This window comes from Streptomyces sp. NPDC042346 (assembly GCF_055581845.1).
In genome coordinates this window covers 276,588-331,470 of sequence record NZ_JBVJEH010000014.1, presented here as the reverse complement: position 1 = coordinate 331,470, position 54,883 = coordinate 276,588, and the positions used below count along the sequence as shown (strand labels likewise).

The window sequence follows — 54,883 nt, the reverse complement described above, 5'->3', positions numbered from 1 at the left end:
TCGCCCGTGAGCCGCTCTCCACCGCGGCGAGCACCTCCCGCTCCACCGCCTTCACGGCGGTCACGAGACCGACGGCGTGGTACGGCAGCGGCGCCACCGACACCGGATGGGCGCCGTTCGCGTCCACGAAGCAGGGGACCTCGATCACGGCGTCCGCGTCGAGCACGGCCAGCGTGGAGCCGTTGCGGACGTTGAGGATCAGCGTGGCCCGCTCGTTCCGGGCGACCGCCCGCATGAGGGCGAGCGCCACCTTCTCGTACCCGCCCGACTCCAGGTCCTCCTCGGCGCGCTCGCCGATGCCGGCGGCCTCGCGGTTGGCGGCCATGTAGGTGGCCTCGCGGTCGGCGAGCGTCCGGTGCCAGGTGTCCAGGGCGGGCGTGTCGGGTTTGCCCATCTCCTCGTAGAAACCGGCCTGTTGGTCGCGCAGGTAGGCGCCGCGGGTGCGCTCGGCGGTCCGGTAGGCGTGCACCGCCTCCCGGTTGAAGTAGTAGTAGTGCAGGTACTCGTTGGGGACGGCGCCCAGAGAGCGCAGCCACTCAGGGCCGAAGAGCCGGCCCTCCTCGAAGGAGCCGAGCGCCTCCTCGTCGGCGAGGAGCCGGGGGAGTTCGTCGCGGCCGCCGATCCGCAGACCGCGCAGCCAGCCCAGGTGGTTGAGGCCCACGTAGTCGATCCACGCCTCGTCCGGATGCGCGCCGAGGACGCGGGCGACGCGGCGGCCCAGGCCCACGGGGGAGTCGCAGATGCCGACGACCCGGTCACCGAGGATCCGGGACATGGCCTCCGTCACGAGCCCGGCGGGGTTGGTGAAGTTGATGACCCAGGCGTCGGGGGCGACTGCGGCGACCCTGCGGGCGATGTGCTCCGCGACGGGCACGGTCCGCAGCCCGTACGCGATCCCGCCCGCCCCGACGGTCTCCTGGCCGAGGACCCCCTCGGCGAGCGCGATCCGCTCGTCGGCCGCCCTGCCCGCCAGGCCGCCGACCCGGATCGCGGAGAACACGAAGTCGGCCCCGCGCAGCGCCTCGTCGAGGTCCGTCGTCGCCGTCACGACGGGCGCGTCCGGCACCCCTTCGCCCTGCTCCACGAGGACCTTGGCGATGGCCGAGAGGCGGCCCTCGTCGAGGTCGTACAGCGTGACGTGGGTGACCCGCCCCTCGGCGTGGTCGCCGAGGAGAGCGCCGTACACCAGCGGCACCCGGAATCCGCCGCCTCCGAGAATCGTCAGTTTCATGCCCGTACGCTACTCGGGCGCACGCGCCGGGCAGCGGGTCGACCGGCGGGCGTCCACGGCGGCGTCCACATGCCGGGCGTGGCGTCGGCGTGCCCCTGGGGGAGAATGGCGGCATGTCCCGACGCAAGACCCGCCCCCGTACGTCCCCGGCCCCCGCTGCCCCGGCCGTCACCGCGGACTCCCCCTGCCCCTGCGGCCTCGGCGCCGTGTACGGCGCGTGCTGCGGCCGCTTCCACAGCGGTACGGCGGGCACGGCGCCGACGGCGGAGCTGCTCATGCGCTCCCGCTACAGCGCCTTCGTCGTCCGCGACGAGGCGTACCTGCTGCGGACGTGGGCGCCGGAGACCCGCCCCGGTGAGGTCGACTTCGACCCGGCCCTGCGCTGGACGGGCCTGGAGATCCAGGGGGCCACGGACGGCACCGCCTTCCACCAGCACGGCACCGTCACCTTCGCGGCGACCTACGTCCACGGCGGCGAGCCCGGCGCGATGCGCGAGCGGAGCCGCTTCGCCCGCCACGAGGGCGCCTGGGTGTACGTGGACGGCGACGTCACCGACACCGACTAGGGACGGCGACGCCTCCGCGTGACGGGGACGCCCCCGCCTCACGTACGGCCACCTCACCGCGTCACGGCGACGCCTCCGCCTCACGTACGGCGACGCCTCCGCCTCATGTACGGCGACGCCCCCGCCTCACGTACGGCGGCGTCACCGCGTCACGGATACCGTCCGGTCGTCCCCCGACCGCCCCGCCGGAAGTCCGCTCGCCAGGTCCTCGGCGACGACCCTCTTGGCGATGGCGTCCGTCGCCACCCGCAGCTCGGGACCGCTGGGCCGGCCGCGCTCCTGCTCGATCCGGTCGGAGAGCCAGTCGCCCCAGGCCCGGGTGATCACCCCCGCCTCGCGCTCGCCCGCCGGGGTGTGCGAGAAGAGATTGCCGTCCCGGGTGAGGAAACCCTCGTCGACCATGCGGTCGAAGACCGGCACGAGCACTTCCGGTGGCACCCGCCGTCCGGCCGCGATCAGGCCGAGGCTGGCGTGTCCGACGGTCCGGGTGAAGAGCTCGACCTGCATCACCGCCCAGGCCCCCGCCGTGTCGAGCCGCGTGTCGGACGTGCCGACGATCCGCCGGGCGGTGTCGAGGTCGATACGGCGCAGGATCCGGCCGACGGACAGTTCGAGGAGTTTCGCCGAGTCGCCGGACGTGGTGGGGGAGGCGAAGCCCTCGCCCATGTCGGGGGCGGAGGCCCGCGCCGAGTCGCGCAGCGTCACCTGCTTGAGGAAGAGGGCCACGACGAACCCGATCGCGGCGACCGGCACCGTCCAGAGGAAGACGGTGTGGAGGGTGTCCGCGTAGGCGCGGACGATCGGTTCGGCGACCTCGTCCGGCAGGCCGTGCACCCCGGCCGGGCTCTGCGCGGCCTTCGCCAGGCCGGCCGGGTCGATGCCGAGGCTCCCCGCGATCGCCGCCGCCTCGCCGACCCCCGCCGTCAGGTTGGGCTTGAGGGAGTTGACGTAGATCGTGCCGAAGACGGCCGTGCCGAAGGAGCTGCCGAGCGTACGGAAGAAGGTGACGCCCGAGGTCGCGGTGCCGAGGTCGGCGTACTCGACGGTGTTCTGCACGGCGATGGTCAGGACCTGCATGCACAGGCCGATGCCGACGCCGAGCACGAACATGTAGAGCGACTCCAGCCAGGTGCTGGTCTCCGGGCCCATGAGCGAGAGCAGATAGAGGCCGACGCCCATCACCGCACAGCCGACGATCGGGAAGATCCGGTAGTGGCCCGTCTTGCTGACGACGTTGCCGCTGAAGATCGAGGCGATGAGCAGTCCGACGACCATGGGCAGGGTGCGGATGCCGGAGACGGTGGCCGAGTCCCCGTCGACGTACTGGAGATAGGTCGGCAGGAAGGTCATCGCGCCGAGCATGGCGAAGCCGACGACGAAGCTCAGCACGGAGCAGACGGTGAAGACCGGGTTGGAGAACAGCCTCATGGGCAGCATGGGTTCGGCCGCCCGGGTCTCCACCCAGCAGAACAGGGCGAGGGAGGCGAAGCCGCCGACGAAGAGCCCGATGATGACGCCGGAGGTCCACGCGTACTCGTTGCCGCCCCAACTGGTCGCCAGGATGAGGGCGCTGGAGCCCGCGGCGACGAACGCGATGCCGGCGTAGTCGATGACCGGGCGGCTCGCGGAGCGTACGGAGGGGATCGTGCGGGCGGCGGCGATCACGACCAGGATCGCGATGGGCACGTTGACGTAGAACGCCCAGCGCCAGCTCAGATGGTCGGTGAACAGACCGCCGAGGAGCGGGCCGATGACGGTGGAGACACCGAACACGGCCCCGATCGCGCCCTGGTACTTGCCGCGTTCGCGCAGCGGGATCACATCGGCGATGAGCGCCATCGAGGTGACCATGAGGCCGCCGGCGCCGATGCCCTGGAGGCCGCGCCAGACGATCAGCAGCGTCATGTTCGTGGCGAGTCCGCAGAGGAACGAGCCGGTGATGAAGATGATCGCCGAGATCTGGAAGATCACCTTGCGGCCGAAGAGGTCGCCGAACTTGCCGACGAGGACGGTCGCGACCGTCTCGGCGAGCAGGTAGGCGGTGACCACCCACGACATGTGGGCGGCGCCGCCGAGATCCGAGACGATCGTGGGCAGGGCCGTGCCGACGATCGTCTGGTCGAGGGCGGCGAGGAGGACGCCCAGCATGATCGTGCCGAACACGATGTTGCGGCGGCGTTTGTCGAGCACGGGTGGCTCGGTGGCGGCCGGGGGCGCGGGCACTGCGTCGCTGGTCGTGGTCACCTTCGCAGCGTCACACCGCCTCCGGCCTCATGCATGCGGGGGACGGCCGAACAGGTGTACCCCACCGTCAGGAGCCGGAGGCTTCCGACGGCCCGGGCCGTCAGGGGCCCGGCCTGTCAGGGCATGACGGGCAGCTGGGGATGGTGCTTGGCGAGGATCTTGTTGGCCCGCGCCAGCGCCGCCAGGGCGTGCTCGCGGTCCGCCCGGTCCTCCGCGCAGAGCGGCCCCCGGAACCGGTACACCTCACGCGCCGCGCAGTCCGCGTCGACCTCGGCCTGGAGGACGTGCAGCGGGAGACAGGCGCCGATCAGGGCGGCCACGCTGTCGGGGATCGGGACGGGGACGAGGGGCGACGGCGAGGCGATCACGGGGCAATCCTTGCGGGTCCGGGAAGGGTGCGGGAAGAGCGCGGAGGTCTCTCTCTTCATACGTACCGGATCGCGGTGCCGGTTCCGGACCGGGCGTGTCGCGGTGCGGCGACGACACGGCGGCGCTCAGCCGCGGAGCGCGGCCGGCGGGGGAGCGGGCCGCGCGCGCACTCCGCCCGCGGGCGTCCGCGTTCCCGCAGGTACGGGCTTGATCGGCGGCATCCGCACCGCGCACCGGCTCCGGTCGTCGCTCGATTGTTCGTCGAACAGGTTGCCGATGAGGGCGGGTTGGGGAGGACTGATCATCCGTCGGATGTGAAGCATCTCACTCGCGGTTCCGGCGCCTTCCCTCCACGGCGATTCCGTGCCCGGTCTACGAGAGGATCTCGGCCAAGTCGTACGAGAGGGGCTCGTCCAACTGCCCGTAGCCGCACGACTCCGGCGTCCGGTCCGGGCGCCAGCGCTTGAACTGGGCCGTGTGGCGGAAGCGGTCGCCCTCCATGTGGTCGTACCCGACCTCGCACACCCGCTCCGGCCGCAGCGCCACCCACGAGAGGTCCTTCTTCCCCGACCAGCGGCTCGGCGCACCCGGCAGCCGCGCCCCCGCGTGCGCGGACTCGTCCCCCCACGCCGCCCACGGGTGCCCGTCCGGCGGATCCATGCGCAGCGGCTCCAGCTCCTCGACGAGTTCGGCGCGCCGGGCGGCGGTGAAGGCCGCGCACACGCCGACGTGCTGGAGGACGCCCCCGTCGTCGTACAGACCGAGCAGCAGCGAGCCGACGACCGGTCCGCTCTTGTGGAAGCGGTATCCGGCCACGACCACGTCGGCCGTCCGCTCGTGCTTGATCTTGTACATGAGGCGGGCGTCCGGCCGGTACCGCAGATCGAGCGGCTTGGCGATCACGCCGTCGAGCCCCGCGCCCTCGTACTGCTCGAACCAGCGCGCGGCGACCTCCGCGTCCCGGGTCGCGGGCGCCAGATGGACCGGGGCGTCGACCCCGTCGAGGATCCGCTCCAGGGCCGCCCGTCGCTCGCTCAGCCCCACGTCGAGCAGCGAGTCGTCCCCGAGGGCCAGCAGGTCGAAGGCGACGAACCGCGCCGGAGTGGTCTCCGCCAGCATGCGGACCCGGGAGTCGGCCGGATGGATCCGCTCGCTCAGCCGGTCGAAGTCGAGGTGGCCGTCGTGCTCGATCACGATCTCGCCGTCGACCACGCAGCGCTCCGGCAGCCGGGCCGCGAGCGCCTCGACCAGCTCGGGGAAGTAGCGGGTGAGCGGCTTGCCGGTACGGCTGCCGATGACGAGCTCCGGCCCGTCGCGGTGGACGATCGCCCGGAAGCCGTCCCACTTGGCCTCGTACTGCATGCCGGGCGGAATCCGCTTCACGGACTTGGCGAGCATCGGTTTCACGGGCGGCATCACCGGCAGATCCATGGGGACGATTGTCCGGTATGCGGGACTTGTCGGCGAACCCTAGGCTGACCCGCATGGCAGGCAAGGCAGCAGCGGTGGAACTGGAAGTCGGCGACCGGACCGTGCGGGTCTCGAACCCGGACAAGGTGTACTTCCCCGAGCCCGGCTACACCAAGCTCGACATGGTCACCTACTACCTGACCGTCGGTGACGGCATCACCCGCGCCCTGCGGAACCGGCCCACCACCCTGGAGCGCTACCCCGACGGGGTGACCGGCGAGTCCTTCTTCCAGAAGCGCGCCCCCAAGTACCTGCCCGACTGGATCCCGACCGCCCACATCACCTTCCCCAGCGGCCGGTCGGCCGACGAGATGTGCCCCACCGAGCCGGCCGCCGTGCTCTGGGCCGCCAACCTCGGCGCCGTCACCTTCCACCCCTGGCCGGTACGGCGGGAGGACACCGACCACCCCGACGAGCTCCGCATCGACCTCGACCCGCAGCCCGGCACGGAGTACGCCGACGCCGTCCGAGCCGCCCACGAGCTGCGCTCCGTCCTCGACGAGCACGGGCTGCGCGGCTGGCCGAAGACCTCGGGCGGCCGGGGGCTCCACGTCTTCGTGCCGATCACACCCGACTGGACCTTCACGCAGGTCAGAAGGGCGGCCATCGCCTGCGGCCGGGAGCTGGAGCGACGGATGCCGGAACGGGTGACCATCAAGTGGTGGAAGGAGGAGCGCGGGGAGAAGATCTTCGTCGACTACAACCAGACGGCCCGGGACCGGACCATCGCCTCCGCCTACTCCGTACGCCCGCGTCCGCACGCGCCCGTCTCGGCGCCGCTGCGGTGGGACGAGATCGACGACGCGGTGCCGCGCGACTTCGACATCAGGACGATGCAGGTCCGGTACGCCGAACTCGGCGACATCCACGCCGACATGGACGACGAACGCTTCAGTCTGGAGTCCCTGCTCGAACTGGCCCGGCGGGACGAGGCGGAGCACGGGCTCGGCGACCTGCCGTATCCGCCGGAGTACCCGAAGATGCCGGGCGAGCCGAAGCGGGTCCAGCCGAGCCGCGCGAAGAAGGAGCCGGAGTCGCCCGAAGAGGCGTGAACGTGTGGGCGGGGGCGGTGACGGGGTGCGCTGCGGTGCGACGGGGCGGGCCCGCCCGTTCCGGGTGGGGGCCGGCCCGCCCCGTCGTTCCGACCTTAAAACAACACGAACGGTCGTGCTAACATTTTTCGTGTATCCAGGCCGACCGAGGAGATCCGGCATGTACCCGATGGCCCCGCTCGTACGCACCGTCCTGAACACCGCAGCCCGCGTCACCCCGGAGTCCGCCGGGCGCCTGGCCTTCCACCTCTTCGTCCGCCCGCTCGGCCGGGCGCGGCAGCGGCCCGAGGAGCAGGCGCTCTTCGCCGCCGCCCGCACGGGGCACCTCCGCGTCCGGGGCAAGGACGTCGTCACGTACGCCTGGGGCGACGGGCGCCGGCCGGTCCTGCTCGTGCACGGCTGGTCCTCGCGCGCCTCGCGGCTCACCGCCTTCGCCGAGGCCCTCGTCGAGCGCGGCTACAGCCCCGTCGCCTTCGACGCGCCGGGCCACGGCGAGTCCTCGGGCAGGGCGAGCAACATCATCGAATACCGGGCGATCATCCGGGAGTTGCACGCTGAGCACGGGGACTTCGACGCCGTCGTCGCCCATTCCTTCGGCGTCCTCGCCGCCCACCTGGCCCTCCGGGACGGCGTCCGCGCCGGCCGCCTGGTGGGGCTGGGCGGCGTCTCGTCCTTCACCATGCTGATGGCGGGCTTCCGGGCCGGCCTCGGCGTCGACGAGCTGGTGGTCCGGCGTATGCGTGCGTACGTCGAGCGCCGGGTCGCGCCGGGCGAGCCCGGGATCTGGGACCGGTTCGACGCCGACGGGTCACCCGCCGAACTCGACCTCCCCGTCCTGCTGTTCCACGACGAGGGCGACGACATGGTCCCGGTCGTCCAGGCCCGCCGCCTGGCCCGCGCCCACGGCGACCGGGCCCGGCTCGTCGTCACCCGGGGCCTCGGCCACCGCCGCATCCTGAAGGATCCGGGAGTGGTGGCCGAGGCCGTGGAGTTCGTGACGGCCGGGGCCGTCAGCTCGCCGGTGTCGTGATCACCGCCGGGTCGGCGCCGGCCCGCCGTGCGGGCCGACCTCGAGAGGTGACCGCAGTTTCATGCCCTGCCGGCTCACGCCGGTGGGGGGATCGTCCTCGGGGATACGGGTGGCGAGGAAGTCCGTCCCGGCCCGTTCGAAGCCGTAGGACATGAGGCCGACGACCCTGTTGTCCGAACGACGTCACCCCTGTCGCGTGCCTGTGAAGGTGGTTCAGGCGGGAATTCGGATGCCCGAAGGGCCGGCGATCGAGGAGCCGGAAATCGGGGGGCCGGTGGCCGAGGGCCGGTGATCGGGGGCCGGTGATCGAGGGCCGGCGGTCCAGGTGATGGAACCTACGACCATCCACAGCCGTCCATGCCGGTCCGGCCTGCGGCCTTCACTTCGGACGACGATCGGCCTCCATGCCAACGTACAACGATCCTCAGGCGGCGGCATGTCGCGTGGAGCGGGTCGGAAAGCGGCGAACGCCAGCGGTTTCGGGAGGGGTTACGGCTCAGGCGGACGCGGCGAGCGCCGTGCGGCCCCGGTCCGTGGCCGAGGAGTGCAGCCGGGCCGTGACGCCCCGCTCGGCGCGGCCGTACGCGCGCGTGTCGCCGAGCAGTACGGACTGGGCGTTGGCCGCTTCCATGAGGGCGATCACCTCGAAGGCCAGCTGCTCCACGTCCATGTCCTCGGTGAAGTCCCCCACCGCCCGCGCCTCCGACAGGGTCCGCTCCATGTAGGCGGTCCAGTCGAGGCGGGCGCGGGCCACGGCGTCGTGGACCGGACCCGTACGGGCGTCGAACTCGGCCGAGACCGCGTAGAAGAAGCAGCCGCCCGAGAAGACCCGGTCCGAGGAGTACGTCAGCCAGTTCCGGCACAGCGCGCGCACGCGCGGCGCCCCCGGCGGCACGTCCTTGAGGGGGGTGACGACCTGCTCGGCGAAGACGGCGACGGCGGCCCTGATGGTGGCGAGCTGGAGCTCCTCCTTCGAACCGAAGAGCGCGAAGACGCCGCTCTTGCTCAGCTCCAGCTCGGTCGCGATACGGCCCAGGGACAGGCCTTCGAGCCCCTCGACGGACGCGATGTCCATCGTCCGGCCGAGCACGAGCCGTCGCGTCTGGTTGCCGCGCTCGACGCGTCCGTCCGCCTTGGCGCCGGAGCGGGCGCGCGCGCCGGTCCCCGTGGTGGTGCTTCCCGTGCTGCCGCTCATGCCCCCATCGTACTGAACGCACGACCGTGCGGACATCTCCGTGCGTCCGCGTGCCGCACCCTCGGGGCGGGGCCCCGGGGCGGGACTCCGGGGCCAGGCTCTGGGGCGAGGCTCCGGGGCGAGGCGGGAGACGTCAGGTGCGTTCTGCGGGGTCCCGTCGTTCCGTCGGGGTGAGCAGCAGGACCTCCAGGGCCCTGGCGCACGACCGTGCCTGTGTCACGTACCAGTCGAGCCGTGCGTCGGTGATCAGCTCCGGTGTCGCGCGGACCGCGAGGGCGAACCGCGCGTGCCCCGCCCGTTCCAGGACCGGTACGGCCACGGTCCGCACCCCGTGCGCCGACTCGCCGTCGTTCACGGCGTACCCCGCCTCCCGTACGCGCGTCAACTCGGCTGTCAGCGCGGGAGGTTCGACGATCGTCCGCTCGGTGAACGCGGGCAGCGGCGGCAGGGAGCGGGGGCCGCCCTCGCCTGCGCGGGGCCAGGCGAGCAGGACCTTCCCGAGCGCCGTGGAGTGCAGCGGCCGGCGCAGACCGACCTTCGGCGTCACCGAACCGCCCGCCACGATCACCACGTGCGGTCCGCTCCGCAGCGCCAAGTCGGCCGTCGCGCCCGTCCGTTCGGCCAGATCGGCGAGCTCGGGCGTGGCCAGGTGCAGCCCCCGCTGGTGGTACGAGAGCCGGCCCAGCTCCGTCATCGCCGGGCCGAGCCGGTAGCGGGCGGTCCGGGCGTCCTGCTCCAGGAAGCCCGCTCCGAGCAGGGTCCGCGCCAGCCGGTGCGCCGTGGAGGTGGAGAGCGCGAGCCGGCGTGCGAGGTCGGAGGCGCTCAGATCGGGCCCGTTGTCGTGGAAACAGTGCAGCACGTCCAGTGCGCGGCGGACCGCCTGGGCGCCCGCCGGGGGTCGGGCGATGCCGGCCTCGGTCGTCATAGGGTTCGCTCCCCGTGGGTGATCGGGCTCCCACGCTCCCACATGGCGGGAGCCGAATCGGGTGGAGAACGGGGTCGGAAACACTCTGTTCATACGCAATCCCACATCGTGGGAGTCGAGTTGTGAGAGGCGGAGCTTCCATGGCAGGGTTCCGGCCAACACCACACAGCGGCACCGAGCCGGAGGGAGCAGGCCAGCGATGAACGGACGACGTACCGCCCAGTCCACGCCCGTCGCCTCTCCCGTGGCGCCGTCCCTGACCCGGCGCCGCCACATCGACCTGGCGCGCGTCGCCGCCGCCACCTGTCGCTGAGCCGTTCCGGACTGCGTCGTCCCACGAGCCGTCGTCCCACGAGCCGTCGTTCCGCACGGCGTCTTCCCCTGCGCCGCCGTCCCGCACGCCGCCGTCTCGCACACCGTCCTCCGGTGCGAATCGGTGCGCGGTACGGGCTGGACGCGCACTCGCCGCGCTGACCCCCTCGTCGTCGCGCCTGTCGTACGTGTCGCGGCCCGCCGCGCCGGTGCTCCCGGCCCGCGGGTCGCCCCGCCCCTCTCACCCGTCACGTCACCGAGCGGCCCGCACCCGCGCCGTCGCGACGGCCGCCTTCGCCGGTCGGGCCCCTCCGACCCACCACACCCGGGAATCCCTCCATGACCTCCGCGCCCCCTGCCCGCGTCCCAGACACGCTCTGGTTCACCCGCTGCCCGGTCCCCACCGCCACCGGCGTCGCCGCCGACCGCGGCTGGCTGGCCGGGGAGTTCGCCCCGGACGGGATCGCCGTCCGCTCGCTCCAGGACGCCGAACCCGGCGCCGACCGCGCCACCCACTTCACCCACGCCCTTCCCGGACTCTTCCGCGAGGGCGGCAACGTGCCCGCGCTGTGGGCCCGTTCACGCGGCGAGCGCACCCGGCTCGTCGGCCTCACGTGGATCGAGGAGCGTCAGGTCGTGCTCGTCGCCCCCGGTTCCCCGGTCCGCGGAGCCGCCGCCCTGCGCGGCCTCCGGCTCGCCGTGCCCCGTCACTCCGTGCCGATCGACTTCTGGCGGGCCATGGCCCTGCGCGGCTTCGAGGGCGTCCTCGCCTCCGCGGGGTACGGACTCGCCGACGCCGTCCTCGTCGACGTACCGGCCGACGGGCACTCCGGGCAGTGGGCCGCCGAGCTGGCCGCACTGCGCCGCGGCGACGTCGACGCCGTCTACGTGAAGGGCGCCCTCGCCGTCGAGGCGGCCCGCCGCGCCGGAGCCGAGGTCGCCGTGGAACTCGACGAGCTCCCCGACCCCGCGCACCGCGTCAACAACGGCACCCCGCGCCCCCTCACCGTGCACCAGGACCTGCTCGACGAGCATCCCGAGCTGGTCGCCCGCTTCCTCGCCGTCCTGCTCCGCGCCGCCGACTGGGCCGCCGACGAGCCCGCCGAGGTCGCCCGCATCCTCGGTGCCGAGACCGGCGCGGGCGCCGAGGGCGTCGCAGGCGCCTACCGGCCCGGCACCCACCGCACCCTCCACCCGGACCTGTCGGCCACCCGGCTCGACCTGCTCGCCCGCCAGGAGGAGGCGCTGCGCGCGCACGGCTTCCTGCCCGAGGCCGTGGACGTACGGGCCTGGGCCGACCCGGAGCCGCTGCGCCGCGCCCGTCTCCTCGCCGCGGCCACCGGGCAGCGGTCCCCGCACCCCGTCCCGTAACACCGAGGCGCCGCCGCCTCGCCCGTACCACCCCCACCCCCGCCCCGACCCGCCTCCGAGAAGGACGACCGCCATGCGCCCACTCACCCCGCTCGCCGCCCTGGCCGCCCTCGCCGCCCTCTCCACGGTCACCGCCTGCGGCGGCACGACAGGAGCGGAGTCGTCGAAGGGAGCGAACGGCACCGTCACCGTCCGCATCCCCGATCCCGGCAACGCCGGCGTCCTCGCCCGCGGCAAGAAGGACGGCACCCTCGACAAGGCGCTCGCCGCCGTCGGCGCCAAGGTGGCCTGGACCGGCAGCGCCGGCCCGTTCGCCCCCGCCGCCCAGGCCATGAACGCCGACCAGCTCGACATCGCGACCGGCTCCATCACCTCCGGCATCACCTCCCTCTCCCAGAGCCCCGGCTTCGCCTTCTTCACGGCCACCGACCCCGACCCCGTCGGCGAGGGCATCCTCGTCCGCGAGGGCTCGGACATCACCTCCGTCAAGGACCTCGTCGGCCGCAAGGTCGCCGTCAACAAGGGCGGCACCGGCGAGTACCTGCTGCTCAAGGCCCTGGCCCGGGCAGGAGTCCCCGCCGACAAGGTCGAGCGGGTGTATCTGCGCCCCGACCAGACCGCCGCCGTCTTCAACGCCGGCCAGGTCGACGCCTGGGCCGTCTGGTCCACCTACGCCGTCGCCGAGATCGGCTCCGGCAAGGCGCACTTCGTCGCCGACGGCACCGCGATCGGCTCCGACAACTACAGCCTCAACGCGGTCCGTTCGGAGTTCGCCACGCAGCACCCCGACGTCGTGAAGGCGCTCTACCGCTACCTCCACGAGAACAGCGCCAAGGAGAAGCAGGACCCGTCCGCCTACCTCAACGTCTTCACCGACGCAGGCCCCACGGCCGTCAACGGCAAGGCGAAGGAGGTCCAGATCGGCTTCACCCGCGAGGGAGGCACCGTCGACCCGATCGGCGCCGAGGACATCAAGCGGTTCGAGACCGTCGCACAGTTCTACGCCGACCAGAAGGTCACTCCGAACAAGGTCGACATCGCCGCCCACCTCCTCGACATCGAGAAGCTGTCATGACGAGCGTGACGACCGCAGAGCCCACGGCGCCCACAGAGCCCACGGCACCCACTGCACCCGCTTCGACCGCCGGACTCGTCCCGCCCCGCCCGCCCGTCCGGCGCCCCCGCTCCCGGGCCCGCTCCGTCACCGTCCGCGCCCTCGGCCCCGTCGCCCTCCTCGCCCTGTGGTGGATCTCCTCCGCCACCGGCCTCCTCACCCCCGACGTCCTCGCGTCACCGCCGCAAGTCCTCGACGCCGTAGGGGAGTTGTGGGGCAACGGTCAGCTCCCGGACGCGCTCGCCACCTCCCTCACCCGCTCCGGCATCGGACTCGTCATCGGCCTCGCCGCCGGGCTCACCCTCGGCATCACCACCGGCTTCACCCGGCTCGGCGACGAACTCCTCGACTCCTCCCTCCAGACCCTGCGGACCATCCCCTTCCTCTCCCTCGTCCCGCTCTTCATGGTGTGGTTCGGCATCAACGAGACCGCGAAGATCCTGCTCATCGCCGTCGCCACCACCTTCCCCATGTACGTCTCCACCTCCGGCGGCGTCCGCAACACCGACCGCAAGCTCGTCGAGGCCATGCGCAGCTTCGGCCTCGGCCGCCTCGCGATCGTCCGCCAGGTCGTGCTGCCCGGCGCGCTGCCCTCGCTCCTCGCCGGACTGCGGCTCTCCATGACGCTGAGCGTGATCGCGCTCATCGCCGCCGAGGAGATCAACGCCACCGAAGGCATCGGCTACCTGATGTCCCAGGCCCAGAGCTACGCCCGCACCGACATCCTCGCCGTCTGCATCCTCGTGTACGGACTCCTCGGCCTCACCGCCGACGTCCTCGTCCGCGGACTGGAGCGGATCCTCATGCCCTGGCGCACGGCGGGCCCCGGGGGAGGAACCCGATGACCACGACCACCACCACCAACACGCCCACGCCCACGCCCACGATCACGGGCACGGCGGTACACGTGACAGGCCTGCGACGGGTCTTCGACACCCGCCCCGTCCTCGACGGCCTCGATCTCACCCTCGCGCGCGGCGAGTTCCTCGCCCTGCTCGGAGCGAGCGGCAGCGGCAAGACGACCCTGCTCCGCATCCTCGGCGGCCTCGACGGCGCAGACGGGGGAGAGGCGCTCGTCCCCGCGGCCCGCACGATCGTCTTCCAGGAGCCCCGGCTCATCCCCTCCAAGAAGGTCCTCGCCAATGTGACCGTCGGCCTGCCGCGCGGCGCGGCGACCCGGGCGACCGGCCTGCGGGCCCTCGCCGAGGTCGGCCTCGACCGTCATGCCGACGCCTGGCCGGCCACCCTGTCCGGTGGCGAGGCCCAACGTGTCGCGCTGGCCAGGGCGTTGGTACGCGAGCCCGAACTCCTCCTCCTCGACGAGCCGTTCGCCGCGCTCGACGCGCTGACCCGGCTCCGCATGCAGGACCTGGTCGGTGAGCTGCGCCGGATCCACCGCCCCGCCGTGCTGCTCGTCACCCACGACGTCGACGAGGCCGTGCGCCTCGCCGACCGGGTCGCCGTCCTGCGCGACGGCAGGCTCGTCACCGACGAGCCCGTGACCGTCGCCCAGCCCCGTGACCCGGGCGACCCGGCCTTCGTCGCCCTGCGTCGCCGCCTCCTCGCGGACCTCGGCGTCCACACCTCCCCGTAGCCCGTAGCCCGTAGCCGAACACCCCCACCCTCCCGTCCGCCCAGTCCGCCCAGTCCGCGAAGAACGCGCAGTCCGCCCAGAAGGAGCCCCCGCATGACCGTCACCATCGGTGTCCACCGCAGCAACCCCTCCCTCTACCACCTCTCCCGCCTCGGCTACGCGGAGGAGGAGCTCGCCGCCCTCGGCGAGACGGTGACCTGGCACCCGTACACCGACGGCGTCCGCACCGGGGCCTTCCTGGCCGACGGCACCATCGACTTCGGCGGCACCGGATCCACCCCGCCCGTCACCGCGCAGGCCGCCGGCCACGACATCGTCTACACCGCCGTCTCCGCCCCCCGGCCCGACCACGGCGCCCTCCTCGTCCCCGAGGACAGCCCGGTCCGTACCGTCGCCGACCTCAAGGGCGGCACCGTCCACCTCGCGGTCGGCTCCTGGCAGACGCACCTCGTCGCCAAGGCCCTGGACGACGCCGGGCTCTCGTACGCCACCGACATCACGCCCGTACGCGGCGACTCCGCCAGCGAGGAGAAGCTCCGCTCCGGGGAGATCACCGCCTGGGTCGCGCAGGGCGCCGAGCTCGCCGCCGCGCGCCGCACCGGAGGGCTGCGCACCCTGGTCCGCACCGGCGAGGTCATCACCGACCGGTCCGTCTTCTTCGCCCGCCGTGACCTGGCCGAGCAGCGGCCCGAGCTCGTCGAGGCGCTCACCCGCGCGCTCCGCAGGGCCGACGACTGGGCCGCCGCGCATCCCCGCGAGGCCGCCGAGATCGCCGCCGCCGACCAGGGCGGCACGGTCGACGACTGGGAGACGGCGCTGCGCGCCCTCCCCTGGACGATCGAGGCGGTCACGGAGGAGTTCGTCGCCGAGCAGCAGCAGGCGGCGGACATCTTCCACCGCACCGGATTCATCGACCGTGCGATCACCGTCGCCGACGCCCTGCCCCGGAAGGCCTGATCGCCGTGACCACCCAGACACCCGACGCGGCACCCGAAGTCCTCTGGTACATCATCCCGCGCGAAGGCGCCTACCCTTGGGAACCGGCCGGCCGCCGCCCCGTCGACCTCGGCTACCTCACGCAGCTCGCCGGGACCGTGGAGCGCCTCGGCTACACCGGGGCGCTGCTCGCCACCGATCTCTACGACGTCTGGCCCCTCGGCTCCGCGCTCGCCGCCTCCACGAGCACCCGTTTCAAGCCGCTGCTGGCCGTCCACCCGGGCCTGATCGCCCCGACCCTGCTCGCCAAGATGGCGCTCAGCTTCGACAACCTCTTCGGCGGCCGGCTCCGCTTCAACGTGGTCAACGGTTCCACCTCGTCGCTGCGCGAGTACGGACTCCACGTCGAGCACGACGAGCGCTACGAACTGAGCGCCGAGTACTGGTCGATCGTCAAGCGGCTCACGGCGGGGGAGGTCTTCGACCACAAGGGCCGCTTCTACGACCTCAAGGACGCGGGCGCCTCCTTCCGGGACCTGCGGCCCGTCCAGGAGCCGCACGTCCCGCTGTGGTTCGGCGGATCCTCGGCGCCCGGCATCGAGATGGCCGCCGAGCACGTCGACGTTTATCTCACCTGGGGCGAGCCCCCGCACCTGCTGAAGGAGAAGCTCGACCACGTACGGGCCCGGGCCGCGGCCCACGGCCGGACCCTCCGGATCGGTCTCCGGCTCCACCTCATCGTCCGTGACACCGAGGACGAGGCCTGGGCGGCGGCCGACCGGCTGCTCGACGTCACCAGCGAGGCGACGTACGCCCGGCAGCTCGGCGAGCGGGCGGGCGAGGACGGCGTCGGCTGGCAGCGTCAGTTCCGGCAGCACGGCGGGCGGGTCCCCGCGCGGGCGCGCGAACTGGAGACGCACCCGAACCTCTGGCCGGGCATGGGACTCTTCCGGCCCGGCCCGGGAACGGCGGTCGTCGGCTCCACGGCCCAGGTCGTGGAGCGCCTCCAGGAGTACCGTGAGCTGGGCGTCGACACGTTCATCCTGTCCGGGAACCCGCTCCTGGAGGAGGCGTACCGGGTGGCCGAGACGGTCCTCCCGGCGCTGGGTATCCGCCATTGATCGAACGTTGATGGCCTGTTTACGGCAGGCAGGCAACGTGTAGGTCATGCAGACGATGACCGACGCGCTGACCGACGCGCTGACCGCTCCCGACTTCTCCTGGCGTGAGAACGCCCTGTGCGCCCAGGCGGGCCCGGAGTTCTTCTTCCCGGCCCCCGGCTCGTCGACGCGCGAGGCCAAGCAGCTGTGCGGGGCGTGCGAGGGGCGCGTGGCGTGCCTGGAGTACGCACTGGCCCACGACGAGCGGTTCGGGGTGTGGGGCGGGCTCTCGGAGAAGGAGCGCGTGCGGCTCAAGCGGCAGCAGGGCAGCCGCTGAACCGCACGCGCTTCTCTCCGGGGTGCGAGGGGTGACTCAGCCAGGAGTGGCCTGGCCGGGGCTGCCTCAGCCGGCCGCTCGGGCCGCCATGCGGGCCTTGCGGGCCGCGAGCTTCGCGTCGAACTTGGAGGCCTCGCTGTCCAGGCCGTTCATGTACAGACCCAGCTCGTCCTGGGCCTGAAGGCCCTCCGGCCCGAGTCCCTCGATCTCGAGGACCTTGAGGAAGCGCAGGACCGGCTGGAGGACGTCGTCGTGGTGGATGCGCATGTTGTAGATCTCGCCGATCGCCATCTGCGCCGCCGCCCGCTCGAAGCCCGGCATGCCGTGTCCGGGCATCCGGAAGTTCACGACCACGTCCCGCACGGCCATCATGGTCAGGTCGGGGGCGAGCTCGAAGGCCGCGCCCAGCAGGTTCCGGTAGAACACCATGTGCAGGTTCTCGTCGGTGGCGATGCGGGCCAGCATCCGGTCGCAGACCGGGTCGCCGGACTGGTGGCCGGTGTTCCGGTGCGAGATGCGGGTCGCGAGCTCCTGGAAGGCGACGTACGCCACGGAGTGCAGCATCGAGTGCCGGTTGTCGGACTCGAAGCCCTCGCTCATGTGCGACATCCGGAACTGCTCCAGCTTGTCCGGGTCGACCGCGCGCGAGGCGAGAAGGTAGTCGCGCATCACGATTCCGTGGCGGCCCTCCTCGGCGGTCCAGCGGTGCACCCACGTGCCCCAGGCGCCGTCGCGGCCGAAGAGGCTGGCGATCTCGTGGTGGTAGCTCGGGAGGTTGTCCTCGGTGAGCAGGTTGACGACGAGGGCGATCTTGCCGATGTCGGTGACCTTGGACTGCTCGGGGTCCCAGGCCTCGCCGTCCTCGAAGAAGCCGGGGAAGTTCCGGCCGTCGGACCACGGCACGTACTCGTGCGGCATCCAGTCCTTGGTGACCTTCAGGTGCCGGTTGAGCTCCTTCTCCACGACCTCTTCCAGCGCGTAGAGCAGGCGCGCGTCGGTCCACTCCGCCGAGCTGCCGAGGTGGGGAGAGGTGAGCGTCACGGGGACTCCTGGGGACGGAGAGAAAGGACATACGGGATTACCTACGGATTCGTAGGTTACGAGACCGTAGGTTAAGGCTCCGTAAGGCGTCGGCCAAGCCCGTCTGGACGATGTCCGGTTACGTTCCGTTATGTGCGCTGCTCCGGCGGGGTGCTGGAGATGCAGGTCACGTCCCTCTCGCGCGCCGCCGGTCGACCGGTCGGCTACGCAGAGCAGACGGTTCGGCGCAGACGGTTCGGCGCACACGGTTCAGCGCGTTTCGGTTCACCGCGGACGGTTCAGAGCAGGTGGTCCGCCGCGCCGGCCTTCACCGCGGAGATCAGGGCGCGGAGCGCCTCCACCGAGTCGCTGACGTACTCGCCGGGGGTGAGGGTCGAGCCGATGTAGGCCCGGCCGGCGTCGTCGAGGCCGAACCGGAAGCAGTTCGCGCCCTCGCTGCAGAAGGCCTCGTTCCAGTCGATCGCGATGTCGATGTCGGCGGCGACGGCGGTGGCGGCGGCGAGGGGGGCGTCGGTCGTGACGTTCATGGTGGGGCGGTCCTTCACAGATCCTGGGCGATGGTGCGTATGAACGCGCGTGATTCGGTCGTGGAGAGGGTGAGCCCGCGCAGCCGCTCCAGGAGCCCCCGGTAGCGGCGGAGCTTCATGTCGGCGTCGAGGAGGATCGATCCGTGCGAGGAGTCGAGCTGCACGGTGTCGAGTTGCGGCACGGGCGCGGACACATAGGTGAACGACTGGCCCGCCCCGGGGAAACCCCCCGCGGCGAAGGGGATGACGCGGACGGTCACGGTGTCCCGCTCGGAGTACTCCAGGATGTGCTCCAGCTGGTCCCGCGCGACCTTCGGTCCGCCGAACTGCATGCGCAGCGCCGCCTCGTGGATCACGGCTTCGTAGAGCGCCGGCCGGTCCCGGTCCAGGACCTCCTGGCGGCGCAGCCGCAGGGCGAGTCGGGCCTCCAGGTCGGGTCCCGGCAGGAGCGGGACGGCGGTGTCGAAGACGGCCCGCGCGTGCTCCTCGGTCTGTAGGAGGCCGGGGATGTGGGTGGTGACCGCGCTCTGCAACTCCGAGGCGTGGAACTCCAGTTCGGCGATGTCGATGAGCGCGGGCGGCAGCAGTCCGCGGTGCTCCTCCCACCAGCCCCGGTCCCGCTCCTGCGCGATGTTCGCGAGCAGGTCCACGAGCGCCGTGTCGGGGCAGCCGTAGTTGAAGGCGAGGGTGCGGACGCGCTCGGCGCTGATGCCGAAGCGGCCCGACTCGATGTTGGGGATACGGGTGCGGTCGACGCCCAGGAGGGCGGCGGCCTGCTGGGCCGACATGCCCGACTGTTCGCGCAGTTTGCGCAGTTCGCTCCCGAGGCGCTGCTGGCGTGCGGTCGGGCTGCTCCTGGGTGGCACGCTCGATCTCCCCTTTCGTTGCGTGACGGCGGCGACCCTCGCGGATCGCCATTTCGGCCGGAATGGCACGACTACCCGCAAGTAGTAGCACTGTGCTCCGCTCGTGCGCTACGGTCGGTAGCGCAAGTCTCACACGGGGCGACTGTGACCGTGTGTGCGTACACCCCCAATGCGCAAGAAATGTGAGCAACCCGATGAAGGGCGCACTGCGTTGCCTCCCGTCCGCCGTCGCGGCCGGGCCCATACCCCCCGCCACGGAGAACCTCAGCTACTCGATGCTCCTCCCCGGAGGTGCCTACTGCGCCGGACTCGCCCGCGATTCGGTCCGCACGCTCCTCACCCGGCACGGGCTCTCCGACCTCTGTGAGACCGCCGCACTCGCCACCTCCGAACTCGTGGCCGCGGCCTACCGCTTCACTCCAGACCGCGAGATGATCCTGCGCGTCCGCTGGCAGTACGAGGCGCTGCGGATCGTGCTCTACGACCAGCATCCGGCCCACGCCTCGCCCACCGCGGCCGAGGAATGCCGCGACCGCCGAAGCCGCAGCATGTGGCTGCTGGCCGCGGCGGTCGACGCGCACGGAGGCGATTGGGGCCTCGCCCCCGTACTGACACCGGGCGGCGGCACCAAGTCCTGGGCCTTACTCCACCGTTAGCGCCCCATGGCAGTTCTTCGCCCGACTCGATCCGATCCGATCTGACCCGACTCGATCCCATCCGCCCCGGCTCGACCGGATCGGACGTGGCCCGTTCCGTCCCGTCCTAGCGCGTCGAGGCCACCTCCCTGACCTCTTCCGCCGTCGTCGGCCGCAGCTCACCGTCGAGCAGCAGCCAGCGCGTGATGCCGAGCGACTCCAGGAACGTCACGTCGTGGCTCGCCACGATCAGAGCCCCTTCGTAGGCGTCGAGGGCCGCCGTCAGCTTCCGGACCGACCCCATGTCCAGGTTGTTCGTCGGCTCGTCCAGCATCAGCAGCTGCGGAGCCGGCTCCGCCAGGAGCAGCGCCGCGAGCGTCGCCCGGAACCGTTCCCCGCCCGAGAGGGTGCCCACGGGCTGATCCGCCCGCGCCCCCCGGAACAGAAACCTCGCCAGCCGCGCCCTGATCGCGTTCCCCGTCGCCGTGGGCGCGAAGCGGGCCACGTTCTCCACCACGCTCAGCCCGTCGTCGAGGACGTCGAGCCGCTGCGGCAGGAAGCGGAGCGGAACCCGCGTGTCCGCCTCGCCCGACAGCGGCTCCACCTCACCGGCGATCGTCCGGAGCAGCGTCGTCTTGCCGGCGCCGTTGCGGCCGACGAGCGCGATCCGCTCCGGTCCGCGCAGATCGAACTCGCCGCCGACCCTGGCCCCGTACCGCAGCTCCAGATCGCGCAGGAACAACACCTCGCGGCCCGGTGGAACCGAGGTGCGGGGCAGTTCGACGCGGATCTCGTCGTCGTCCCGTACCGCCTCCACCGCCGCGTCGAGCCGCTCCCTGGCCTCGGAGAGCCGCTCCGTGTGCAGGGCGCGGTGCTTCCCGGCCGCGACCTGGGCGTCGCTCCTGCGGCCGTTCGCCACGATCTTCGGGACGACCTTGTTCTCGTAACTCTTCTGCGCGAACCGTTTCCGCCGCGCCAACTTGACCTGTGCGTCGCTGAGTTCGCGCTTCTGGCGCTGTACGTCGGCCTCGGCGACCCGCACCATCCGCTCCGCGGCCTCCTGCTCCGCGGCGAGTGCCGTCTCGTACGCGGACCACGGGCCGCCGTACCAGGTGACCTCGCCGTCCCGCAGATCGGCGATCTGGTCGACGCGCTCCAGGAGTTCACGGTCGTGGCTGACCACGACCAGGACCCCGGACCAGCTCTCCACCGCCTCGTACAGCCGGGCACGGGCGTGCCGGTCCAGATTGTTCGTCGGCTCGTCGAGCAGCAGGACGTCCGGCTTGGCGAGCAGCAGCGCCGCGAGGCGCAGCAGCACGGACTCGCCGCCCGAGACCTCGCCGAGGGTCCGGTCGAGGCCGACGGCGGGGAGCCCCAGCTGATCGAGGGTGGCCCGGGCCCGCTCCTCGACGTCCCAGTCGTCGGCGAGGGCGGTGAAGTGTTCCTCGGCGGGGTCACCCGCCTCGATGGCGTGCAGCGCGGCACGCTTCTCCGCGATGCCGAGGATCTCGTCGACCCGCCGCGAGGTGTCCAGGACGACGTTCTGCGGAAGATAGCCGAGCTCACCGGTGACCCGGATCGTGCCGGAGACCGGGGTCAGCTCGCCCGCGACGAGTTTCAGGAGGGTCGACTTGCCGGAGCCGTTGAGCCCGACGAGCCCGGTGCGGCCGGGGCCGACCGCGAGGCGGAAGTCGTCGAGGACCTCGGTGCCGTCGGGCCAGGAGAAGGAGAGCGAGGAACAGGTGATGAACGTGGGGTGATGCGCCATGGAGGCCTCCCGGATGCGTGAACGCGAGCATGAAGGGGCGACGCGAGAACACCGGGGCGCGGGCTGGAAAGAACGGCTCGTACACCGAGGTCGAGAACGGCACGCACGGCACAGGGGCACGCGCGGCACGGTGTCTCGCAACCTCAGAAGAGCAACGTCCTTCTCCGATCAAGTGACGACTAGGTCAGATACGACCGTACGACCTGGATGGGGGAGGGGCAAATGATTTACGGGCGCTCGTTCTCCGGGCGCTCCGTCTGTGGCTGCTCGTTCTCCTGCCGCTCCGACTACGGCCGCTCGCGCAGCAGCTCCGCCAGGTCCTGGTCCCAGTTCAGGTACTGGTGCTCACGGCCGGCCGGCACCAGGTGCTCCGAGCGCTCCAGGAAACGGCGCAGCTCCGAGGTCCGTACATGGACCATCGCGACCCCCTCCGGGGCGTGGAACTCCACCACCGTGCGGTCGTACCCGTACGGGCGCAGACGGACGTCGCCGACGCCCGCCGGGCGCTCGACGCCCTGCACGAGCAGGTCGCGGGCGAAGGCCCAGGAGACCTCGATGCCCTCCAGGGTCGCCGGGGGCGGGAAGGCCATGCTCACGGCGTACGGGTCCTCGCGGTCGTACCGCAGGGTGGCGGGGACCGTCTCCATCCGGGGCGCGGATGCGACCAGGCGGGCCTGGACGGACTGCTCGATGACGGCGGACAAGACCGGCTCCTCTCGCGCGGTTTCGGATCCTGTGCGTCTCCCCGACACCAGGGCACCTCACACCAGGGAAGACGAGCGGCGCGGCCGGAACGTGCACTCGGGGACCACGTGACCTGCGTCACCGAGGGGCGATCCGCGACGTCAGCGCTGCTCGGCGACGTCGTCGTCCGGCTCCGCGCAGGGGCCCGAGTGGTCGCAGTACGGCTGGTTCGCGGAGGCCCCGCAGCCGCAGAGCATCACCCGGGTCTCGTGCCGGTCCCCGTGCGGGCCGGTCACGAGCAGGTCCCCGCGCAGGACGAGCTGGCCGGAGGGGGTGCGGCGCACGGTGGTGGGGGAGTCCGGGGGCTCGGGCGCGGCGGCCTCCGCCGGGTGGTGGTGGTACTGGAGCGCCCCCGAGGGGCAGCGGCGGATCACCTCGGCGACCAGGCCGGGCTCGGCGGCGTCGGGCAGCACCCACGGGCGCCGGGACAGGTCGAAGACCTCGGGCAGACCGTGGACGCACTCGGCCGCGTGCAGACAGCGCCGTGGCTCGAAAGTGACGGTGATGCCCTCACCCTCGTACTCCTTGAGCTTCGGCACCTCGTCGACCTTCGGCTTCTCGTCGGTCGGCGCACGCTCGCCCGTACGGTCGGTCATGGGACCCAGCCTAGGAACGACCGGCGCGGGGCGCACCCGGGGCGCTCCCGGGACGCACCGGGGACGCACCCTGGACGGGGACCGCCCCGGGGTACTAGCTTCCGGCGCCATGACGTCCATGGGGAAGACGAGACGAATGATGTCGGTGGGGCTGATCGGGGCGGCGCTCGCGCTGAGCCTGGCGGCCCCGGCGCGCGCCGGGGAGGCGCGTGAGACCGGTCGGGCCGGGGAGGCCGGGGAGACCCCCACGGCCGCGGCCGGCTGGGAGCTGACACCGACCGGCACCGACGCCCGCTTCCGCGGGCTCGCGGCGGTCGACCGGAGGACCGCCTGGGCCGCGGGCTCCAAGGGCACGGTGCTGCGCACGACCGACGGCGGCCGGAGCTGGCGAAACGTCTCGCCGCCCGGAGCGGGGGAGCTCGAGTTCCGTGACGTCGAGGCCTTCGACGCCCGCCGGGCCGTCGTCCTCGCCATCGGGGAGGGCGAGGCCTCGCGCCTGCTGCGCACCGAGGACGGCGGTGCCACCTGGACCGAGTCCTTCCGGAACACCGACCCGCGCGCCTTCTACGACTGCGTCACCTTCTTCGACCGGTGGCACGGACTCGCCATGAGCGACCCCGTCGACGGCAAGTACCGCATCCTCTCCACCGCCGACGGCGGCCGGTCCTGGCGGGTACTGCCGAGCGCCGGGATGCCGGACGCGCTCCCCGGCGAGGCGGGCTTCGCGGCGAGTGGCCAGTGCCTGGTGTCGTCCGGACCCCGGGACGTCTGGCTCGCGACCGGCGGTGGCGCCACGGCCCGCGTGCTCCACTCCGCCGACCGGGGGCTGACCTGGACCGCCACCGCCACGCCGATCCCCGCCGGGGACCCGGCCCGGGGCGTCTTCGGCCTCGCCTTCCGCGACCGTACGCACGGCATCGCCGTCGGCGGCGACTACCGCAAGGACCAGCCGTCCCCGCAGGCCGGCGCGGTCACCGCGGACGGGGGCCGCACCTGGCAGGCCTCGGACACGCCCCCGCCGGCCTACCGCTCCGGCGTCGCCTGGCTCCCGCACAGCAGGACGGCCGCGCTCGCCGTCGGCCCGACGGGCACGGACCTGACGACCGACGCGGGCCGCACCTGGCGCACGATCGACACCGGTTCGTACGACACGGTGGACTGCACGGACGACGGATCGTGCTGGGCCTCCGGCGAGAAGGGCCGGATCGCCCGCGCCGGACGCCACTGAGCCAGGCCAGGGGCGAGGTCCGGAGCGACGCCCATAGCGAGGTTCAGGAGGGCAGCTGCTCCCGGTACGCGGCGAGTCCCTCGGCCGTCTTGGTCGCGTAGAACTCCGTGATCCGGTACGCGCACACGCCCTCGACGGTGAACGGGTCGGCCGCCGCGATCGCCTCGATCTCCGCGCGGCCGACCCCGGCGGCCAGGATCACCCCGCCGTCGCGCGGGTTCTTCCGCCCCGAGGCGATGAACACCCCGGCGGCGTACTGCGCGTCCAGCCACGCGATGTGCGCGTCGAGGAGGGCGTCCACCCGCTCGACGGGCGCGGTGTAGGTCAATTCCAGTACGAACATGATCGCCAGGCTACCGGGCGCCCCACGGACCCCGGCGAGGCGTTCCAGCCCTCGGAACCGGGGTCGTAGGGTGGCCCGCACTATGACGATCATCGGTATTCCGGCGGGCTGGCCCGCCGACGAGGACGCCGCACGGGACGTCCAGCGGGAGCTGCGCGGGCGGATCGTGCGCGACGAGCCGGGGCCGGCCGTCGGCGAAGGCCACGTCACGGGGCTCGACGTGGCCTACGACGACGAGCGCGATCTCGTCGCCGCCGCGGCCGTCGTGCTCGACGCCCGGACCCTCGACGTGGTCGAGGAGGCCACGGCGGTCGGCCGCGTCTCCTTCCCCTACGTCCCCGGGCTCCTCGCCTTCCGCGAGATCCCGACCGTGCTCGCCGCGCTCGGCTCCCTGACCGCCGACCCCGGCCTGCTCGTCTGCGACGGCTACGGCCTCGCCCACCCCCGCCGCTTCGGCCTCGCGAGCCATCTCGGGGTGCTGACCGGCCGGCCGTCCATCGGCGTCGCCAAGAACCCCTTCACCTTCACCTACGAACAACCGGGCCCGGAACGCGGCGAGTTCAGCGCGCTGCTCGCCGCCCCCGCTGATGACGCCGACGAGGAGGGCGAGGAGGACGAGGAGGTGGGCAGGGCCCTGCGGACCCAGGCCGGGGTGAAGCCCGTCTTCGTCTCCGTCGGCCACCGGGTCTCCCTCGACCGCGCCTGCGCCCACACGCTCCACCTCTCCCCCCGCTACCGCATCCCCGAGACCACCCGCCACGCCGACTCCCTCTGCCGCACGGCACTCAAGGAGGCACTGGCACGTACCTGAGTACGTGTACGGATACCGCGCCGCGCCGCCGCCCGGCAGAGTGGGGTTCATGACAACTCCCCTTTCCGCTCCGCCGCGTTCCGCGGGGCGCGGCCTGACCCTGACCCTCGCCGCCGCCGGGCTCGTCGCCCTCGCCTGGGTCTGCGCCATGCTCTACGTCGTCGCCGCCTGGGTGCTCGCATGATCGGGCGGCTGCGGTGCGTCGTGCTCGACTGCCCCGACGCGCGGGAACTGGCCCTGTTCTACCAGCGGTTGATCGGCGGCGAGGTCGAGAGCCCCGACCCCCGGTGGGCGGTCGGCGAGGGATCCGCCGTCCTGCGCGGAGTCGGTGGCCCGCTCCTCGCCTTCCAGGACGTGGCCGACCACCGGCCGCCCGTCTGGGGAGCGCCCGAGCAGCAGTTCCACCTCGACGTACGGGTCGAGGACCTGGCCGCCGCGGACGAGGCCGTCCTCGCACTCGGGGCCACTCCGCTCGACGGCGGGGGCGGCGACCCGGCCTGGCGCGTCTACGCCGACCCGGCCGGCCACCCCTTCCGCCTCGTACGCTTCTGAGTCACGTCCGGCCTGACGAACTCGCTTCCGACCCGCTCCCCCTCCCGGCGGATCAGCCCCGGTGCGCCACCCGGAAGCGGATGCCCGCCGCGCGGAGCCGGTCGATCAGCGCGTCGCCCATCGCGACCGCCGTCGTCACCTGGCCCGCCGTCTTCGGCAACGGGTCGAAGGCCAGGCAGAGCGCCGACTCGGCGAGCATCCTGGCCGTCTCGTCGTACCCCGGGTCGCCGCCCGACACCTCGGTGAACACCCGCCGTCCGCCGCCCTCGCCGACGAACCGCACCGAGAACCAGCTGCGGGCGCGCCGCTCGGCGGACGGCCCCTGTCCCGGCCGGTAACGCTCCATCAGCCAGCGCCGCACTGGCGGGAGTTGGGCCGCCATCACGCCCGCGCCGACGGCCGCCGTGCCGCCCAGAGCCATCGGGAGCGTCTTCACGGAGGCGTAGTGGCGGTAGCGGAAGTCCGGGCCGTACCGGTCGAGGGCGGCGGCCGAGCGGGCCACGACCTGCGGGTCGAGCGTCGGCAGCGGCAGGGCCCAGGTGCCCGTCTCCCGGCTGAACCGGGGGCCGCCCAGCGGCGCGCGGGCCCGGCGCCCCACCAGCCTCGGCGCGTACAGGCGCCGTTCGCGGGCCGCTTCCAGGACCTGCCGGCCCCGGCCGAGCGCGGTCAGTGCCGAGGCGAAGGTACCGCCGGAGAAGGTGGCCCCGACCCGGACGAAGCCGTCGACGCGGAGCGGTACGCCCTCCGGGAGCTGCCGGACGGTGAAGTACGCGCCCAGGTCGTGCGGGACGGAGTCGAAGCCGCACGCGTGCACGATCCGGGCCCCGGTCTCCCGGGCGCGCGCGTCGTGGCGTACGTACATCAGGTCCACGAACTCGGCCTCGCCGGTGAGGTCGACGTAGTCCGTACCGGCCTCGGCGCAGGCGGCGACCAGGCCCTCCCCGTACCAGACGTAGGGGCCGACGGTCGTCGCCACCACCCGCGCGGACTCGGCGAGCGCGCGCAGCGAGCCCTGGTCGTCGGCGTCCGCGACGATCAGGGGCAGCTCCGCGCAGTGCGGCCACCGGGCGGCGAGCCGCTCGCGCAGGGCCGCGAGCCCGGCGCGGTTGCGCCCCGCGAGCGCCCAGCGGCACTCCGCCGGGGCGTGCTCGGCCAGGTACTCGGCGGTGAGTCCGCCCACGAAGCCGGTCGCCCCGAAGAGCACGACGTCGTACGGCCGCGCACCGCCGTCCGAGCGGGCACTGTCCTCCGAGCTGGCACCGTCCTCCGAGCGCGCACCGCCGTCCGAGCGGGCACCGTCCTCAGAGCGCGCGCCGCCGTCCGAGCGGGCACCGTCCTCAGAGCGCGCGCCGCCGTCCGAGCGCGCACTGTCCTCAGAGCGCGCGCCGCCGTCCGAGCCGGCACCGCCCTCCGAGCGCGCGCCGCCGTCCGAGCCGGCACCGCCCTCCGAGCGCGCGCCGTCTCCCGGCCGTGTCCCGTCCCGCGCGTCCCCGCGCCCCGAGCCCGCCCCTGTCTCCATTCAGCCCCTCATTTCGGCCGTACCGCGCCGCCGCGCGCGGTTGTCGTCGGCGGAGAATAGCGGAACTCCGCGCCGTGGCGATTTCCAAGCGCTTGCTCGGCCGGGGGGCTTGTGCCGAGTGGAACACGTTCCTAGCATCTCCGGTGTTACATCATTGGTGTCACACACTCCTGGGGGCTCGATGAGCACGACGCACACCGCCCGGAACGGTCCCCTCTCCGGGGTGCGCGTGGTCGAACTGGCCGGCATCGGCCCCGGCCCCTTCGCCGCCATGCTCCTGGCCGACCTCGGCGCCGACGTCGTCCGCGTCGACCGCCCCGGCGGCGCCGGCCTCGGCATCGACCCGGCCCGGGACCTCACCAACCGCAACAAGCGCTCCGTCCTCGTCGACCTCAAGGCCGAGGGCGGCCCCGCCACCGTGCTCGACCTCGTCGCACGCGCCGACATCCTGATCGAGGGCTACCGCCCCGGCGTCGCCGAACGCCTCGGCGTCGGCCCCGGGCCCTGCCTCGCCCGCAACCCCCGGCTCGTCTACGGCCGGATGACCGGCTGGGGCCAGGACGGACCGCTCGCCACGACCGCCGGGCACGACATCGGGTACATCGCGATCACCGGGGCCCTCGGCATGATCGGCCCCGACCCGGACGGCCCGCCCACCGTCCCCGCCAACCTCGTCGGCGACTACGCGGGCGGCTCTCTCTACCTCGTCATCGGCGTCCTCGCCGCCCTCCAGCACGCGCGGGCGCACGGCGAGGGCCAGGTCGTCGACGCCGCCATCGTCGACGGCACCGCGCACCTCACCACCATGATCCACGGCATGCTCGCGGCCGGCGGCTGGCAGGACCGCAGGGGAGTCAACCTCCTCGACGGCGGCTGCCCCTTCTACGGCGTGTACGAGACCTCCGACGGCGGACACATGGCGGTCGGGGCCCTGGAAGGACGGTTCTACGCGGAGTTCGCCCGACTCCTCGGCATCGAGGAGGCCGCCGCCCTGCGCGGCGACCTCGCCCGCTGGCCCGAACTGCGCGCGGCCGTCGCCGACCGCTTCCGGAGCCGTACCCGCGAGGAGTGGACCACCGTCTTCGACGGCACCGACGCCTGCGTCGCTCCCGTCCTCTCCCTGCGCGAGGCCCCGAGCCATCCCCACCTGGCCGCCCGGGGCACCTTCACCGAACACGCCGGCCTCACCCAGCCCGCCCCCGCACCCCGCTTCTCCGTCACCCCCGGCACCCTCCGCTCGGGCCCCGCCCTGCCCGGTGCCGACACCGCCGCCGTCGCCCGCGACTGGGCCGTCCCCGCCTTGCACCCCGAGGAGACCGAAGCATGAAGCGCCAGCTCTACACCGCCGACCACGAGGCCTTCCGCGCGACCGTCCGCACCTTCCTGGCCAAGGAAGTGCTGCCCCACTACGAGCAGTGGGAGCTGGACGGCATCGTCGCCCGCGAGGCCTGGCGGGCCGCCGGACGGCAGGGGCTGCTCGGGATCGCGGTCGACGAGGAGTACGGCGGCGGGGGCAACCCCGACTTCCGCTACGGAGCCGTCCTCGCCGAGGAGTTCACCCGGGCCGGCGCCCCCGGGCTCGCCATCGGCCTGCACAACGACATCATCGGCCCGTACCTCACCTCGCTCGCCACCGACGAGCAGAAGCGGCGCTGGCTGCCCGGCTTCTGCTCCGGCGAGATCGTCACCGCGATCGCCATGACCGAGCCGGGCGCGGGCTCCGACCTCCAGGGCATCCGCACGACCGCCGAGGACCACGGCGACCACTGGATCCTCAACGGCTCCAAGACGTTCATCTCCAACGGCATCCTCGCCGACCTCGTGATCGTCGTCGCCCGGACCACCCCGGAGGGCGGCGCGCACGGCCTCTCCCTCCTCGTCGTCGAGCGCGGCGCGGACGGCTTCGAACGCGGCCGGAACCTCGACAAGATCGGCCAGAAGTCCCAGGACACCGCCGAGCTCTTCTTCCACGACGTCCGCGTCCCCAAGGAGAACCTGCTCGGCGAGCTCGACGGCGCCTTCCTGCACCTGATGACCAACCTCGCCCAGGAGCGCCTGGCCATCGCCGTCGCCGGCATCGCCGGGGCCGAACACCTCCTGGAGATCACCACCCGGTACGTCAAGGAGCGCGAGGCCTTCGGCCGCCCGCTCGCCAAGCTCCAGCACATCCGCTTCGAGATCGCCGAGATGGCCACCGAGTGCGCCGTCACCCGGACCTTCGTCGACCGCTGCATCGAGGAGCACGCGAGCGGTGCACTGGACGCCGTCCACGCCTCCATGGCCAAGTGGTGGGCGACCGAACTCCAGAAGCGGGTCGCCGACCGCTGCCTGCAACTCCACGGCGGATACGGCTACATGAGCGAATTCCCGGTCGCCCGCGCCTACACCGACGGGCGGATCCAGACCATCTACGGCGGCACCACCGAGATCATGAAGGAGATCATCGGCCGCTCCCTCCTCGGCTGACCTCCCGCCGCCGTCTTCTCCCACCCTCATCGCGAAAGGCTTTACGTGAGCACCGAAGCGTACGTGTACGACGCGATCCGCACCCCGCGCGGACGCGGCAAGGCCAACGGCTCCCTGCACGGCACCAAGCCGATCGACCTGGTCGTCGGCCTCATCCGGGAGATCCAGGCCCGGCACCCCGGACTCGACCCGGCCGCCATCGACGACATCGTCCTCGGCGTCGTCGGCCCGGTCGGCGACCAGGGCTCCGACATCGCCCGGATCGCCGCCATCGCCGCCGGACTCCCCGACACCGTCGCCGGCGTCCAGGAGAACCGCTTCTGTGCCTCCGGCCTCGAAGCGGTCAACATGGCCGCGATGAAGGTCCGCTCCGGCTGGGAGGACCTCGTCCTCGCCGGCGGCGTCGAGTCCATGTCGCGGGTGCCGATGGCCTCCGACGGCGGCGCCTGGTTCGCCGACCCGATGACCAACCTGGAGACCAACTTCGTCCCGCAGGGCATCGGCGCCGACCTCATCGCCACCCTTGAGGGCTTCACCCGCCGCGACGTCGACGAGTACGCCGAGCTCTCCCAGGAGCGGGCCGCCGAGGCGTGGAAGGCCGGGCGCTTCGCCCGCTCCGTCGTGCCCGTCCTGGACCGCGCGGGACTCGTCGTCCTCGACCACGACGAGCACATGCGCCCCGGCACCACCGCCGACTCGCTGGCCCGCCTCAAGCCCTCCTTCGCCGACATCGGCGAGCTCGGCGGCTTCGACGCCGTGGCCCTGCAGAAGTACCACTGGGTCGAGGAGATCGACCACGTCCACCACGCGGGCAACTCCTCCGGCATCGTCGACGGCGCCTCCCTCGTCGCCATCGGCTCGAAGGAGGTCGGCGAGCGGTACGGACTGACCCCGCGCGCCCGGATCGTCGCGGCCGCCGTCTCCGGCTCCGAGCCGACCATCATGCTCACCGGCCCCGCCCCGGCCACCCGCAAGGCCCTCGCCAAGGCCGGCCTCACCATCGACGACATCGACCTCATCGAGATCAACGAGGCCTTCGCGGCCGTCGTCCTCCGCTTCGTCAAGGACATGGGCATCTCTCTGGACAAGGTCAACGTCAACGGCGGCGCCATCGCGCTCGGCCACCCGCTCGGCGCCACCGGCGCGATGATCCTGGGCACCCTCGTCGACGAGCTGGAGCGCCAGGACAAGCGCTACGGCCTGGCCACCCTCTGCGTGGGCGGCGGCATGGGCATCGCCACCATCGTCGAGCGCGTCTGACCGTCCCGTCCGCACCCCTCTTACGGAGAAGCAGAGACATGAGCGAGAGCACCACCATCCGCTGGGAGCAGGACGCGACCGGGATCGTCACCCTCGTCCTCGACGACCCGAACCAGTCCGCCAACACCATGAACCAGGCCTTCCGGGCCTCGATCATCGCGATCGCCGACCGCGTGGAGGCCGAGAAGGACTCCATCCGGGGCATCATCTACACCTCCGCGAAGAAGACCTTCTTCGCCGGCGGCGACCTCAAGGACATGGTCAAGGCGGGCCCCGAGCACGCCCGGGACATCTTCGACTCCGCCATCGGGATCAAGAACGCGCTGCGCCGCATCGAGACCCTCGGCAAGCCCGTCGTCGCCGCGATCAACGGCGCGGCCCTCGGCGGCGGCTACGAGATCGCGCTCGCCTCCCACCACCGCGTCGCCCTCGACGCCCCCGGCTCCAAGATCGGCCTGCCCGAGGTCACCCTCGGCCTGCTGCCGGGCGGCGGCGGCGTCGCCCGCACCGTACGCCTCATGGGCATCACCGACGCCCTGCTCAAGGTGCTGCTCCAGGGCACCCAGTACGCCCCGAAGCGCGCCCTCGACAACGGCCTCGTCCACGAGGTGGCCGCGACCCCCGAGGAGATGATGGCCAAGGCCATCGCCTTCATCGACGCGCACCCCGAGTCCCACCAGCCCTGGGACGTCCCCGGCCACCGGATCCCCGGCGGCACCCCGTCGAACCCGAAGTTCGCCGCCAACCTCCCGGCCTTCCCGGCCAACCTGCGCAAGCAGCTGAACGGCGCGCCCTACCCGGCGCCCCGCGCCATCATGGCCGCCGCCGTCGAGGGCTCCCAGGTCGACTTCGAGACCGCGATCACCATCGAGAGCCGGTACTTCACCGAGCTGGTCGTCGGGCAGACCGCGAAGAACATGATCCAGGCGTTCTTCTTCGACCTCCAGGCCGTCAACTCCGGCGCCAGCCGCCCCAAGGGCATCGCGCCCCGCCCGGTCCGCAAGGTCGCCGTCCTCGGCGCGGGCATGATGGGCGCCGGCATCGCCTACTCCTGCGCCCGCGCCGGCATCGAGGTCGTCCTCAAGGACGTCTCCGCCGAGTCCGCGGCCAAGGGCAAGGCCTACAGCGAGAAGCTCTGCGCCAAGGCCGTGTCCCGGGGCCGTACGACGCAGGAGAAGGCCGACGCGCTGCTCGCCCGCATCACCGCGACCTCCGACGTCCAGGCCCTGGCCGGCTGCGACGCGGTCATCGAGGCGGTCTTCGAGGACACGTCCCTCAAGCACAAGGTCTTCCAGGAGATCCAGGGCGTCGTCGCGCCCGACGCGCTGCTCTGCTCCAACACCTCGACGCTGCCGATCTCCGTCCTCGCCGAGGGCGTCGAGCGGCAGGCCGACTTCATCGGCCTGCACTTCTTCTCGCCCGTCGACAAGATGCCGCTCGTCGAGATCATCAAGGGGGAGCGGACCGGCGACGAGGCCCTCGCCCGCGCCTTCGACCTCGTCCGGCAGATCAACAAGACGCCGATCGTCGTCAACGACTCCCGCGGCTTCTTCACCTCCCGGGTCATCGGCCACTTCATCAACGAAGGCGTCGCGATGGTCGGCGAGGGCATCGAGCCCGCCTCGATCGAGCAGGCCGCGGCGCAGGCCGGCTACCCCGCGAAGGTCCTCTCCCTCATGGACGAGCTGACCCTGACCCTGCCCCGCAAGATCCGCAACGAGACCCGGCGGGCGATCGAGGAGGCCGGCGGCGTCTGGGCCACCCACCCGGGCGAGGCCGTGATCGACCGCATGGTCGACGAGTTCGGCCGCCCCGGACGCAGCGGCGGCGCGGGCTTCTACACGTACGCGGAGGACGGCAAGCGCGGCCCGCTCTGGCCCGGCCTGCGCGAGCACTTCACGAAGCCCGGATACGAGATCCCCTTCCGCGACATGCAGGAGCGGATGCTGTTCTCCGAGGCGCTGGACACCGTCCGGCTCCTGGAGGAGGGCGTCCTGACCTCGGTCGCCGACGCCAACATCGGCTCCATCATGGGCATCGGCTTCCCGGCCTGGACCGGCGGCGTGCTCCAGTACGTCAACGGCTACGAGGGTGGTGTCGCCGGCTTCGCGGCCCGCGCGCGCGAGCTGGCGGCGACCTACGGCGAGCGCTTCGAGCCCCCGGCCCTCCTGGTCGAGAAGGCCGAGCGCGGCGAGGTCTTCACCGACTCCTGAACGCGGCGCGCAGCTCCTCGCGGAGCGAGCGCTGGAAGGCCGTGACCAGGGCCTGGACCACCATCGGCTGCATATGGGCCGAGAGCGACCGCATGGCGCTCAGGTGGTCCGGGTCCTCGGCGCTCTCCCGGTACGGGTTCCACACCTCGTCCCGGAAGAGCCGGGAGAGCTCCTGGGCGGCGGCGCGCGCGTGCTCCACGAGGACCGTCCGGGAGGCGAGGATCGTCTCGTGCTCGATCGGCACGTCGAGCAGCTCGACCCCGAGCCGCAGCAGCGTCCCGTCGAGCCGGAAGGCCTCGCTCCCCGGGATCCGGTCCAGCACCCCCATCGCGGCGAGCCGCTCGACGTCCTGCCCGGTCAGGGGCCGCCCGGCACGCCGCTCCAGCTCGCGCAGGGTGATCTCCTCGGCGGACTCGGGCGCCCAGGAGGCCACGAGGGCCCGGTGGATGGCGAGGTCCTGCTCGCTGAGGTCGGCCGGCAACTGCTCCAGGTACCGCTCGATCGCGGCCAGCGTCATGCCCTGCCGCTGGAGCTCCTCGATGAGCGCGAGCCGCGCCAGATGCCCCGGCCCGTAATGCCCGACCCGCCGCGCCCCGATCACGGGCGGCGGCAACAGCCCCCGCGTCCCGTAGAACCGCACGGTCCGCACCGTGACCCCGGCCCGCGCGGCCAGCTCGTCGACCGTATAGCTCGGCTCGTGCTCCTCGTCGCTCACTTGAACAGTATTGCTGTCTCACCAGCTGTGTAAAAGACCATGGCCACGGTCAGTGGCCGAGGGAGGGAACGTGGGGATTCCGGTCACCGTGTACGACTTCGGCGCGTAACGGGCGTGGGGGCGGGGTATCGCGGGCGGTGTCGGAGGTGGGGGCTAGAGTCGGCGGCTGTTCGCATCGGGGGAATGGCAACAGGGGAGAGCGATGTACGTGCAACTCAGGGAGACGGCCGACGAGTTGGCCGGAATCCTGTGGCGGGAGCACACCGTTTACAGGGAGCGGGGCGGCGGGGTGGTCATCCGGGGCGAGCACGTGCGCCGGTGGATCAGCCTCGCGCCGACCGGGGGCAAGGACCGGGCGCTGCTGCGCGCCGGGCGGCTTCTCGACGGGGGGACCACGGCGCCGGCCCGGAGCGAGGTGGTGGTCGACCTGACGGTCGGGACGGCGGAGCTGGCGGCGGTCTGCCGGCGTCTGCTCGCCGATGTCGCGGCCGGTGCGGACACGGCCGAGGGGCCGTCCCGCGCGGGACGGCCGAAGGAGAAGGCGGGGAAGCGCGAGAAGCCGGGGCGGGCGGCTCGTGCCGCCGGCCCCGGCCGCCGCCCCCGCAAGGAGCGGCATACGAGCGCGGGCTCGTGGTTCGTGCTGCTGTGTGTCGCCGGCGTGCTCGGTGCCTGGCTCTACAGCCTCTTCGGCGGGTACGGGTACTGAGCCCCGTACCCGCAGCCGGGTCCGGTCAGAAGCCGATGACCGGGTAGTGGTCGGAAAGGTTGCTGTAGGTGTACGTCGTGCCCCAGCTGGAGACCGACCACGGAGCGCTCTTCTCCGGGACCACGTGGTTGGTCCAGCCGGCGGGGCGGGCGTTCCCGGCCCGGTAGAGGACGTAGTCGAGGTCCTCGCGCGGGTCGTCCGGGTAGCGCTCGGAGGCGATCGAGTTCAGCTCGGTGTCGAAGGAGTACGGGTGGCCGGTGCGGGCGTCGGCCCCCACCAGGCCCGCGTCGGCGAGCATCGTGCCGTACTCGGACGTGCGCGAGTCGACGTTCATGTCGCCGGCGACGATCACCTGCTCGTTCGCCGGGATGTTCTTGGCGTCGAGGAAGGCGTCCATCGCCTTGAACTGGCGGCTGCGCATCTGCGCCGCCTCGCCCGCCGAGCAGCCCGGGTCGGTGGACTGGGCGTGGGTGCCGACGACGTGGACCCGGCTCCCGTTCACGTCCAGGACGGTGTAGACGAAGCCCTTGTTCGAGAACCAGTCGGCCCCGCAGGCGTCCTTGTAGACGTACTGCTCCTTGCGGACGATCGGCCACTTGCTGAGGATCGTCACCCCGCCGTCCTCGGGCGTGGTCGCGGAGTAGGCCCCGCCGGTGGCGTCCCAGCCGCTCTTGCCGCGCCCCATGACCGGGGTCTGGTGCGGGTACTGCGCGGCGGCGTTCGCCTTGAGCGCGTCGGAGGAGGAGTTGTCGAAGGCCTCCTGGAGCACGACGACGTCCTGCCCCTGGAAGAAGGAGGCGGCGGGGATCGCCCCGGCCCGGTGGTCCTGGCCCCAGTTCGGGTAGAGCGTCTTGGAGAAGAGGAAGGTGTTGTACGTGAGCACCTTCAGGCGCGGGGCCTCGGCGGTCGCGGCGGAGGCGGCGCCGGCGGCCGGGGCGGTGGCCGCCAGGGTGGCGGCGGCGAGCGCGAGCGACAGAGCGGCGCCGGGGGCGCGGCGGAGCGCGGCGAAGGACACGGGAACTCCCATGGTGACGTGGGGGGTTGGCCTGGCGCCGCACATACAATCAGCCGTGGTTACCTTCCGGTAGCCTTTGGATGCCGGGAATCTTGCCGAACTCGCACAACCGCGCCAACTCTCCTCCCAGTGTCTGAATTGTCCTTATTTGGACCAGGTAGAATGCGCGCATGACCCTCGCGAGTAACCCCACAGTCTTCAAGATGGACCTCGGTCCCCTCAACCCCGTCTGGGTGGAGCTCATCCTCGGCGTGGTGTTGTTTGCGCTCACCTTCCTCATCCTGGCGAAGGGGATCCTCCCGAAGATCCGCCGCACCCTCGACGAGCGTGAGGACGCCATCGACGGCGGCACCGAGCGCGCCGACGACCTGCGCTCCGAGGCCACGCAGATCCGCGAGCAGTACGAGGCGGAGCTCGCCGAGGCCCGTCACGAGGCCGCGCGCATCCGCTCCCAGGCCACCGAGGAGGGCTCGGCCGCCATCGCCGCCGCCCGCGCCGAGGGCAACGCCGAGCGCGAGGCCATCATCGCCGCCGGTGCCGCGAAGATCGCCGCCGAGCGCGCCGCCGCCGAGCGCGAGCTCACCGCGGACGTCGACGCCTGGGCCCACGCCCTCGCCGCCCGCATCGTCGGCGAGCCGGTCGGCGCCGACCGCTCCTGATCCCACGCTTTCGACGAAGGGGCCGTCCCCGGGCAGCAGTAAGCCCGAGGACGGCCCCTTCGCCATGAGCGCGGCATCGGACGTCTACTGGATGTGTACGTGAGGAGAGCCACCGCATGAGCCGCCCGCAGGAGGAGTCCACCGCCCCCGCACCCCCGCCCGTCGGCGGGGTGCTGTGGAGCGTCGCCGGTGACGTCCGGGCGCTCCTGATGCTGCCCGCCGCCCTCGCCATGCAGGTCGCCCACCCCGCGATCGGCGCCGGCGTCGACGAGCACTCCGTCTTCCGTACCGACCCCTGGGGCCGTGGCGAGCGCTCCCTGCGCTCGGTCCAGCTCTGGGTGTACGGGGGCGAGGAGGCCGCCGAGGAGGGCCGCCGCCTCCGACGGCTGCACCGCGACATCCAGGGCACCGACGCCCACGGCCGCACGTACCACGCCCTCACCCCGGCCTACTACTCGTGGGTGCACGCGACCGGCTTCCCCGTCTACCGGTACGGTCTCGGCCTTCTCGCCCGCCCCCTCACCGACGCCCAGGAACGGCAGCTGTACGCCGAGTGGCTCATGGTCGGCCGCGTCCTCGGCATCCACGACCGGGACATGCCGCAGACGGTCGAGGAGTTCTGGCCGCACTACCGGAAGGTGCTCGCCGAGGAGCTGGAGGCCACCACCGTCGTCCGGGAGCTGCTCGACCCCGACCTGCCGGTACCGGCCCCGGACCGGGGCCCGAGGCCCCTCCGGTTCGCGCTCCGGCTGCTCTGGCCGGTCCTCCGCCGCCCGTTCCTGCGGCTGCGGGCCTTCCTCACCGTGGGCCTCATGCCCCCGGACGCCCGCGAGGCCATCGGCCTGGAGTGGACGGACGCGCAGGAGCGCGCGCTGCGCCGGTTCGCCGGGGTCGTCCGCGTCCTGGTCCCCGTCCTGCCCGAGCGGCTGCGCTACCTGCCCCTGGCCCGGAAGGCGCGCGAGGCCGCCCGCCGCGCGAAGCGCTGACGGACGGCCCCTCGTCGGGCGACGGTCAGTGGTCGTGGACCGTGTTCGTCGCCGCGATCTTCTTCCACGACTTCGGCTGCGCGGGCCGGGGAGCCGCGGACCGCGCGGCCGACCGGGCGGCCGGACCGGTCGCCGGCGCCGCCGCGGGCGCGGACAGGCCCGCCGCGGCCGCCGTCGACGCGGCCGGCTTCGACGGCTGGTACAGCCAGGTGTCGAAGAGCCCGGCCAGCGGCTTGCCGGAGACCCGCTCCGCGTACCGCACGAAGTCGCCGACGCGCGCGTTGCCGTAGGCGAACTCCTGCGGCCAGCCCTTCAGGATCGCGAAGAAGTCCTCGTCGCCGATCTCGTTGCGCAGGGCCTGGAGCGCCAGCGCGCCCCGGTCGTACACGGCGATGTGGAACTGGTTCTCCGCGCCCGGGTCACCCGGCTTGACCGTCCAGAACGGGTCCTCGGCCGTCCGCGTGGCGTACACGTAGTCCGCCAGCTCCTGCGCCGTGCCCTCGCCCTCCTTCTCCGACCACAGCCACTGGCTGTAGCGGGCGAAGCCCTCGTTGACCCAGATGTCCTTCCAGTCGCGGACGGACACGCTGTCGCCGTACCACTGGTGCGCCAGCTCGTGCACGACGACCGACACGTTCGCGCCGTTGGCGAACTGCCGCGGGCTGTAGAACGGGCGGGTCTGCGTCTCCAGGGCGAAGCCGCTGGTCACGTTCGGCACGTACCCGCCGAGGGAGTTGAAGGGGTACGGCCCGAAGACCCCCTCCAGCCACTCCGCGACCTCGGTCGTGCGCTCGATCGAGGCGCGCGCGGCCCCGTCGTTGTCGCCGAGGTCCTTGCTGTACGCGTTGAGGACCGGCAGCCCGTTGGCCGTCCTGTCCGTCGTGATGTCGAACTTGCCGACGGCGAGCGTGGCCAGATAGGTCGCCTGCGGCTTGTTGGAGCGCCAGTTGAAACGGGTCCAGCCGAGCTTCGAGCACTGCGACTGGAGCACGCCGTTGCTGATGGCCTGCGTGCCGTCCGGCACGGAGACCGAGACGTCGAAGGTGGCCTTGTCCAGCGGGTGGTCGTTGGACGGGAACCACCAGACGGCCGAGTCCGGCTCCTGCGCGGCGACACCGCCGTCCGGGGTGCGGGCCCAGGCAGACCAGCCGTCGACCTTGAACTCCGAGGGCTTGCCCGCGTAACGGACGACGACCGAGATCGCCTTGTTCTTCTCCAGCGGGGCGGCCGGGGTCACCTCCAGCTCGTGGTCGCCCGAGGTGGTGAACTTCGCGAGGCGCCCGTTCACCCGGACCTCGCTGACCTTCAGACCGAGGTCCAGATTGAACCGGGACAGGTTCTGCTTCGTCGTGGCGAGGATCGTCGCCGTACCTTCGAGCAGATCGGTCGCCGGCTGGTACTTCAGCCGCAGGTCGTAGTGGGAGACGTCGTAGCCGCCGTTGCCGCTGGCGGGGTAATAGGAGTCGCCGATGCCCGGGGCCCCGGGGGTGAAGTCGGCCGCCGATGCCGGGATCGCCAGCAGCAGGGAGGCCGCGAGGGCGCTCGGAACGATGATTCTGCGGTGCACAGGTGCTCCCCAAGTCATAAGAAACGTAAGACGCGCGGGTGGTCGTCGGTCCTTAGCTCGGACCCTATTCAGCCCTCCGACGCACCGTCACGTCCAGAGGACCCCCTGTCACACGATCGCCATTCGGCCGACATGAACCCGTCCGTCCCCGGAATGACCCTGAATCACCCCTGATTGCCTCCGGCACTCTTTTGCGCGGGAGTTGACCGGGGTACGTTCCCGCCCATGCCGATGCGAAAGCGGAGAACCCGCGGAGCCCGACTGCCGTACGGAACGCTCGTGGCCGCGGCCACGGCCGCCCTGCTCGCGACGCTGGTCAGCCCGGCCGGCGCGCAGCCGGAGCCCGCGGTGCCCGCGGCGCCCGCCGCGTCCGTCCAAGGCTCCCTGGGCTCCCCACGCGAGTCACGGCCCGTCCACTCCTACGCCGACGCCATCCGCGAGTCCGTCTGGGTCGACACCGGCCTCGACGGCGACGGGGACGGGCGCGGCGACCGGGTCGCCGTCGACATCGTCCGGCCCCGGGAGCCCGCGGCGGCGGGCCGGAAGATCCCGGTCATCATGGACGCGAGCCCGTACTACGCCTGCTGCGGACGCGGCAACGAGAGCCAGAAGAAGACGTACGACGCCGACGGGAACCCCGTCCAGTTCCCGCTCTTCTACGACAACTTCTTCGTCCCGCGCGGCTACGCCTTCGTCGCCGTCGACCTCGCCGGCACCAACCGCTCCGACGGCTGCGACGACGTCGGCGGACGCTCCGACGTCCGCTCCGCCAAGGCCGTCGTCGACTGGCTGAACGGCCGCGCCCGCGGCTACACCACCCGCACCGGTACGGCGCGGGCCGGGGCCACCGGCTGGAGCACCGGCAACGTCGGCATGATCGGCAAGAGCTGGGACGGCACCATCGCCAACGGCGTGGCCGCCACCGGGGTGGAAGGGCTGAAAACGATCGTTCCGATCGGGGCCATCTCCTCCTGGTACGACTACTTCCACTCCCAGGGCGCCCCGCTCTACAACGCCAACCCGAGCTGGCTCTCCGAGTACGTGAACAGCCCCGAAGCGCAGGCCCGCTGCGGGGCCGTCCAGGACCGGATCACCGAGGCCACCCCGTACAGCGGCGACTGGACGCCCGCCTGGACCGAGCGGGACCACGTGCGGGACGCCTCGAAGGTGAAGGCCAGCGTCTTCGTCGTCCACGGACAGCAGGACCTGAACGTGCGCGCCAACCAGTTCGGGAAGTGGTGGGACGCGCTCGCCGCCCACGGCGTCGAGCGGAAGATCTGGCTCTCCCAGACCGGCCACGTCGACCCCTTCGACTTCCGGCGCGCCGACTGGGTCCGCACCCTGCACCGCTGGTTCGACCACTACCTGCTCGGCTACGACAACGGCATCGACCGCGAACCGGTCGCCGACATCGAGCGCGCCCCGGACCGCTGGACCACCGACCGGCAGTGGCCGCCGCGCGGCACCTCGGCCACCACCCTGCGCCCCGCCCCGGGCGCCGCGCCCGGCGCCGGCACCCTCGGCCGGATGCCCGCCGCCTCCGGGTCCACCGCGACCTTCACCGACGACCCGGGCCTCGGCGAACTGGACTGGGCCGCCCGCGTCGACTCCGCGACCCCCGAGAAGGCCGGGTTCGTCACCCGGCCGCTCTCCCGCGACCTGCGGATCTCCGGCTCCTCGAAGGTGACGGTCACCGCCACCCCGACCACCGCCACCGCGCACCTCTCCGCCGTCCTCGTCGACCTCGGCCCCGACACGATCCGCGACTACGGCGCGGCGGGGGAGGGCATCACCACGCTGACCGACCGCACCTGCTGGGGTGCGAGCACCCCCGGCGACAGCGCCTGCTTCAAGGAGACCCGGGCCCGCACGGCGGACGTCGGGTACACGGTCGTCAGCCGTGGCTGGGCCGACCTCGGCACCTGGGCGAACCCGCGCGAGGAGCGGCCGCTGACCCCCGGCAGGGCGTACACCCTGACCCTGGACCTCGCCGCCACCGACCACGTCGTCCCGGCGGGCCACCGCCTCGCCCTGATCGTCGGCGGCACCGACAAGGACCTGATCGACCCTCCGTCGACCACCCCCACCCTGACCCTCGACCTCACCCGCACGTGGGCGAAGGTGCCCCTGGTCGGTGGCCCGGGCGCGTTCACCCGGGCCACCACGGGACCGTCCCCGGCCCTGCCCTCGCCCGCCGCCCGGCCGTCGCTGAGCGACAGCGGCCCCGTACCGCCGGCCGCCGTCACCGGTCCGCGCCTCCCCGCGGCGGGAGCCGCCCGATGAGACTCCGCACCGCGCAGAGGAGGTCCCGCCGCGTGCTCGCCGTCGCGGCGGGCGCCGCCGCCCTCGCCCTGCCGCTCGTCACCGTCCCCGCCAAGGCGGCGGACAGCGCGCCCCCGAGCCCCCTCCCGCGCACCGGCTTCGAGACGAGCCACGGCGCCCGGTGGACCACGGAGGACGAGGAGCGGGAGTTCCTCGCGGCCGTCGACCGGCGCAGCGACCGGGTGTCGCTGCGCACGATCGGCACCACCTCGCAGGGCAGACCGCTGCGGCTCGCCACCCTCGGTACGGGCGGCACCACCGTGCTCCTCGTCTGCACCCAGCACGGCGACGAGCCCGCGGGCCGCGAGGCCTGCCTGAGCACGCTGCGCGACCTCTCCACCGCCGAGGACACGGAGACCCGGCGCCTCCTCGCCCGGACCACGATCCTCGTCGTCCCCACCGCCAACCCCGACGGCCGGGAGGCCGACACCCGGGGCAACGGCGACGGCATCGACGTCAACCGCGATCACATCGCCCTGCGCACCGCCGAGGCCCGGGCCGTGGCCGCCGTCATCCGCGACCGGCGCCCCGAACTCGTCTACGACCTCCACGAGTACGGGGCCACTCCCCGTTACTACGACAAGGACCTGCTCGCCCTCTGGCCCCGCAGCCTCGACGCCGACCCGCACGTCCACGACGAGTCCCGGACGCTCTCGGAGTCCTACGTCCGGCCCGCCGCCGGGCTCGCCGGCTACAGCACCGGCATCTACGGCATCTGGACCGACCCCCTCACCGGCAAGCCGGTCAAGCAGGTCGCGGGCGACGGCCAGGAGCGGATCCTGCGCAACACCGCGGGCATCAAGCACGCGGCCGGCCTGCTCGTCGAGACCCGCGTGGACGCGCTCGACGAGGCCGAGAAGGACGACCCGGCGCGCAACCACCGGCGCCGCGTCGCCACCCAACGGGCCGCGTTGGACGGAGCGTTCGCCTATCTCGACGAGCGGCGCGGGCCGCTCCTGGCGGCCACCGCCGTCGCCCGGCACGCCGGGTTCGCCGACCGGGGGCCCGTCTTCCTCGGCGGCGCCGACAACGACCCGCCGGAGCCCGGGGAGATCCTCGCCGACCCGCCCTGCGGCTACCGCCTCGACGCCGCCCAGTACGCCGAGGCGGGCGACGAACTCGCCCTGCACGGGGTCACCGTCCGGCGGGACGGCGCCGGGGTGTTCGTGCCGCTGCGCCAGTCGCAGCGCGCGCTCGTCCCGCTCCTCCTCGACGAGCGCGCGACCTATCACCTCGTCAGTGGGAGTCCTGTGAAGGAATGTTGACGGTCGGGCGGCAGGGGCGCGCGATGGCGGGAAACCGACGGTGGCAGAGGTAAAGTTACCGACCGGTACTGACCATGCCTCAAACCGGCGTTCCACGCCGGGAAGTTGGAGAACCACCATGCGCCACACCATGACCCTGCGCCGCACCCTGACGGCCGTGCTCACCACGACGCTGCTCGCCGGAGGCGTGCTGCTCGGCCAGACAGTCACCGCCGAGCCCGCGGCCGCCGCCAAGATCACCTGCAACATCGACAAGCTGCGGGCGGACGCCCGCAAGGAGCGCGACCGGGCCGCCCAGCTCCGCCGCCTCGGCGCCACGGCGGAGGCCCGCAAGGCCGCCGCCCGCGCCGACGCCCTGGAGCGCCGCGCCCAGCAGTGCCACGACGCGGAGAACAACAACCGCCCGCCGCTCTGGAAGTAGCGGCTCGCGCGGGGCGGGTGCGGTCCGAAAAGGGCCGTACCCGCCCCGCGGCCGTTCTCTGCCGCACGGCAGCCGCACGGCAGCCGCAGAGCAGTCGTACGGCAGCCGTACGTCCGTCGCGCGTCAGCCGTGCGTCATCCGCCCACCAGCTCCGCCGCCCGCTCCGCGCAGCCCCAGGCCACCGTCACCCCCGCGCCCCCGTGCCCGTAGTGGTGCACCAGCCGGCCGCCGCCCGGCAGCGGCACCGCCTCGATCCGCACGCCGCCCGCCCGCGCGGGCCGCAGCCCCACCCGGTGTCCGAGGATCCGCGCCCCCGCGATCTCCGGCCGCACCCGCGCGCACCGCGCGACGATCGCCGCCGCCGTCGACGGATCGGCGTCGAGCCCCTCCGCCCCCTCCTCGGCCGTCCCGCCCAGGACCAGCCGGCCCGGCTGCGGGAAGAAGTACGTCGTCTCGCCCGCCCCGTCGTCCGCCGCCGTGAACCACTCCTCGACGCCCGGGTTCTCCACGAGCACCAACTGCCCCCGCACCGGCCGCAGTCCGGCATCCGGTACGAGCTCCCGCGCGCCGAGCCCCGCGCAGTCGACGACCACCCGCGCCCGCGCCGCGGCCTCCTCGAACCCGGTGACCGCACGCCGCTCGAAGACCCCGCCCGCGGCCTCGAACCGGCCCCGCAGCCACGTCAGATGGACCGGCATGTCGATGAGCGGGATCCGCGCCGCCAGGCCCACGCCGTACGGCCCCGGCACCTCCTCCGGAGCCAGCTGCCGCAGCCCCGCCACCTCCTTCGCCCACGGGCCCAGCGTGTCCAGGCCGACGTCCGCGTGGACCCCGGCCACCCAGCGCACCCCCGTCCGCTCCGGATCGCCGGCCAGCTCCCCGTACACGCGGAGCGAGGCCAGCGCCCAGGCGCCGACCTCCGCCGCCGGCTCGATCCGGTACGGCCACCACAGGGCACCCGCCACGGCCGACGTCGTCGCCGTCACGTCGTCCCGTGACCAGATCCGTACCCGCAGTCCGCGCTCCGCCAGCGTCACCGCCGTCGTCAGCCCGACGACCCCGCCACCCACCACGATCACGTCGCTGTCCATGGCGCGGACCGTACCGGGACCGGGACATTTCCGGGACTCCCCAGCCATGGAACGGGGCCGTATCCGGGGAAATACTTCCTGCATGCCGTCCGCGTACACGACCTTCGACCTCACCGGCCCTCACCGCGACACCCCCGATCTCGTGGTCGACGGCAGGCCCCTGCTCCACCGGCTCGACGAGGTCGAGGGCATCGACGCCGTCTCGCCCCTGGCCTCGGACCTCCCGCCCGCCGTCCGCGCCGAGTCCGTCCGCGGGCTGCTCCTCGACTCCGCGTCCTCCGCCGGCCGTCGGACCGTCTACTCCTGCCCCGGGTGCGAGGACCCGGGCTGCGGCGCCGTCACCGCGGTCGTCGAGCGCGACGGCGAGGACGTCGTCTGGCGCGACTTCGCCTGGCGGACCGGCGGCCAGGACGACCCCGTCGACCTCGACCGCGACGGCTACCCGGGCGTCGGCCCGTACCGCTTCCGCGGCGACACCTACCGCGCGGTCCTGCTCCGCCTCCTCGGCGACGCGACCGCCGAGCCCCACGGCGCCCGGCTCGCCGCCGCCTGACCGGAGCGGGCCCGACGGGAGCCGGCCGAGGGAAGCCGGGTCGACCGGAGCCGGCCCGCCCCGAGCGCGGCCCGGCCGAAGCAGGCCCGCTCCGAGCGAGGCCCGACGGGAGCAGGCCCGGCCGAAGCGCGCCGATCGCGGCAGGCCACGGAAGCCGGGTCGATCGGGGCAGGTCCGGCCGGGCGGAGCAGTGCTCCCGCCGTCGCCTAGGATTCGTACCCTCATGACTGCAACCCTCGTCGCCAAGGACCTCGCCGCCGGCCACGGCGAACGCACCCTCTTCGCCGGGCTCGACCTCGTCGTCGCCCCCGGTGACGTCATCGGCCTCGTCGGCGTCAACGGCGCCGGGAAGTCCACGCTGCTCCGGCTGCTCGCCGGGCTCGACACCCCGGAGGAGGGCGAGCTGCGGCTCTCCCCGCCCACCGCGAGCGTCGGCCACCTCCCGCAGGAGCCCGAGCGGCGCGCCGGCGAGACCGTGCGCGAGTTCCTCGCCCGCCGCACCGGCGTCACCGCCGCCCAGACCGCCATGGACGAGGCCACCCAGGGCCTCGTCGACGGCACGCCCGGCGCCGACGACGCGTACGCCGAGACGCTGGACCGCTGGCTGAACCTCGGCGGCGCCGACCTCGACGAGCGTGCCGAGGAGGTCGCCGACTCCCTCGGCCTGACCGTCGGCCTCGACCAGCCGATGACCTCGCTCTCCGGCGGCCAGGCCGCCCGCGCCGGTCTCGCCTCGCTGCTCCTCTCCCGCTACGACGTCTTCCTCCTCGACGAGCCCACCAACGACCTGGACCTCGACGGTCTGGAGCGCCTGGAGAGCTTCGTGAAGGGGCTGCGCGCCGGGACGGTCGTCATCAGCCACGACCGCGAGTTCCTCACGCGCACGGTCACCAAGGTCCTCGAACTCGACCTCGCCCAGCAGCAGATCACCCTGTACGGCGGCGGTTACGACGCGTACCTCGACGAGCGCGACACCGCCCGGCGGCACGCCCGCGAGGACTTCGAGGAGTACGCGGGCAAGAAGGCCGCCCTCGAAGCGCGCGGCCACATGCAGCGGTCCTGGATGGACAAGGGCGTCAAGAACGCCCGCCGCAAGGCCACCGACAGCGACAAGCTCGGCCGCAACGCCCGCAGCGAGGCCAGCGAGAAGCAGGCCGCCAAGGCCCGGCAGACCCAGCGCATGATCGAGCGCCTCGACGTCGTCGACGAGCCCCGCAAGGAGTGGGAGCTGCGCATGGAGATCGCCTCCGCCCCGCGCTCCGGCTCGGTCGTGGCGACGCTCCGCGAGGCCGAGGTGCGCCGCGGCGACTTCGCCTTCGGCCCCGTCACGCTCCAGATCGACTGGGCCGACCGGGTCGCCGTCACCGGCGCCAACGGCGCCGGGAAGTCGACGCTGCTCGCCGCCCTCCTCGGCCGTCTCCCGCTGGACTCCGGCGACACGGTCGTCGGCTCGGGCGTCGTCGTCGGCGAGGTCGACCAGGCCCGCAAGCTCTTCCACGGCACCGAGACGCTCCTGGAGGCGTTCTGCGCGGCCGTGCCCGACACCGAGCCCGCCGAGGTCCGCACCCTGCTGGCCAAGTTCGGGCTGAAGGCGGAGCACGTCATGCGGCCCGCCACCACGCTCTCCCCGGGCGAGCGGACGCGCGCCGCGCTCGCGCTGCTCCAGGGCCGGGGCGTGAACCTGCTCGTGCTCGACGAGCCGACCAACCACCTGGACCTGCCGGCCATCGAGCAGCTGGAGTCCGCCCTCGACTCGTACACCGGCACCCTGCTCCTGGTCACCCACGACCGGCGCATGCTCGACGCCGTCCGCACGACCCGCCGCATCGAGGTCGCCGACGGCAAGGTGACCGAGCTCTGATGGCGACCTCATGACGCTCTCCTTCGGCTGGGGGCCCGTCGAGGCACGGGCCCTCGCGCCGGCGGCGGCCTGTGTCGTCGTGGTCGACGTGCTCTCCTTCACCACGTCCGTCGGCGTCGCCGTGGAGGGCGGCACCGCCGTCCTCCCGTACCGCTGGCGGGACGCCACCGCGGCGGCGTTCGCGCGGGAGCAGGACGCGGTGCTCGCCGTCGGCCGGCGCGAGGCCACCGAGGCGCACCCGTGGACGCTCTCCCCGGCCGCCCTGCGCGCCGCCCCGACGCCGCCGCGCCTGGTCCTGCCGTCCCCGAACGGCTCCACGATCGCGGCGGAGGCCGCCTCGGGCGGGGCGACCGTGGTCGCCGCCTCCCTGCGCAACCCCACGGCCGTCGCCCGCTGGCTCGCGGACCGGGGATACGGCTCCGCGGACCGCCCGCTCGCCGTGATCGCCTCCGGCGAGCGGTGGCCCGACGGCTCGCTGCGCCCCGCCCTGGAGGACCTGCTCGGCGCGGGAGCGGTGCTCTCCGCCCTCGCGCGTACGGGCGTCCCGACCCCCGAGGCGAGCGCGGCGGCCACGCTCTGGGCGGCGACGGAGGACCCGGTCGCCGCCTTGCACGGCTGCGACTCGGGCCGTGAACTGTACGAGTACGGCTATCCGCAGGACGTGGCCGTGGCCGCCGAGATCGACAGCTCGACGACCGTCCCCGTCCTCGTGGACGGTGCATTCCAGGAGGCAGCACCATGACCGACCTACTGACCCGGCTGACCGCGATGCTGGACGATCTCGACGCGGACGTCGACGAGACGATCGACCTCGCCGACGAGGTCGCCGCCTCGGGCGACGCCGGTCTCCTTCCCCGCCTCCAGGCGGAGCTGGACCGCGCCCTCACCGAGCGGAACGCCTACGCCCGTGAACTCCTCGGCGGCGTCCTCGCCGCCATCGGCGGCCCTGACGCCCTCCCGACCCTGATCCGCGCCTCGGCCGTCGACCTCGGCGACGACCAGGACGGCCTGGCCGCCGAGATCGTCGACCTGGTCCAGGCGGACCCGAAGACGGCCACGCGGGTGCTCCGGCCGCTGACGGAGGACGACGACCTCGACGTCGCCAACCGCGCCGAGTGGGCCCTGCGCTTCGTGCCGTAGGGCTGTGACGTGCGACGAGGCCGCGACCCCGGTGGGGTCGCGGCCTCGGTCGTTCACGCGGTGGGCGGGGTGGGCCCGGAGCGCGCCCTACTTGCGCTTGCCGCCGTCCTCACCCAGGAGACCGGCCTTGCGCAGGGCGTCCGCCATCGCGCTGTTGCCCGGCGCCGGGGCCGACGAGCGGTCCCGTCCGCCCCTCTCGTCCCGGCCGCCGCGCTCGCTCCGACGGCCACCACCGCCACCGCCGGATCCGCCGCCCTGCCGCTGCTGCGGCGGACGGCCGCCCCGGTCGCCACGGGCGCTCCCGTCGCCCCGCTCGCCCCGCTCGCCCCGCTTGGGCGCGCCGCCCGACGCGTCCGCGCCCGCCTCGTCGTCGAGGCGCAGGGTCAGGGAGATCCGCTTGCGCGGGATGTCCACGTCCATGACCTTGACCTTGACCACGTCACCGGGCTTCACGACGTCGCGCGGGTCCTTGACGAAGGTCTTCGACATCGCCGACACGTGCACCAGGCCGTCCTGGTGCACACCGATGTCGACGAACGCCCCGAAGGCGGCCACGTTCGTGACGACCCCCTCCAGGACCATCCCCGACGCCAGGTCGCCGATCTTCTCGACGCCCTCCTTGAAGGTGGCCGTCTTGAACGCCGGCCGCGGGTCGCGGCCGGGCTTCTCCAGCTCGCGCAGGATGTCCGTCACCGTCGGCAGACCGAAGCTCTCGTCGACGAAGTCGTCGGCGCGCAGCGAGCGCAGCGTGCCCGTGTCGCCGATCAGCGCGGCGACCTGGCCGCCCGTCGTCTTCGCCATCCGGCGCACCACCGGGTACGCCTCCGGGTGCACCGACGAGGAGTCGAGCGGGTCGTCGCCGCCCCGGATGCGCAGGAAGCCCGCGCACTGCTCGTACGCCTTCGGGCCGAGCCTGGCCACGTCCTTCAGCGCCTTGCGGGAGCGGAACGGGCCGTTGGCGTCGCGGTGCGCGACGATGTTCTCGGCGAGACCGGTGCTGATGCCGGAGACCCGCGAAAGCAGCGGTGTGGACGCGGTGTTGACGTCGACGCCGACGCCGTTCACACAGTCCTCGACCACGGCGTCGAGCGAGCGCGAGAGCTTCACCTCGGCCAGGTCGTGCTGGTACTGGCCGACGCCGATCGACTTCGGGTCGATCTTCACGAGTTCCGCCAGGGGATCCTGGAGGCGCCGCGCGATCGAGACGGCGCCGCGCAACGACACGTCGAGGTCGGGGAGTTCCTGCGAGCCGAAGGCGGAGGCCGAGTAGACCGAGGCGCCGGCCTCCGAGACCATCACCTTGGTCAGGTTCAACTCGGGGTGCTTGGCGAGGAGTTCGGTCGCCAGCTTGTCGGTCTCGCGGGAGGCCGTGCCGTTGCCGATCGCGATCAGCTCGACCGCGTGCTGCTTCGCGAGACGTGCCAGCCGGTCGAGCGCCTGGTCCCACTTGTTGGCGGGGACGTGCGGGTAGATCGTGTCGGTGGCCACGACCTTGCCGGTCGCGTCGACGACCGCGACCTTCACGCCGGTGCGGAAACCGGGGTCGAGGCCCAGCGTCGCCCGGGTGCCGGCGGGTGCGGCGAGCAGCAGGTCCCGCAGGTTCGCGGCGAAGACCCGGACGGCCTCGTCCTCGGCGGCCGTCCGCAGCCGCAGCCGCAGGTCGATCCCGAGGTGCACCAGGATGCGGGTCCGCCAGGCCCAGCGGACCGTGTCCTGGAGCCACTTGTCGCCGGGGCGCCCCCGGTCGGCCACGCCGAAGCGGTGCGCGACGATCCCCTCGTACGAGGACGGCCCCGGCGTCTCGGACGGCTCCTCCGGCTCCAGGTCCAGGCTGAGGACATCCTCCTTCTCGCCGCGCAGCATGGCGAGCACGCGGTGCGAGGGCAGCGCCGTGAACGGCTCGGCGAAGTCGAAGTAGTCGGCGAACTTCGCCCCGGGCCCCTCCTTGCTGTCGCCCTGCCCGTCCCGAACCTTCGCGACCAGCCGGCCTCGGCCCCACATGCGCTCGCGCAGCTCGCCGATCAGGTCGGCGTCCTCGGAGAACTTCTCGGTGAGGATCGCCCGCGCGCCCTCCAGGGCCGCGGCGGCGTCCGCGACGCCCTTGTCCGCGTCCACGAAGGCGGCCGCGGCGGACGTCGGCTCCACCGAGGGGTCGCTCAGCAGGCCCTCCGCGAGCGGCGTCAGACCGGCCTCGCGGGCGATCTGGGCCTTCGTTCTGCGCTTCGGCTTGAAGGGCAGGTAGATGTCCTCAAGCCGCGCCTTGGTGTCGGCGGCCCGGATCCGGGCCTCAAGCTCCTCCGTCAGCTTGCCCTGCTCGCGTACCGAGTCGAGGATCGCCGACCGGCGGTCCTCCAGCTCGCGCAGATAGCGCAGCCGCTCCTCCAGGGTGCGGAGCTGCGCGTCGTCGAGCATCTCGGTCGCTTCCTTGCGGTAGCGCGCGATGAACGGCACGGTCGAACCGCCGTCGAGCAGCTCGACGGCCGCCTTCACCTGTCGCTCGCGTACGCCGAGTTCCTCGGCGATCCTTGCTTCGATGGACGTCGTCACGGTGTCCCGACTCGCCTTCTCGTGCCTCAAGCTTGCGAGTGCATTGTGCCGGGTCGGTCACCCGGATGCGGCAACCGACCCGTCCCGCGCGCGTCCCCGCGCCCGCGCCGGCCCCCGCTCAGCCCTTGCCGACGAGGTCCGCGGGGAAGGCGCCCGCGACCGCCGCCGTCATCAGGAAGCCGCGCCCGAGCTCGGTGAGCCGCTCGACCCCGGCCGCGCCGAGGTGCTCGTACGGGGCGGAGTCCAGCCGGTCGGTCCGCTCCTCCAGCTCGTCGCGGAGGGCGGTACCGGCCTCGGTGAGCTCGCCGTCGGCGGCGAGGAGCCCGCGCTCGCGCAGCCGCTCCGCGGCCGCCTCCCAGTCGGCGCGCTGCCAGCCGCGCGAGCCGAGGACCCAGCGCGGGGACATGCCCTTGCCGGTGGCGGTGTGGGAGACGAGGGCCTCGACGGGGTCGAGTCCGGCGGTGAGCAGGGCCGCGAGGTGGCCGTCGCCGCGGTGCTCGCGCAGCAGGGTGGTGGCGTACCAGTAGGCGAGGTGCGGGGCCTCCGGCACCGGCAGGTCCGCGTGGGCCGAGTAGAGCGGCCGGGCGTGCCGGGTGCAGGCCTCCGTGGCCCGCAGGGCGAGCATCGCGGCCTCGGCCATCTCCGGGGAGGAGACGGTGTCGTCGCCCAGGAGACGGCGCAGGGTCGCGTCGACGGTGCGCAGCCGCGCGTCCAGGACGTCGGCGGGGGAGGCGGTCTCCCAGACGGCGGGGAGGTGCCGGGCGAGCAGCTCGTGGCTGTAGTTGTAGAAGGTCGCGGCGACCGTGCCCGCACCCACCGCGCCGAGGGCGGCGCTCCGCGCGGCGAGCCGCATCGCACTCCGGTCGGTGAAGCCGAGGGCGCCGAACTCGCGGTCCAGGTCCGGCGAGAAGTAGAGCGTGGAGTGCAGCGGGTTGAGGGCGTTGTGGCAGCGGCGTCCGGCGCGCGGCGGCAGGGCAGTCGTCATGACCCGAAGGTTACCGACTGGTCGGTATGACGGGAACAGGCCGACGGACGGGAACAGGTGGTGACCGACGGGAACAGGCCGACCGACGGGAACAGGTGGCGACCGACGGGAACAGGCGGACCGACGGGACCGCGGCGGCCGATGGCAGAAAAGGTGGGATGTGCGTCGTTGCGGACGCCCCCGGCGCCGCCAAGGATGGGGGCATGACGCAGCGATCCGTACTCGTCGTCCTCTTCGACGGCGTGCAGAGCCTCGATGTCACCGGCCCCTTCGAGGTGTTCGCCGGTGCGGGCCGCGCCGCAGGCGACCCCGCCGCGTACGCGATCCGCACCGCCTCCCTGGACGGCGGACCGGTCCGTACGCACAGCGGGCTGCGGATCCTCCCCGACACCACCCTCGCCGAGGCGGTCGCCGACGGCGCCCCGCACACCCTCGTCGTCCCCGGCGGCGAGGGCACGCGGGACCCCGACCCCGCCCTCGTCGACTGGCTGCGCACGCACGCCCCGGACGCCGGGCGCCTGGTCTCCGTCTGCACGGGGGCGCTGCTCCTCGCCGAGGCCGGGCTCCTCGACGGACACCGGGCGACGACCCACTGGATGGCCTGCGACCACCTCGCCCGCCGCTACCCCGAGGTCGACGTCGAGCCGGACCCCATCTTCGTCCGGGACGGCCGCCTCTCCACCTCCGCCGGCGTCACCGCGGGCATCGACCTGGCGCTCGCCCTCGTCGAGGAGGACCTCGGCCGGGACGTCGCCCTCACCGTCGCCCGCCACCTGGTCGTCTTCCTGCGCCGCCCCGGCAACCAGGCCCAGTTCAGTGCCCAGCTCGCCGCCCAGACCGCCCACCGGGAGCCGCTGCGCGACCTCCAGCAGTGGATCACCGAGCACCCCGGCGCGGACCTCTCCGTCGAGGCGCTCGCCGCCCGCGCCCGGCTCTCGCCCCGGCACTTCGCCCGCGCCTTCCACGCCGAGACCGGCACGACCCCCGGCCGCTACGTCGACCGGGTCCGGCTCGAACACGCCCGCCGCCTCCTGGAGGAGACCTCGCGCGGCGTCGAGGAGGTCTCCCGCACCACCGGCTACGGCACCCCCGAGGCGATGCGCCGCGCCTTCGTCAAGGCGCTCGGCACCGCCCCGGCGGAGTACCGCCGCCGCTTCCACGTACCTGCCGGCTGACCACGCCCACTGCCATCGAAAGGGTTCACCATGCAGATCGCCGTCCTGCTCTACGACCGCTTCACCACCCTCGACGCCGTCGGACCGTACGAGCTCCTGGCCCGCCTCCCCGGCGCCGAGACCGTCTTCGTGGCAAAGGAGGCCGGCCCCGTCCGCAACGACCAGGGCAGCCTCGCCCTCGTCGCCGACCGGACCCTCGCCGAGGTCCCGCACCCGGACATCGTCCTCGTCCCCGGCGGCCCCGACGCGCGGGTGGCCATGGACGACCCGGAGATCCTCGACTGGCTCCGCGCCGCCGACGCCACCAGCACCTGGACCACCTCCGTCTGCACCGGCTCGCTGATCCTCGCCTCGGCGGGCCTGCTCAAGGACCGCCGGGCGACGACCCACTGGCTGGCCTTCGACGAGCTGCGGGCCCTCGGCGTCGAGCCCACCGGCGAGCGGGTCGTCTTCGACGGCAAGTACGTCACCGCCGCCGGGGTCTCCTCCGGCATCGACATGGCGCTGCACCTGCTGGGCCGGATCGCCGGCGACGAGACCGCCCAGACGATCCAGCTCCTCACGGAGTACGACCCGCAGCCGCCGTACGACGCGGGCTCCCCGGAGAAGGCCCCGGCCTCGATCGTCGCGCACTGGCGCGGAACGCCCGTCGAGTCGCTCGCGCGGGACTGAAGCTCAGAGCCAGTACGTGAAGCGGGGCGCGCGGCGCTCCAGGAAGGCGGCGACCCCCTCTGCGGTGTCGCCGCTGCCGCGTGCCTGCTCCGCCCAGTGGGCGTCCCGGTCCGTCCGTCCGTCGGCGAACTCCTTGGCCGCGGCCTGGGTCAGCAGCGAGCGCGAGACGAGCACCTGCCCGAACTCGGCCACCCGCTTGTCCAGTTCGCCCGCCGGGTGCACCTCGTCCACGAACCCCGTCCGCAGCGCCCGCTCCGTGTCCATCAACTCGCCCGAGAACAGCAGGTACTTGGCGGTCGAAGGCCCCACGAGGGCGGTCAGCCTTCGGGTCGACGAGGACGCGTAGACGATGCCGAGCTTGGAGGGGGTGATCCCGAAGCGGGCGCCCTCCTCGGCGAAGCGCAGGTCGCAGGCGGCGGCGAGCTGGCTGCCGCCCCCGACGCAGAAGCCCCGGACCGCCGCGAGCGTCGGCTTCGGGAAGGCCGCGAGCGCCTCCTCGGCCCGTACCGCGAGGCTCTGCTGCTCGTCGCCCGGCTCCCGCAGCGCCGAGATGTCCGCCCCGGCGCAGAAGGTGTCGCCCTCGCCGGTCAGAACGAGGGCCCGCACGGTGCGGTCGGCGGCGAGCCGGTCGAGCACGCCGGGCAGCGCGCGCCACATGGCGGCGCTCATCGCGTTGCGCTTGGCGGGGTTGGCGATGACGACGGTGGCGACCCCGTCGGTGACGCTGTCCTTCAGCTGCGGCTCCATGGGCCGGATGCTATCCGCCGTACCGAACGTACGATCAGGAAGGGCCGCCGGATCCGGGGCCTTCAGAAAGCGCGCAGGAGCAGTCGAACAACTGACGTTGGCATACCCACCCGATCAGAAGGTGGCCGATAAGTGTCGACTTCTGGTCAGTAGGCCGGTCCGCCCGCGCGGATTGCCAAGACTCGATCCGTGGCGAGAATCGAGCACGAGGGTGGGAACCGGACCGTGGACACCCACGGAGGTGTACCCGCCCGGTCACCGTCCTACGAAGGAGTCTGGCGCTTCACCGCACCCGCGGTCGACGTCTCCGTCCCGCAGGCCCGGCACGCCGTACGCGACCTGTTGGTCCGCCAGGGAGTCCCCGTCCATGACGAGATCATGGACGGCCTGCTGCTGATCGTCTCCGAGCTGGTCACCAACGCCGTGCGGCACGCGGCGCTGCTGTCGCCGGAGATAGCGGTGGAGGTCGCGATCGGCCCCGAGTGGATCCGGGTCTCCGTCGAGGACAACCATCCGTACCGCCCCAAGGCACTGGAGGCGGACTACGGACAGACCGGGGGGCGCGGACTGCTCCTGGTCCGGGAGATCGCCCAGGAGGCCGGCGGCGCCTGCGACGTCGAGCACACGGCGAGCGGCGGCAAGATCATCTGGGCGGCGCTGCCCCTGGCCCCGATGGCACCGGGGCCGGGGGGCGCACCTCAGGAGGTGGCGGTCACCAGCCCCCGGACGGACCCGTCAGTTCCCTGACGGCCGGACGCGCCGCGTCGAGCACCGTCATGAACCAGGCGGAGAACGGCGCGGCGGCGTGCCGCTCGGCCAGTTCGGCGGCGGTCACGAAGACGGTGTCATCGATCTCCTCCGGGTCGGGCCGCGGTGCGGCCTGCACCAGACCGACGAAGAGGTGGTTGAACTCCTGCTCCACCAGGCCCGAGGCCGGGTCCGGGTGGTTGTAGCGGACGGTGCCAGCCTCGGCGAGCAGCGTCGGCGAGACACCGAGCTCCTCGAAGGTCCGCCGGGCGGCCGCGGCGAACGGCGCCTCGC

General features: G+C 73.0%; 55 protein-coding genes and 1 pseudogene (2 of these 56 only partly in view). 33 read left to right on the top strand and 23 right to left on the bottom strand.

Translation table 11 applies throughout. From position 1 onward, the window contains the following. Window positions 1–1,231, bottom strand: the 5' portion of a protein-coding gene (locus tag ACZ6K0_RS40225; RefSeq protein ID WP_469235986.1) for a 6-phospho-beta-glucosidase. It extends 113 nt beyond the left edge of the window; the window shows 1,231 of its 1,344 coding nt (coding positions 1–1,231); the start codon lies at window positions 1,229–1,231; its stop codon lies off the left edge, out of view. Window positions 1,232–1,344: 113 nt separating this feature from the next. Here ACZ6K0_RS40225 and ACZ6K0_RS40220 point away from each other — a divergent pair, with 113 nt between their 5' ends. After that, complete coding sequence (locus ACZ6K0_RS40220) at window positions 1,345–1,797, top strand: YchJ family protein (protein WP_376408065.1); 453 nt, start codon at window positions 1,345–1,347, stop codon at window positions 1,795–1,797. 141 nt (window positions 1,798–1,938) lie between these two features. On the opposite strand, the gene ACZ6K0_RS40215 is transcribed toward ACZ6K0_RS40220, so the two are convergent. From ACZ6K0_RS40215 to ACZ6K0_RS40205, 3 genes are all read right to left on the bottom strand, one after another. Then, on the bottom strand, window positions 1,939–4,041 hold the full coding sequence (locus tag ACZ6K0_RS40215) for an MDR family MFS transporter (protein ID WP_469235988.1): 2,103 nt from the start codon (window positions 4,039–4,041) through the stop codon (window positions 1,939–1,941). Between the two features lie 116 nt (window positions 4,042–4,157). Next, window positions 4,158–4,409, bottom strand: a complete 252-nt coding sequence (locus ACZ6K0_RS40210) for a hypothetical protein (RefSeq protein WP_376408071.1) — start codon at window positions 4,407–4,409, stop codon at window positions 4,158–4,160. A gap of 373 nt (window positions 4,410–4,782) precedes the next feature. Beyond that, entirely contained in the window at window positions 4,783–5,841 is a 1,059-nt protein-coding gene (locus tag ACZ6K0_RS40205; RefSeq protein WP_469235991.1) for an ATP-dependent DNA ligase, read from the bottom strand. A 53-nt stretch (window positions 5,842–5,894) separates the two neighbouring features. Between ACZ6K0_RS40205 and ligD the strand changes: the two genes are divergently transcribed. Next, window positions 5,895–6,932 carry a non-homologous end-joining DNA ligase gene (gene ligD / locus ACZ6K0_RS40200; protein WP_469235993.1) on the top strand — a complete coding sequence of 346 codons (1,038 nt, stop codon included), beginning with the start codon at window positions 5,895–5,897 and terminating at the stop codon, window positions 6,930–6,932. Window positions 6,933–7,092: 160 nt separating this feature from the next. Beyond that, window positions 7,093–7,962, top strand: coding sequence for an alpha/beta hydrolase (locus ACZ6K0_RS40195; RefSeq protein ID WP_469235995.1), 870 nt, complete (start codon window positions 7,093–7,095; stop codon window positions 7,960–7,962). Here the strand turns inward: ACZ6K0_RS40195 and ACZ6K0_RS40190 are convergent, their stop codons facing one another. The 3 genes from ACZ6K0_RS40190 to ACZ6K0_RS40180 form a co-directional block, all read right to left on the bottom strand. Further along, window positions 7,963–8,115, bottom strand: a complete 153-nt coding sequence (locus tag ACZ6K0_RS40190) for a hypothetical protein (RefSeq protein ID WP_469235997.1) — start codon at window positions 8,113–8,115, stop codon at window positions 7,963–7,965. Between the two features lie 343 nt (window positions 8,116–8,458). Beyond that, a complete protein-coding gene (locus ACZ6K0_RS40185) occupies window positions 8,459–9,157 on the bottom strand; it encodes a TetR/AcrR family transcriptional regulator (protein WP_376408088.1) in 699 nt (232 codons plus the stop codon). A gap of 133 nt (window positions 9,158–9,290) precedes the next feature. Next, complete coding sequence (locus ACZ6K0_RS40180; RefSeq protein ID WP_376408091.1) at window positions 9,291–10,082, bottom strand: IclR family transcriptional regulator; 792 nt, start codon at window positions 10,080–10,082, stop codon at window positions 9,291–9,293. A gap of 199 nt (window positions 10,083–10,281) precedes the next feature. On the opposite strand from ACZ6K0_RS40180, the gene ACZ6K0_RS40175 reads away from it, so the two are divergent. The 8 genes from ACZ6K0_RS40175 (at window position 10,282) to ACZ6K0_RS40140 (ending at window position 16,846) form a co-directional block, all read left to right on the top strand. After that, complete coding sequence (locus tag ACZ6K0_RS40175) at window positions 10,282–10,395, top strand: putative leader peptide (RefSeq protein WP_376408094.1); 114 nt, start codon at window positions 10,282–10,284, stop codon at window positions 10,393–10,395. A gap of 338 nt (window positions 10,396–10,733) precedes the next feature. Next, complete coding sequence (locus tag ACZ6K0_RS40170) at window positions 10,734–11,765, top strand: ABC transporter substrate-binding protein (protein ID WP_376408097.1); 1,032 nt, start codon at window positions 10,734–10,736, stop codon at window positions 11,763–11,765. A gap of 73 nt (window positions 11,766–11,838) precedes the next feature. Then, window positions 11,839–12,840, top strand: coding sequence for an ABC transporter substrate-binding protein (locus ACZ6K0_RS40165; protein WP_376408100.1), 1,002 nt, complete (start codon window positions 11,839–11,841; stop codon window positions 12,838–12,840). Next, window positions 12,837–13,724, top strand: coding sequence for an ABC transporter permease (locus tag ACZ6K0_RS40160; RefSeq protein WP_376408102.1), 888 nt, complete (start codon window positions 12,837–12,839; stop codon window positions 13,722–13,724). Before ACZ6K0_RS40165 ends, ACZ6K0_RS40160 begins: the two co-directional genes overlap by 4 nt. Next, window positions 13,721–14,473 (top strand): ABC transporter ATP-binding protein, encoded by a 753-nt coding sequence (locus ACZ6K0_RS40155; protein WP_376408105.1) that lies wholly within the window; start codon window positions 13,721–13,723, stop codon window positions 14,471–14,473. Before ACZ6K0_RS40160 ends, ACZ6K0_RS40155 begins: the two co-directional genes overlap by 4 nt. Before the next feature lie 93 nt (window positions 14,474–14,566). Further along, window positions 14,567–15,430 (top strand): ABC transporter substrate-binding protein, encoded by an 864-nt coding sequence (locus tag ACZ6K0_RS40150; RefSeq protein ID WP_376408108.1) that lies wholly within the window; start codon window positions 14,567–14,569, stop codon window positions 15,428–15,430. Between the two features lie 5 nt (window positions 15,431–15,435). Continuing rightward, complete coding sequence (locus tag ACZ6K0_RS40145; protein WP_376408111.1) at window positions 15,436–16,530, top strand: LLM class flavin-dependent oxidoreductase; 1,095 nt, start codon at window positions 15,436–15,438, stop codon at window positions 16,528–16,530. A gap of 46 nt (window positions 16,531–16,576) precedes the next feature. Further along, complete coding sequence (locus ACZ6K0_RS40140; protein ID WP_376408113.1) at window positions 16,577–16,846, top strand: WhiB family transcriptional regulator; 270 nt, start codon at window positions 16,577–16,579, stop codon at window positions 16,844–16,846. A 66-nt stretch (window positions 16,847–16,912) separates the two neighbouring features. Here the strand turns inward: ACZ6K0_RS40140 and ACZ6K0_RS40135 are convergent, their stop codons facing one another. From ACZ6K0_RS40135 to ACZ6K0_RS40125, 3 genes are all read right to left on the bottom strand, one after another. Further along, window positions 16,913–17,887 (bottom strand): acyl-ACP desaturase, encoded by a 975-nt coding sequence (locus tag ACZ6K0_RS40135; protein WP_376408116.1) that lies wholly within the window; start codon window positions 17,885–17,887, stop codon window positions 16,913–16,915. Between the two features lie 278 nt (window positions 17,888–18,165). Further along, window positions 18,166–18,414, bottom strand: coding sequence for a hypothetical protein (locus ACZ6K0_RS40130; RefSeq protein WP_469236002.1), 249 nt, complete (start codon window positions 18,412–18,414; stop codon window positions 18,166–18,168). A gap of 14 nt (window positions 18,415–18,428) precedes the next feature. Continuing rightward, entirely contained in the window at window positions 18,429–19,280 is an 852-nt protein-coding gene (locus ACZ6K0_RS40125; RefSeq protein WP_469236004.1) for a helix-turn-helix domain-containing protein, read from the bottom strand. 182 nt (window positions 19,281–19,462) lie between these two features. Here ACZ6K0_RS40125 and ACZ6K0_RS40120 point away from each other — a divergent pair, with 182 nt between their 5' ends. After that, window positions 19,463–19,936 (top strand): ATP-binding protein, encoded by a 474-nt coding sequence (locus tag ACZ6K0_RS40120; protein ID WP_376408124.1) that lies wholly within the window; start codon window positions 19,463–19,465, stop codon window positions 19,934–19,936. Window positions 19,937–20,042: 106 nt separating this feature from the next. Here the strand turns inward: ACZ6K0_RS40120 and ACZ6K0_RS40115 are convergent, their stop codons facing one another. The 3 genes from ACZ6K0_RS40115 to ACZ6K0_RS40105 form a co-directional block, all read right to left on the bottom strand. Further along, a complete protein-coding gene (locus tag ACZ6K0_RS40115) occupies window positions 20,043–21,683 on the bottom strand; it encodes an ABC-F family ATP-binding cassette domain-containing protein (RefSeq protein WP_469236006.1) in 1,641 nt (546 codons plus the stop codon). Window positions 21,684–21,970: 287 nt separating this feature from the next. Beyond that, window positions 21,971–22,387, bottom strand: a complete 417-nt coding sequence (ssgD, locus tag ACZ6K0_RS40110; RefSeq protein WP_376408129.1) for a spore wall synthesis regulator SsgD — start codon at window positions 22,385–22,387, stop codon at window positions 21,971–21,973. A 141-nt stretch (window positions 22,388–22,528) separates the two neighbouring features. Next, entirely contained in the window at window positions 22,529–23,023 is a 495-nt protein-coding gene (locus ACZ6K0_RS40105; RefSeq protein ID WP_376408132.1) for a (4Fe-4S)-binding protein, read from the bottom strand. Between the two features lie 109 nt (window positions 23,024–23,132). On the opposite strand from ACZ6K0_RS40105, the gene ACZ6K0_RS40100 reads away from it, so the two are divergent. Next, a complete protein-coding gene (locus ACZ6K0_RS40100; protein ID WP_469236008.1) occupies window positions 23,133–24,251 on the top strand; it encodes a WD40/YVTN/BNR-like repeat-containing protein in 1,119 nt (372 codons plus the stop codon). Window positions 24,252–24,294: 43 nt separating this feature from the next. Here the strand turns inward: ACZ6K0_RS40100 and ACZ6K0_RS40095 are convergent, their stop codons facing one another. Then, a complete protein-coding gene (locus ACZ6K0_RS40095; RefSeq protein WP_376408138.1) occupies window positions 24,295–24,594 on the bottom strand; it encodes a YciI family protein in 300 nt (99 codons plus the stop codon). Between the two features lie 82 nt (window positions 24,595–24,676). On the opposite strand from ACZ6K0_RS40095, the gene ACZ6K0_RS40090 reads away from it, so the two are divergent. Genes ACZ6K0_RS40090 through ACZ6K0_RS40080 form a run of 3 tightly spaced genes read left to right on the top strand, consistent with a single transcriptional unit; the run spans window position 24,677 to window position 25,957 of the window. Further along, window positions 24,677–25,405 carry an endonuclease V gene (locus ACZ6K0_RS40090; RefSeq protein ID WP_469236010.1) on the top strand — a complete coding sequence of 243 codons (729 nt, stop codon included), beginning with the start codon at window positions 24,677–24,679 and terminating at the stop codon, window positions 25,403–25,405. A 49-nt stretch (window positions 25,406–25,454) separates the two neighbouring features. Further along, window positions 25,455–25,589 carry a morphogenic membrane protein MmpA gene (mmpA, locus tag ACZ6K0_RS40085; protein WP_469236012.1) on the top strand — a complete coding sequence of 45 codons (135 nt, stop codon included), beginning with the start codon at window positions 25,455–25,457 and terminating at the stop codon, window positions 25,587–25,589. After that, entirely contained in the window at window positions 25,586–25,957 is a 372-nt protein-coding gene (locus ACZ6K0_RS40080; protein WP_376408147.1) for a VOC family protein, read from the top strand. Before mmpA ends, ACZ6K0_RS40080 begins: the two co-directional genes overlap by 4 nt. A 52-nt stretch (window positions 25,958–26,009) precedes the next feature. On the opposite strand, the gene ACZ6K0_RS40075 is transcribed toward ACZ6K0_RS40080, so the two are convergent. Beyond that, window positions 26,010–27,476 (bottom strand): saccharopine dehydrogenase family protein, encoded by a 1,467-nt coding sequence (locus ACZ6K0_RS40075; protein ID WP_469236014.1) that lies wholly within the window; start codon window positions 27,474–27,476, stop codon window positions 26,010–26,012. Window positions 27,477–27,657: 181 nt separating this feature from the next. Between ACZ6K0_RS40075 and ACZ6K0_RS40070 the strand changes: the two genes are divergently transcribed. From ACZ6K0_RS40070 to ACZ6K0_RS40055, 4 genes are read left to right on the top strand one after another with little or no spacing between them, the layout of a single operon-like run. Then, the gene (locus ACZ6K0_RS40070; RefSeq protein WP_469236016.1) at window positions 27,658–28,803 is read left to right on the top strand and encodes a CaiB/BaiF CoA transferase family protein; all 1,146 of its coding nucleotides are present in this window, start codon (window positions 27,658–27,660) and stop codon (window positions 28,801–28,803) included. Then, complete coding sequence (locus ACZ6K0_RS40065; RefSeq protein WP_469236018.1) at window positions 28,800–29,942, top strand: acyl-CoA dehydrogenase family protein; 1,143 nt, start codon at window positions 28,800–28,802, stop codon at window positions 29,940–29,942. Before ACZ6K0_RS40070 ends, ACZ6K0_RS40065 begins: the two co-directional genes overlap by 4 nt. A 45-nt stretch (window positions 29,943–29,987) precedes the next feature. Further along, window positions 29,988–31,202 carry an acetyl-CoA C-acetyltransferase gene (locus ACZ6K0_RS40060; RefSeq protein WP_376408159.1) on the top strand — a complete coding sequence of 405 codons (1,215 nt, stop codon included), beginning with the start codon at window positions 29,988–29,990 and terminating at the stop codon, window positions 31,200–31,202. Between the two features lie 38 nt (window positions 31,203–31,240). Continuing rightward, window positions 31,241–33,415: a 3-hydroxyacyl-CoA dehydrogenase NAD-binding domain-containing protein gene (locus ACZ6K0_RS40055; protein WP_469236020.1), complete on the top strand. Its 2,175-nt coding sequence runs from the start codon at window positions 31,241–31,243 to the stop codon at window positions 33,413–33,415. Here ACZ6K0_RS40055 and ACZ6K0_RS40050 read toward each other — a convergent pair. Then, a complete protein-coding gene (locus ACZ6K0_RS40050; RefSeq protein ID WP_469236022.1) occupies window positions 33,402–34,130 on the bottom strand; it encodes a MerR family transcriptional regulator in 729 nt (242 codons plus the stop codon). The two genes, ACZ6K0_RS40055 and ACZ6K0_RS40050, sit on opposite strands and share 14 nt — an antisense overlap. Window positions 34,131–34,332: 202 nt before the next feature. Between ACZ6K0_RS40050 and ACZ6K0_RS40045 the strand changes: the two genes are divergently transcribed. Then, a complete protein-coding gene (locus ACZ6K0_RS40045) occupies window positions 34,333–34,836 on the top strand; it encodes a hypothetical protein (RefSeq protein WP_376408171.1) in 504 nt (167 codons plus the stop codon). 25 nt (window positions 34,837–34,861) lie between these two features. Here the strand turns inward: ACZ6K0_RS40045 and sph are convergent, their stop codons facing one another. Further along, a complete protein-coding gene (gene sph / locus ACZ6K0_RS40040; RefSeq protein ID WP_469236024.1) occupies window positions 34,862–35,863 on the bottom strand; it encodes a sphingomyelin phosphodiesterase in 1,002 nt (333 codons plus the stop codon). A 158-nt stretch (window positions 35,864–36,021) separates the two neighbouring features. On the opposite strand from sph, the gene ACZ6K0_RS40035 reads away from it, so the two are divergent. Both ACZ6K0_RS40035 and ACZ6K0_RS40030 read left to right on the top strand, forming a co-directional pair. After that, window positions 36,022–36,510: an ATP synthase F0 subunit B gene (locus tag ACZ6K0_RS40035; protein ID WP_376408177.1), complete on the top strand. Its 489-nt coding sequence runs from the start codon at window positions 36,022–36,024 to the stop codon at window positions 36,508–36,510. Between the two features lie 116 nt (window positions 36,511–36,626). Then, complete coding sequence (locus tag ACZ6K0_RS40030; RefSeq protein ID WP_469236026.1) at window positions 36,627–37,496, top strand: oxygenase MpaB family protein; 870 nt, start codon at window positions 36,627–36,629, stop codon at window positions 37,494–37,496. Window positions 37,497–37,521: 25 nt separating this feature from the next. Here ACZ6K0_RS40030 and ACZ6K0_RS40025 read toward each other — a convergent pair whose 3' ends face one another. Beyond that, on the bottom strand, window positions 37,522–39,063 hold the full coding sequence (locus ACZ6K0_RS40025; RefSeq protein WP_469236028.1) for a M1 family metallopeptidase: 1,542 nt from the start codon (window positions 39,061–39,063) through the stop codon (window positions 37,522–37,524). Window positions 39,064–39,294: 231 nt separating this feature from the next. On the opposite strand from ACZ6K0_RS40025, the gene ACZ6K0_RS40020 reads away from it, so the two are divergent. The 3 genes from ACZ6K0_RS40020 to ACZ6K0_RS40010 all read left to right on the top strand — a co-directional run bounded on the left by ACZ6K0_RS40020 (window position 39,295) and on the right by ACZ6K0_RS40010 (window position 43,071). Beyond that, window positions 39,295–41,346 carry a Xaa-Pro dipeptidyl-peptidase gene (locus ACZ6K0_RS40020; RefSeq protein ID WP_469236059.1) on the top strand — a complete coding sequence of 684 codons (2,052 nt, stop codon included), beginning with the start codon at window positions 39,295–39,297 and terminating at the stop codon, window positions 41,344–41,346. Beyond that, window positions 41,343–42,650 (top strand): M14 family metallopeptidase, encoded by a 1,308-nt coding sequence (locus ACZ6K0_RS40015; RefSeq protein ID WP_469236030.1) that lies wholly within the window; start codon window positions 41,343–41,345, stop codon window positions 42,648–42,650. Before ACZ6K0_RS40020 ends, ACZ6K0_RS40015 begins: the two co-directional genes overlap by 4 nt. Window positions 42,651–42,768: 118 nt before the next feature. Next, complete coding sequence (locus ACZ6K0_RS40010) at window positions 42,769–43,071, top strand: hypothetical protein (protein WP_469236032.1); 303 nt, start codon at window positions 42,769–42,771, stop codon at window positions 43,069–43,071. Window positions 43,072–43,205: 134 nt separating this feature from the next. On the opposite strand, the gene ACZ6K0_RS40005 is transcribed toward ACZ6K0_RS40010, so the two are convergent. Beyond that, entirely contained in the window at window positions 43,206–44,162 is a 957-nt protein-coding gene (locus ACZ6K0_RS40005) for an NAD(P)/FAD-dependent oxidoreductase (protein WP_469236034.1), read from the bottom strand. Between the two features lie 82 nt (window positions 44,163–44,244). Here ACZ6K0_RS40005 and ACZ6K0_RS40000 point away from each other — a divergent pair. The 4 genes and pseudogenes from ACZ6K0_RS40000 to ACZ6K0_RS39985 form a co-directional block, all read left to right on the top strand. Continuing rightward, window positions 44,245–44,682 (top strand): annotated as a pseudogene (locus ACZ6K0_RS40000) (oxidoreductase); the annotation flags it as partial. Window positions 44,683–44,938: 256 nt separating this feature from the next. Next, window positions 44,939–46,576, top strand: a complete 1,638-nt coding sequence (locus ACZ6K0_RS39995) for an ABC-F family ATP-binding cassette domain-containing protein (protein WP_469236035.1) — start codon at window positions 44,939–44,941, stop codon at window positions 46,574–46,576. A 10-nt stretch (window positions 46,577–46,586) separates the two neighbouring features. Further along, the gene (locus ACZ6K0_RS39990; RefSeq protein ID WP_469236036.1) at window positions 46,587–47,318 is read left to right on the top strand and encodes a 2-phosphosulfolactate phosphatase; all 732 of its coding nucleotides are present in this window, start codon (window positions 46,587–46,589) and stop codon (window positions 47,316–47,318) included. Further along, window positions 47,315–47,716 (top strand): hypothetical protein, encoded by a 402-nt coding sequence (locus ACZ6K0_RS39985; protein ID WP_376408204.1) that lies wholly within the window; start codon window positions 47,315–47,317, stop codon window positions 47,714–47,716. Before ACZ6K0_RS39990 ends, ACZ6K0_RS39985 begins: the two co-directional genes overlap by 4 nt. Window positions 47,717–47,803: 87 nt before the next feature. On the opposite strand, the gene ACZ6K0_RS39980 is transcribed toward ACZ6K0_RS39985, so the two are convergent. Continuing rightward, the gene (locus ACZ6K0_RS39980; protein WP_469236037.1) at window positions 47,804–50,263 is read right to left on the bottom strand and encodes a Tex family protein; all 2,460 of its coding nucleotides are present in this window, start codon (window positions 50,261–50,263) and stop codon (window positions 47,804–47,806) included. Between the two features lie 118 nt (window positions 50,264–50,381). Further along, complete coding sequence (locus ACZ6K0_RS39975) at window positions 50,382–51,248, bottom strand: SCO6745 family protein (RefSeq protein WP_469236038.1); 867 nt, start codon at window positions 51,246–51,248, stop codon at window positions 50,382–50,384. Between the two features lie 203 nt (window positions 51,249–51,451). On the opposite strand from ACZ6K0_RS39975, the gene ACZ6K0_RS39970 reads away from it, so the two are divergent. Further along, window positions 51,452–52,423, top strand: coding sequence for a GlxA family transcriptional regulator (locus ACZ6K0_RS39970; protein WP_469236039.1), 972 nt, complete (start codon window positions 51,452–51,454; stop codon window positions 52,421–52,423). A 30-nt stretch (window positions 52,424–52,453) separates the two neighbouring features. Then, complete coding sequence (locus ACZ6K0_RS39965) at window positions 52,454–53,095, top strand: DJ-1/PfpI family protein (protein WP_376408213.1); 642 nt, start codon at window positions 52,454–52,456, stop codon at window positions 53,093–53,095. 3 nt (window positions 53,096–53,098) lie between these two features. Here ACZ6K0_RS39965 and ACZ6K0_RS39960 read toward each other — a convergent pair whose 3' ends face one another. Further along, entirely contained in the window at window positions 53,099–53,842 is a 744-nt protein-coding gene (locus ACZ6K0_RS39960; protein ID WP_469236040.1) for an enoyl-CoA hydratase/isomerase family protein, read from the bottom strand. A 225-nt stretch (window positions 53,843–54,067) separates the two neighbouring features. Here ACZ6K0_RS39960 and ACZ6K0_RS39955 point away from each other — a divergent pair, with 225 nt between their 5' ends. Beyond that, the gene (locus tag ACZ6K0_RS39955) at window positions 54,068–54,589 is read left to right on the top strand and encodes an ATP-binding protein (protein ID WP_469236060.1); all 522 of its coding nucleotides are present in this window, start codon (window positions 54,068–54,070) and stop codon (window positions 54,587–54,589) included. Here the strand turns inward: ACZ6K0_RS39955 and idi are convergent. Further along, window positions 54,555–54,883, bottom strand: partial view of an isopentenyl-diphosphate Delta-isomerase gene (gene idi / locus ACZ6K0_RS39950; protein WP_469236041.1) — the 3' portion only. 292 nt of this gene lie beyond the right edge of the window; only the last 329 of its 621 coding nucleotides appear in the window; its start codon lies beyond the right edge, outside the window — the gene reads right to left on this strand; it ends in the stop codon at window positions 54,555–54,557. The two genes, ACZ6K0_RS39955 and idi, sit on opposite strands and share 35 nt — an antisense overlap.

Bases quoted from the DNA above. Each gene is read 5' to 3' on its own strand.
- ACZ6K0_RS40150 (WP_376408108.1), top strand. From the start codon at position 14,567: ATGACCGTCACCATCGGTGTCCACCGCAGCAACCCCTCCCTCTACCAC.
- ACZ6K0_RS40205 (WP_469235991.1), bottom strand. From the start codon at position 5,841: ATGGATCTGCCGGTGATGCCGCCCGTGAAACCGATGCTCGCCAAGTCC.
- ACZ6K0_RS40020 (WP_469236059.1), top strand. From the start codon at position 39,295: ATGCGAAAGCGGAGAACCCGCGGAGCCCGACTGCCGTACGGAACGCTC.
- ligD (WP_469235993.1), top strand. From the start codon at position 5,895: ATGGCAGGCAAGGCAGCAGCGGTGGAACTGGAAGTCGGCGACCGGACC.
- mmpA (WP_469236012.1), top strand. From the start codon at position 25,455: ATGACAACTCCCCTTTCCGCTCCGCCGCGTTCCGCGGGGCGCGGCCTG.
- ACZ6K0_RS40170 (WP_376408097.1), top strand. From the start codon at position 10,734: ATGACCTCCGCGCCCCCTGCCCGCGTCCCAGACACGCTCTGGTTCACC.
- ACZ6K0_RS40130 (WP_469236002.1), bottom strand. From the start codon at position 18,414: ATGAACGTCACGACCGACGCCCCCCTCGCCGCCGCCACCGCCGTCGCC.
- ACZ6K0_RS40140 (WP_376408113.1), top strand. From the start codon at position 16,577: ATGCAGACGATGACCGACGCGCTGACCGACGCGCTGACCGCTCCCGAC.
- ACZ6K0_RS40070 (WP_469236016.1), top strand. From the start codon at position 27,658: ATGAGCACGACGCACACCGCCCGGAACGGTCCCCTCTCCGGGGTGCGC.
- ACZ6K0_RS39995 (WP_469236035.1), top strand. From the start codon at position 44,939: ATGACTGCAACCCTCGTCGCCAAGGACCTCGCCGCCGGCCACGGCGAA.
- ACZ6K0_RS40090 (WP_469236010.1), top strand. From the start codon at position 24,677: ATGACGATCATCGGTATTCCGGCGGGCTGGCCCGCCGACGAGGACGCC.
- ACZ6K0_RS40220 (WP_376408065.1), top strand. From the start codon at position 1,345: ATGTCCCGACGCAAGACCCGCCCCCGTACGTCCCCGGCCCCCGCTGCC.
- ACZ6K0_RS40010 (WP_469236032.1), top strand. From the start codon at position 42,769: ATGCGCCACACCATGACCCTGCGCCGCACCCTGACGGCCGTGCTCACC.
- ACZ6K0_RS40045 (WP_376408171.1), top strand. From the start codon at position 34,333: ATGTACGTGCAACTCAGGGAGACGGCCGACGAGTTGGCCGGAATCCTG.
- ACZ6K0_RS40105 (WP_376408132.1), bottom strand. From the start codon at position 23,023: ATGACCGACCGTACGGGCGAGCGTGCGCCGACCGACGAGAAGCCGAAG.
- ACZ6K0_RS40055 (WP_469236020.1), top strand. From the start codon at position 31,241: ATGAGCGAGAGCACCACCATCCGCTGGGAGCAGGACGCGACCGGGATC.
- ACZ6K0_RS40180 (WP_376408091.1), bottom strand. From the start codon at position 10,082: ATGACGACCGAGGCCGGCATCGCCCGACCCCCGGCGGGCGCCCAGGCG.
- ACZ6K0_RS40185 (WP_376408088.1), bottom strand. From the start codon at position 9,157: ATGAGCGGCAGCACGGGAAGCACCACCACGGGGACCGGCGCGCGCGCC.
- ACZ6K0_RS40030 (WP_469236026.1), top strand. From the start codon at position 36,627: ATGAGCCGCCCGCAGGAGGAGTCCACCGCCCCCGCACCCCCGCCCGTC.
- ACZ6K0_RS39975 (WP_469236038.1), bottom strand. From the start codon at position 51,248: ATGACGACTGCCCTGCCGCCGCGCGCCGGACGCCGCTGCCACAACGCC.
- ACZ6K0_RS40035 (WP_376408177.1), top strand. From the start codon at position 36,022: ATGACCCTCGCGAGTAACCCCACAGTCTTCAAGATGGACCTCGGTCCC.
- ACZ6K0_RS40115 (WP_469236006.1), bottom strand. From the start codon at position 21,683: ATGGCGCATCACCCCACGTTCATCACCTGTTCCTCGCTCTCCTTCTCC.
- ACZ6K0_RS40195 (WP_469235995.1), top strand. From the start codon at position 7,093: ATGTACCCGATGGCCCCGCTCGTACGCACCGTCCTGAACACCGCAGCC.
- ACZ6K0_RS39965 (WP_376408213.1), top strand. From the start codon at position 52,454: ATGCAGATCGCCGTCCTGCTCTACGACCGCTTCACCACCCTCGACGCC.
- ACZ6K0_RS40175 (WP_376408094.1), top strand. From the start codon at position 10,282: ATGAACGGACGACGTACCGCCCAGTCCACGCCCGTCGCCTCTCCCGTG.
- ACZ6K0_RS39960 (WP_469236040.1), bottom strand. From the start codon at position 53,842: ATGGAGCCGCAGCTGAAGGACAGCGTCACCGACGGGGTCGCCACCGTC.
- ACZ6K0_RS40080 (WP_376408147.1), top strand. From the start codon at position 25,586: ATGATCGGGCGGCTGCGGTGCGTCGTGCTCGACTGCCCCGACGCGCGG.
- ACZ6K0_RS40100 (WP_469236008.1), top strand. From the start codon at position 23,133: ATGACGTCCATGGGGAAGACGAGACGAATGATGTCGGTGGGGCTGATC.
- ACZ6K0_RS40165 (WP_376408100.1), top strand. From the start codon at position 11,839: ATGCGCCCACTCACCCCGCTCGCCGCCCTGGCCGCCCTCGCCGCCCTC.
- ACZ6K0_RS40190 (WP_469235997.1), bottom strand. From the start codon at position 8,115: ATGTCCTACGGCTTCGAACGGGCCGGGACGGACTTCCTCGCCACCCGT.
- ACZ6K0_RS40075 (WP_469236014.1), bottom strand. From the start codon at position 27,476: ATGGAGACAGGGGCGGGCTCGGGGCGCGGGGACGCGCGGGACGGGACA.
- ACZ6K0_RS40095 (WP_376408138.1), bottom strand. From the start codon at position 24,594: ATGTTCGTACTGGAATTGACCTACACCGCGCCCGTCGAGCGGGTGGAC.
- ACZ6K0_RS39985 (WP_376408204.1), top strand. From the start codon at position 47,315: ATGACCGACCTACTGACCCGGCTGACCGCGATGCTGGACGATCTCGAC.
- ACZ6K0_RS40015 (WP_469236030.1), top strand. From the start codon at position 41,343: ATGAGACTCCGCACCGCGCAGAGGAGGTCCCGCCGCGTGCTCGCCGTC.
- ACZ6K0_RS40065 (WP_469236018.1), top strand. From the start codon at position 28,800: ATGAAGCGCCAGCTCTACACCGCCGACCACGAGGCCTTCCGCGCGACC.
- ACZ6K0_RS39990 (WP_469236036.1), top strand. From the start codon at position 46,587: ATGACGCTCTCCTTCGGCTGGGGGCCCGTCGAGGCACGGGCCCTCGCG.
- ACZ6K0_RS40155 (WP_376408105.1), top strand. From the start codon at position 13,721: ATGACCACGACCACCACCACCAACACGCCCACGCCCACGCCCACGATC.
- ACZ6K0_RS39970 (WP_469236039.1), top strand. From the start codon at position 51,452: ATGACGCAGCGATCCGTACTCGTCGTCCTCTTCGACGGCGTGCAGAGC.
- ACZ6K0_RS40160 (WP_376408102.1), top strand. From the start codon at position 12,837: ATGACGAGCGTGACGACCGCAGAGCCCACGGCGCCCACAGAGCCCACG.
- ACZ6K0_RS40005 (WP_469236034.1), bottom strand. From the start codon at position 44,162: ATGGACAGCGACGTGATCGTGGTGGGTGGCGGGGTCGTCGGGCTGACG.
- sph (WP_469236024.1), bottom strand. From the start codon at position 35,863: ATGGGAGTTCCCGTGTCCTTCGCCGCGCTCCGCCGCGCCCCCGGCGCC.